This window comes from Paenibacillus arenilitoris (assembly GCF_014705655.1).
Lineage (GTDB): Bacteria > Bacillota > Bacilli > Paenibacillales > Paenibacillaceae > Pristimantibacillus > Pristimantibacillus arenilitoris.
On sequence record NZ_JACXIY010000042.1, the window covers coordinates 1 to 57,671 of the forward strand.

Consider the following 57,671-nt stretch of genomic DNA (forward strand, 5'->3'; position numbering starts at 1 on the left):
GGAACGCTCAATCTTACGCTTCGATCCACCGGAGATAATGGTGGAGGAACGGTCTATGTAGATGGTGTAACGCTCTACTACGGAGAGGAAGACTTTGAAGCGCCTACGGCACCAAAAGGATTTAGAACTATCAAAAATACATCAAGTAAAATTCAGTTTAACTGGGATATGTCAACAGATAATAATGAGGTTCTAGGTTATGAAATATATCTAAACGATAATTTTTTGGGTACAACTACAAATAGTAGTTATACAGCAAATAATCTATTAGCTCGGAGTTGGTATAAGTTCTCAATTAGAGCATTTGATGATGCAGGAAATTATTCAGAACTAGTTGACTTTAAAGCAGCCACATTCGGTGCGAACTTGGTTAGTAATGGCGGTTTTGAGGAGTATAGTCAGTTAAATGGTGTTGGATCATATTGGAGCTCAAGCGTAAGAAATGGCGCTGTTGCTGACTTGAAATTAGTTCACGCACCTGTAATTAATGGGCAAACTGCTCAGAAAGTTCAAGGGTATGGCATTCCTAATGCAGACAGAATCAAGGTTAGCCAGGAGGTAGAGGTTCAACCCAATCTTCCATTCACGTTTAAATCTAATGTATATGTTGAGTCAATAGCAAACAGTAAGTTCGTATATTACATTGATTTTGCTGACGAGAATGGCGACTGGATAGATGGGATTGCATTAGAAAGAACAACAGGAACCGGAGGGTATGTACTTCTAACAGCTTCAGGTATTGTGCCTGAAGAAGCAAGAAGCGCTACTATAAATATTGCGCTTAGAGCAACAGGAAATGGCGGAGCTGGAACAATCTATATTGACGCTGTAGAGTTCAGTTATATTAATAAAGCTACTTATCGCTATAACGAAAAAAATCAATTGGAATCAATCAGTTATAGTGATGGTACAAGGATTTTGTATACGTATGATTCCAATGGGAATTTAATTCAAATAAGAAGGGAAGAAACATAGAACGTTAATTTTCATCAAGCCTTAGGATGATTAAACTAAATCATCCTAAGGTGTATTTTCAGAGCGACGAAACGGACTAATCTTGGGAAAAATTCTACAAAAGGAGACTTTTTTTTGAAAAATAAACGTGTAATTTCATTAATAGTTCTATTTGTATTGCTATTTACTAGTTTTGATCTAACTGCGTTTGCAGAGAAGAAAGATAAGGATAATGGCAAAAGAGATTTTATCGTGAAATTTATCGACAAAGTCAATGTAGATAAAGAACTAAAAGGGAAAAAACTTAAAAAAAAGTATAAGCATGCTCCTTTAGCCTCTGTTGAACTCACAGAATCTGAGTTGCTTCAACTAATTAAGTCTAATACAGTGGAATACATTGAAGAAGATACGGTGATTCAGCTACCTACAACCGACGTTACGAGCGAGCCTATTATTGAATCAGAACCAAAAGAGAATGTTGCGTCTGTTGGAAATCGTGAGGCACAAGCCAAAGGTATTGATGGAACAGGGATAAAAATAGCTGTGTTTGATACAGGAATTACGGCTAATGATTCAATTCATGTCGCAGGCGGTGCTTCATTTGTTGAGGGTACCAAAGAATACAATGATAATAATGGTCATGGTACCTATATTGCCAGTCTTATTTCAGGCAAAACATCGGAATTTCAGGGGATTGCTGTGGGAGCAGAACTCTACTCCGTAAAAGTGTTAGATGATAATGCACAAGGTACTTATAGCCAAGTTATTGAAGCCATTGAATGGGCTGTAGACAACAATATGGATATCGTAAACATGAGCTTCGGGGCTGATGTTTATTCGAACGCTCTTGCGGATGCGATGAAGTATGCGTATGACAATGGTGTACTCTTAGTCGCAGCTGCTGGTAATGATAGCGATAGTTTAATTGATTATCCAGCGAGATTTCATTCTGTCATTGCTGTAGGAGCGGTCGATCAAAAACATATCCGGGCTTCCTTTTCAAATATTGGTACTGAACTGGAACTTATGGCATCTGGTGTAGACGTCGCGGGTTTAGATTCAAATGGGAAGACAGTCTTAAAAAGCGGCACTTCTTCATCTACTGCAAATGTTTCTGCCATAGCAGCATTGTATTTACAGGCATTTCAAGGAATTTCGAATATGGAAGTGCGGGAACTGTTAAACACTTCAGCCATGCCAATTGGAGATGTCTCTGAGTATGGAAACGGTCTAGCTCAATTTACGCATCAAGTAGACCAAACAGACAATACATTAATGTCTGAGGAAGAAGAAAATGAATGGATCAAACAAGAAATAGTCAAGCAGGAAGACAAAGCGAAGAAAAGAGAGCGAGCTAAGAAAGAGCGGGAAGAAAAAAAGAAGAAAGAGAAAAAAGAGTACGAACTCACTGGTAAAAAAACAGAAAACGTTATAAAGCAAGCAGAGGAAGAACAAGAACAGAATCGTCCAGATGCATCTCAGCGTGAGTTGTCCGAGCGTATTCAACGTAAGCTGGATAAACTCGAATCTAAAGAAAAGCAGCAAGAAAATGAATCGACCGTGACGCGTAATATTGATGTAATTGCGAATGAATGGGGAGTTTCAGTAGCAGAAATTCAAGTTCAGCTAGATAAAGGCTTTACATTAGAGGAAGTTGAGACAGCGATTCGCCAACAAAAACAAGAAAGGAAGAGCACAACCTTAAGCGGATCTTTAGAAAAAAACAAAAAAACACAAGTCAATGAATCTGAAAAAGCAGAAAGCGAAATTAAATCTGATGTTGGAAGTCTTGATTTGAAGACAGCCAACGTATTTAGTGCTTCTTCCGCTCCTCCTGATCCAGAGGTACCTAATCTGGATATGCTAAAGTTGGAAACTGGAGAGGCGCCTTATCGGGTAAGTTTGGAGAATGAGAGTGTTTCGACGCTTTCAGGTTCGCTTTCAGTTTCTGAATCAGACTTATCGCTTCCGGGTAGAAATGGGAACGGCTTTACGCTTACACGCACTTATGATTCCAATAACTCACAATTTTACGATATGGACGTAGATACGGTATCGAGTACGGTCAATGACTATTACGTCATAATTAGCGGCAGCGAGAGATATTGGAAGACAACCTATTATCTTTCTTACTATCAAAGGCAAGTTGCAAACAAGTATGCATGTTCCGATGGTCGTTTTATTACGACAGTCAGCGATTCGAACATCGGCCATGGATCGTCTTCTTATAATACACAAGCTGCAAGAGACGCTGCCTCGAATAGTCTATCGGCCAACCCGACCATTATCGATAGATCTGACTGTGCAGCATATGACAGATATAGAGTAACTTCTTACACCCTTTATAAAACATCATCCAGCTCCGTGGATGTAATTGGAAATGGAACGTATAGCAGATACTTAGGACCGTATGCTACTCAAAACCAGGCAAATACTGCGATGCAAAGTGTAACAGTGGGTGCAGCAGATTTCTCAACGTATCCGAGCGGCAATCCAAATGATGTGCAAATTGCAATCACTAGAACTATTCAAGGTAAAAGCATTCATACAGAGCCGAGAAATAGTTATTATTATGTTAACCGTTTAGTTGATGCGAAAGAAGAGAAGAAGTTCCCGATTGGGAAAGGCTGGTCTTGGAATATTCCGTACTTAACGTTTGACAGAGGGACCTACGTACATTTTGCAGGAGACGGGACTTATAAAGTCGAGAACCAAACACTTAAAGGTTATCTTTATAAGGATATTCGATTAGTTTCAGATACGACAGTTACTGTTAACGGTACACAGTCAGCATATGCCTTGAAGTTTCGTGCAGGTGAGAAACAATATTTCAGTTCAGATGGATTATTGTTGCAAATATCTGATGCGTACAACAATCGTACTCAATTCAAGTACGCTAATGTGAGCCCGTATGGTAAAGTTCTAACTTCTATTACTGACGCGATTGGTAATGAAATTACTATAGGATATACTTCTGATCAAGTAACGCTAACACTAGGCGATCGACAAGTTGTTTATAAGAAAACTGTTCAAAACAACAAAGAATTGCTGACTCAAGTCATAGATCCGATGAATCGTGTGACGACTTACGATTACCATATTGCAAATGCGAGTTTTAACCTGTTAGGTTCAAATCCGGTTACAAGTAATCCGTATGCTCTGTTAACAGGAGTAACGCATCCGACTGGAGCAAAAACCATATATGAGTATGAGGGGGCACCAGTAAAACGGTACACCAGTTCCAATTCAGTTAATGAAGCTTATCGGATTGCAGTTCGAAAGGATAGTATCACCTATAGTGATAGCACTACAGAAGAATTCAATCGAGCTGCTTTCCTTTATCCGCATGACATGGGGAGCTCATATAATCAAGACTTTACATTTACGACGAAACTTATGCGAGGACCAGTTGAGTCTATCTACACGTATAGGAAAGATTATATTGACGATACAACAGCGCCGATGTTCTATAACACAAAGATTGAAGCATCAGATCTGGCATTGAAGCGAGTTACGGAACATACGTATGATGAAGCAAATCGTAATCCATTACCAATTTCGACAACAAATTATTTTGTATCAGGTACAGGACAATCTACAAAAGTTACAACTTCCGCACAATATGATACGTGGGGGAACCTCATTAGCGAAACGGATCCATTAGGAAATCAGTCGACCTATGAGTATGATGGGACTTCCCATTTGCTAACATCCTCCAAAACGCCTGCTGGAGTTGGCAAGAGCCTTTACATTCAGCTAGTCCGTAATTTGCAAGGTGATATCACCGACTATGTGGTGCGTGATAACCATGCTTCGGGTACATTATTGCGTAGAAACACATATGATTACGATACATTCGGTAACATCAAACAAACGAAACAGCATGGCACAGATCGTATTGCACTGGTAACATTCACCTATGATAATTTATCGGCATTTCCTGTTAAGGCATCTTATTCGTATACGGATGCAGACGGAGTTGCTCAAACCAGCGATACCGAAGCGACATACGATACGTTAACCGGTGAAATGAAAAGTTTTAGAGATGGAAGAGGGAATTTAACTTCTTATTCCATAGATAAACTTGGTCGGACTATTCAGGTGACGAACCCCGATCAGACTACTATTTCGGTAGTATATGATGATATTAATAACCAAGTTACAACAACGAACGAGGCAAACAAAAAATCGGTTACAAAATTTAATGCTGTCGGACTTCAAATAGAAGCAGGAATCTATGAAAATGGAATTTATGTTTCGAAGTCCAAAGCGGGTTATGATTCTCTGAATCGGAATATTTGGGTAGAAGAATCAACAGGAAACCGCACTTTGTATGCATATGATAACTGGGACAGGTCAGTAAAAGCGACTAATCCTGATGGTACGTTCAGCACTATTAGTTATGATGAGTTATCATATACTAACATTGCAACTGATGAAGAAGGGAATGCAACATTAAACAAGTACGATCAATTTGGAAGACTGCTATTCACTCAGTTGCAAAAAAATGGAGCATACTATACAGCTCAATCGTATTCTTATGACGAACTTGGGAGGGTTATTTCTACACAAGATGCATTGAATCATATCACGAATAATTCATATGACTCGCTTGGTCAATTGACGAGCGTAACAAATGCGAAACAAGAAACCACCTCTTATCAATACGACCAATTCGGAAATTTGACAGCGCTTGTGTATCCAGATGGAAGTAAAGTGTTAAAACGATATGATGAGCTAGGTCGTTTACAGTCACAAACCGACCAACTTGGTAAGATCAAAAAAATTTATTATGATGCTGCAGGCAATATGAATAAGTTTGTTGATCGCAAAGGGATTACGTTTACCTATTCATATGATACTCGGAATAGACTGACAAACCGCATTAGTCCAAGTGAGACGATATCTTACACGTATACAGTGGACGGTCTGAGGAAATCAATGACAGACCAAACCGGGACAACTTCGTACTCGTATGATGAAAGTACCGGTGAATTAACTGGACAGACTTATCCAGATAATAAAGAGATCTCGTACACGTATGATGGAAGTGGTAACTTAACTTCAACGGCAGGGCCTTTCTCACACTTAACATCGTATAAGTATGATAATGTCAATCGGATGCAAACGGTGATGGCGGATTCACAACAAAGCGCCTCCTATTCTTATTTAAAAAATGATAAAATTGACAAGATCGAATATGCTAATGGAATATCATCAGAATTCACATTCGATGGACTGCTAATGACCCAAATGCAGCATAAGAAACAGGATGGAACGGTTTTGAATTCTTATTCCTACAGCTTCGATTTAACTGGAAACATTACGCAACGTTCAGAGAACGAGACGACACATGATTTTAGTTACGATGCATTGGGGCGTGTAGAGACAAATACTCAATATAATGAGACTTATGAGTATGATGTAAAGGGCAACAGAGAAACAATAGTCTCGGATGCTTTGCCAGATTTAGAAGAGGCATACTATGAATATGATGATTGGAACCGTCTTACGAAAGTAACAACTAGCGAAGGGGTTATTACCTATAAGTATAACGGTGACGACCGTATGGTTGAGCGAAGTGAGAATGGTGAGACAATTCGATACTATTGGAGTAATGACCGGATTGTAGCTGAAGGTGTTGTTCAAGATGGAGTTGTTTCAGAAAAGGCAACCTATATATATGGTCTTGGTTTGCTAGAGCAAATTGATGGAGGGAATTCCAGTCGTTCCTCATTCTTAATGAATGGCCATGGTGATGTAGTTGAATTGCGTGATATGCAGGGAAGTCTACAAAATCAATACACCTACGATATTTGGGGCAAACCATTAACAGCATCTGAAACCGTTGATAATCCATTCCGTTACTCAGGTGAATATTGGGATGACAGTGTAGATCTTCAGTATTTAAGAGCACGTTGGTACGATCCGAAAATTGCAAGGTTTATTAATGAGGATACGTATGAGGGGAAGATTAGTAATCCTCTAAGTTTGAATTTGTATACGTATGTAAGCAATAACCCATTGAGATATACTGATCCTTCAGGAAATAAACAATTAGCTGAAGGAAGTGGCGGCGGATTACCACTTATTCCGTGGTACTTTCCTCCACCAGCGGTAAAGTATTTAAAAGATGCACTGGAAGTTGGTTTTAAAATTGCTGCAACTTCTATTGCTACCGCAGAAACTGTAGGAAACAAGAAAAGAAAAAATGATGATATTATTCTTTATCACGCTACAAATAATGAATCAGTTGACTCCATTCTAGCTGGTATAGACCTAACTGCTGGAAGAGTAAATCTTGATTTTGGACAAGGATTTTATGTAACAACAAATGCAAATCAAGCTGAAGAATGGGTTCAAAGGAAGTTCGATGGAAACGGAGCTGTTATGGCATTTGCAGTAGATAAAGATGTATTTGATGATTATAACGGTAAAACTTTTAAAAATCTGAAAGAACTTTCTGAGTTCGTTTATAAATGCAGGAATTCTGACTGTAATCATGAGTATGATTATGTATCGGGAATGTATTTGACTAATCCTTACACTAGGGTGAGATCAGTTTTAAATGGAAAAAGAGTAACTACGAAAGTACCCACAAAAAGAGAATTCTATAGTTTTACTGGTCAACAGATTAGTATCCACAATCAAGATTTAGCAGATCAAATCTTAGAAGGGTATGTTGGATCCAGGTATTATTAAATAGCCACTCGGAATTAGAGCTGGGCTGAAGAGCTAAATTTGGGAAGAGAGAGCGTAGAGAGCTGGAAAACTTGGAAGTTGAAAACCAGTTTCAAAAATAGGCAGACTTCGCCAATTTTTGTAGGGACATTTTCGAAAAAAATCAGGCGGCTTTCTGGCAAATTAAAGGCTTCAATTGGTCCCACTCGTCTTTCTGGCTAAACATACCAGGCATCCATGTGCTGGCAGATCATAATGCCGTAGAGGCGCATGTACCACATCATCGTGGAACGGTGGCGACCGGATTCCAGTTTGTAGTCGATCTTCTCCTGCTTGTTAGAGCGTTCGACGGATGTGCGGCGTTTGTAGATGAGCTTCCACTTCTCAGAACCGCGAACGGTCTTCGGGAACAACCGGAGGTTATCGCTGCTATGCGTATGGTACGTTCGGCCGTACTTCGTGCTTGAACAATTGCAGGAAGGCGAGCATCTCCATTTACGACGGTTCTGAGATTTGTCGAAACCGTTCGGCTTCATTTTGTTGCCGCTCGGGCAGATCGGAATGCCTTCTGGAGAGATTTGAATGTCGCTGGCTGTGGCCATGTTGTTCTTGGTCCGGTTGTTGAGATCGATGAACGGTTCGATGTGTTGGTGGTCAAGCAACTGGTAGATCGCCTCAGCATCGTGTGCAGCATCGAGGAGCATTTTGTCTGCTGTGCCCAAGGAGAATCGTTGCTTGAATTCAGCCGAGCTGACGACCAGGCTGACGGCATCATGCCGCGAGGCAGACTGCAGTCTGGGATACAGCGGAAATCGTGTTTACTGTCCGCCGCAGAGATCATGTATAGGTGGTATCCGTTGAAGTACTTTTCTCTGGCGCTGTCCCATCCCGAGTTGCAGTCGGGCTGGGAGTAAAAACGAAGATGGCTGCATTCAGCTTTGCCGAGGGCACGACAATTGCAAGTCGGTTTGCTTCGGGGATACGCCGATGTGACAAGGGCTGTCCCATCGCCTGCGACGGTCATCGCAGAGAGATCCACGAGTAAGCCAAGCTGAGCAGATACGGTAAGAATCTGCTCTTGGAAGAAGGTAAACAGACGATCAGCTGGCAACGCCGTCTCCAGATGTGAATGATGCAGAATCCACTCCACGAGACGCTTAATTCGTCCAGTCGAAGTTGTCGGAGCTTTTTCGCCCTTTTTTCCTTTTTGGGTTTGCGTTTTCGCTTCGGCAACTGCTGAGGCTTCAGGTGCTTGGACGCATCTAGCCAAAGGCGTTTGAATAAGTCGTAGAAGGTGCCGACACCGGGGATGTTGTCAGAGGTAAAGGCGCTAGAAATTTGACCAAAATTTTCTTGAATTTTTCCCCGAATGAAATAAGGAATTAATTGAAAAAACCTGCTACCGGAGTAGGAGGTAAGCAAATGGATGGTTCGAGGAATCCCTTGTCCCATCTGCCTCAGCGAATGCCGAGAGGCTATTTTAAAAATAGGAGTGAACTATAATGAAAGGAAATTTTGATTTTAAAACTAATTTGGAAACAGAAATTTTTTGTCTGGAAATTGCATTGTGTATGTCTTCAATTTATAACATAACAGAAGAAGAGGCGGTGGGACGAGTAAGTGAGTTTTGGTCAGGTCTGGATTTAACAAGGGAAGATGACATGATTTTTCACGAATCAACAGAGCACTGGGCAGGTCATATCTATTTCGAAGATCAGTTCTGGTGGAAGAAGGATGTGAGTCAACTTGCTCCTAGAAGATATCCAAAAAAGAAGAGTTAAGTGAGAGATTATTATTCAAACCACCACATTGTTTGTACAAACCTTTGTCATTTTCTTTATCACAACGACTCGTGGTGGTGAACCTTTAATCTGGTCATTTCAGCATGACGATCGACAACAAAAATTACCATGATGTTAGCGACAAAGACCGCCAACTTAACGAGGCGGTCTTTATTCATCCCCAACACACGTCGAGGATCTTCATGCCCCACGGGATCGGATCAGTGAGTTTCAAACTCATTTGTTCCAGCCGTACCAACGTCGCGATGGTTGGCTGGAGGAGCCGTGATCCAAAAGTATAAAGACCTATTGTTTGGTCATTGCGCCGTCAAGTAGCAGTACAAAAAAACTCTAAGTTATGCGGCGATCGATTCCTGGTATCCACCTGGGAGAGATCGCTGAATTTGCAGATATTGCTCGGCGACTTCAGAAGCGGCTTTTCTCTCGAGAACGTGTCAATACTAAGAGGCATTCGTCCGCGGAAAGCGCGCAGAGTGATCCCAGACGAAGAATGGGAAGACTACTTCAAGAATAATGCCGTCCCGGCCGTCCGGGACGAACCGCTCGCGGACATGCCCGCGAAAAGCCCCCTCCTCCGGCGCATTGCGCCGGCCGCTCTCGTCCTTTGGTCCGGTAAAAAAATACTAGGGGCGGTGTCGATTCGGCTCAGCAGCGTGTTTAAAGGAATGAAATAATGATGTTTTTAGAAATCGGCGCTATTTTTTCGGATGAAAAAGCTCGATTTTTATTTTTTTTCATATAAAAAAACCGTTTTCATGAATGGCGGCGATTATTACCGACGGATGCAAATAATGTCGAATGACACGGTCGCGTCAGCAATTTCCGGGACATCGGCCAATAGTCCCGTTTCGGGCGGACGAGGCATGGATTTTTTTGCATAACTGGAAAAGCGGAAGAAAATTGGAAACGGAAACATCCTTTATTTAACAAGGGCAGCAATCGGTTTATAGCTATACTGAATGAGTCTGGAGGCGGATTGGCCATAAAAGTACATAAAGCGCTTTCAGCTGACAAAATTATCATTTTCGCACGCAAAAGCGGATTTGTTAATAAATATTAAATGGTTAAATTAGGAGCGAATTCTTATGAAAACCGTCTGCAAAATGAGAAGGAAAGGCTAAATGACAACATGTCTTTATTCCCTCAAGAATTGCGATAATCTATGGCATACTAATCTCAAAGTTGAAGCTTGGCACAAAAAAAACATTATTTTTTACTAATATTAAAACTTCCTAATTATTGTTGTGTTAAATGTCGATTTGTAGCAATCTGAACTTACCGGAGGGGACGGAAATTGTAAGTTTGGAAATGGAGGATTTCGTCTATGGAAGTTTCGAATCAAGAGCAGAAGCGCGTAAGGCTGAAGCAATTTTTGAAAATATTATCCGAAGATCCTTCACTGGCAGGCGGGGAGAAGCTGCAGAACGCCGGTTCGCTCGCCGACCTCCTTGTTTACACCGGCTATTATCCAAGAAACGACACCGTAGACATGGCGAAGGTCGTGTCGCTGCTCCTAAAGAAATTGGGTCACGAGGCTGGCTCGGAAGACATGGTGGAGCATGTCATTAACGGAGGAACGGTAGAGGAATTTATGAACAAATGGAAGGTAGGGGCGTCGGGGTAAAGGAGAAAGGGTGGAGGCGGTCGCTTCTATGCCATTCTCATGCCCGGAAGTTCTCGTTTTGAATAACAATTATCTATATGTATTCATTAGGAATAATTCAGGACGAGTCGAAAAAAAGAAAGATTTAATGAGCAATGGAGGAGACCTTGTTGGAATTAAAACAATATTGGAATATCGTCAAAAGAAGGCTGCTATTAATTGCACTTATGATTATCGTCGTTTGTTCGGCCGTAGGCATTTACTCCTTCTTATTCATCAAACCGCAGTATACGGCTTCCGCTACGCTGATCGTCAATGACTTCAAGGACAGCGCCGAGCTGCTTCCGAGCATAGACGCAGGCTCCATTACCTCCACGATCGGGCTCATCAAAACCTACAAAGAGATCGTAAAAACGCCTAGCATGATGAAAAAAGTGCTTAACGAGTATCCGGATCTTGCAAACTCATACAGCGAGCTCAGCGGCAAGGTTAGCGTAGGCTCGGTATCCGAAACGCAAATTATGACCATTACCGCACGAGAGGACTCCTACGAGAAGGCGGCCAATATCGTCAACGCCGTTGCGACCGTCTTTCAAAAATCGGTTCCCGAGCTGATGAAAATCGACAATGTTTCCGTATTGGACCAGGCCGATCCGACCGAGAAGCGCGGCCCGGTGGCGCCGAATCCAATCATGAACATTGCCGTTGCCTTCATACTGGCCGCGATGGCGGGCATAGGCCTCGCTTTCCTGCTGGAGCATTTGGATGACACGGTCAAGAACGAAGAAGACGTCGAGATGCTGCTTGGCGTTCCGGTGCTGACCTCGATTCCGAGGTTTAAAGAAAGCGACGCCGCCGAACGAGGCACCACGACGACGATGACGCGAGGAACAGGGAGGGGTAGCAATGTCTCGCTTGACACGTAAATGGAATCTCATTACGGAACGAAATCCGGGTTCGCCCATCTCCGAAGGGTATCGTCTGCTGCGGACGAACATCGAGTTTGCGACGAACGACGATAAACCGCAAATCATTATGGTCTCCTCGTCTGAGCCGGGCGAAGGAAAAAGCACGACATGCGCCAATATGGCGGTCACATTCGCTCAAGCGAACAAACGGGTGCTGGTGATCGATGCGGATTTGCGAAAACCGGCGCAGCACTACATCTTTTCCGTGTCCAACCATAAAGGCTTGACGACCGTCTTGTCCACCCGGCTGGAGCCGCAGGAGGTCATCCAGCGGACGAGTACGGACAATCTGTCGGTTCTCGCCGCGGGCCCGACGCCTCATAATCCGTCGGAGCTGCTGTCGTCGAAGGAAATGGGCGGCCTGCTTGAGACGTTGAGGCATGCCTACGACCTTATCATTATCGACACCCCGGCGATCATGTCCGTTACGGACGCTCAAATCGTTGCGGCGCAAAGCGACGGCGTCGTTCTGGTCATCGACTCGGGGAAGGTGAAGAAAGAGGTCGTGCTCAAAGCGAAGGCCTCCCTCGCGCATGTACAAGCCAATCTGATCGGCGCCGTACTCAACAACATTAGCCGCAAACAAGCGGATTCCTATTCCTATTACTACAAAGCCGGCATCAACGCTTAGCGTCATTACATCAAGCAATAGCTGAGTTGGAACGGAAGGTAATGTCTCCTGCACCTCTATCACCGGAGGCACTCGGTCATGCTGTGGGTCAATCGACCTTAGACGTTAATCGTCAAGGGCGTGACGTGAGGGGGGGTTAAATGCCCCGGCAGTTTTATTATTACGCTTTTTTCTTCGGATTTTTTACTAAAAATCCGAGCTATGCTCTCAGGGACAAGGAAAGCATAGCTCGCATTTTTAGCGTCTCGATAAAATGCGATCAAAAAAAAATAGAGGATAGGGTGAAGTCAATTGAAAAAAGTGAGAAAAGCCATTATTCCTGCTGCGGGACTCGGTACCCGGTTTTTGCCGGCGACGAAAGCAATGCCGAAAGAAATGCTTCCTATCGTTGATAAGCCCACCATTCAATACATCGTAGAAGAGGCCATCGAATCGGGCGTGGAAGACATCATCGTCGTGACGGGCAAAGGCAAGCGAGCGATCGAGGACCACTTTGACAGCGCGTTTGAGCTGGAGTATACGCTCGAGAACAAAGGAAAGCTCGATATTTTGGAAAAAGTAAGAAAATCCTCCAATGTCAACCTCCATTATATAAGGCAAAAAGAAGCGAAAGGGCTTGGCCACGCCGTATGGTGCGCCCGCAATTTTATCGGGGACGAGCCGTTCGCCGTTCTGCTCGGCGACGATATCGTAGAAGCCGGCACGCCTTGCACCCGGCAGCTGATCGAGCAGTACGAGCTCACGCAGCGTTCGGTTATCGGCGTGCAAGCCGTTCATGCGGATCAGACGGACAGATACGGAATTGTCGATCCCGGCGAGACGATGGGCCGCCTGTATCAAGTGAAACGTTTTGTGGAGAAACCGCCGAAGGGACAAGCTCCGTCCAACTTGGCCATTATGGGCCGCTATGTACTTACCCCGGAAATATTCGAATACTTAGGCCAGCAGGAAATCGGCGCCGGCGGAGAAATTCAGCTGACCGACGCGATCCAGAAGCTGAACGTGGATCAAGGCGTTTACGCCTACGATTTCCAAGGCAAGCGCTATGACGTGGGAGAAAGACTCGGCTTTATTATGACGACCGTCGATTTTGCGCTCCGGAATAACGAACTTCGCCATCAGCTCCTGACCGAGCTTGGCGAATTGTTGGAAAGGGAGCACGGGAAGCAATTGATCGGAATAGGAGGTGAATAACGACGATGCAACCGCAGTACCGCGAAGAAGTCGCACTGAATACGCCTAGCGAATATCGATTTTCCTTGAATTCGGTATTGAAGAGAACCATTGACGTAACCGGTTCGCTGCTAGGCTTGATTCTGCTCAGCCCGTTGTTCGTTATCATTGCCGTTCTGATCAAAGTCGAGGATTCGAAAGGCTCCGTCTTGTTTTATCAAACGAGAATCGGCAAGAACGAGAAGCCGTTCCGGATGTATAAATTCCGCTCCATGGTAAGCAACGCGGAAGAAAAGCTGAAGGAGCTGCTCGCCCAGAACGAAATCGAGGGCGCCATGTTCAAGATGAAGAACGATCCGCGCATTACGAAGGTCGGGAAGTTCATCCGCAAGACGAGCATTGACGAGCTTCCGCAGCTGATCAACGTGCTTCGGGGCGAGATGTCCCTGGTCGGCCCGAGACCTCCCCTTGTCAGGGAAGTCGCGGAATATACCGACTACGACAAGCTGCGTTTGACGGTTAAACCCGGCTGCACGGGTCTATGGCAGGTAAGCGGCCGCAATGAATTGAGCTTTAAGGAAATGGTCGAACTGGACTTGAAATATATTCAAAATCGGAGCGTCGTGTTTGACTTGATCATCATACTCAAGACATTCAGAGTGCTCTTTGGGGCAAAAGATGCTTTCTAAGGCGGAAAACGGATGAAAAAGATCATGTTTATTACGAATAGGCTGCCGTTTCCGAATACGGACGGCAGAAAAAACCTGCTTCAGCAATACATTCAGCAAATCAAAGACATTTATCCCGAAAGCCAGATCGTGAACTTGTCCTTTGTCGACGACAAGAAGTACTTGAAGGACCGGCCGGATGCGATTTCCCGGCTTGAATGTCTGGAGCTTCCGGGCATGGCCGAAAAGCTGTTCAACGCGCTGGTCTATTCCTTGCTCTTGCGGAAGTGGCCGCTTCAAGTATCGGTCTATTACTCCCGGAGAACGCATCGACAGATCAAACGGTTAATCGAGGAAGAGCAGCCGGATTTCATTCTTTACGATATGGTTCGCGTCGCGGAGTACGTTGCGGACGGAACCGGGCAACGAGTGCTCAGCTACGATGATCTGCTGTCGCTGCGCTATGAACGCCAGCTTCAATGGTTTCAGTACATTCCGTCCGTATTCGGCGGCTTTTCGGACAAGCTCCCATCCGGGCTGGGGCGGTTTGCCAATTTGAAGTTCATTCAAAAATGGCTCGTCGCGTTCGAGAGCAAGCTGCTGCACAAGTACGAAAAGCATGCAGCCCGCCATTTCCAGCATTTGATCTTCACATCGCCCAAAGAAGCGGAAACGTTCCGGCAAATCGTCAGCCATCGCTCTTGTCTCGGCATCCCGATGCGATTCGACCCGGAGGGATTGGCGGCGGGGAATCCCCGCCTGTACGACCGGAACAAGCTCGTCTTCGTCGGGAAGATGGACATTCCCCACAACAGCTCCGCGGTCGTTTTTTTCTGCGAGAAGATATGGCCAAGCATAAAGCGCAAGGCGCCCGACGCAACGTTCTATATCATCGGCAAAAGCCCGACCGCAGAAGTGCTAAGGCTGCAGAAGGACTATCCCGGAGTTGTCGTAACCGGCGAAGTGGATAACGTGAAGCGGGTCGTGAGCGATGCCGCCTTAATGATCGCTCCGCTTCTGTTCGGCACGGGAATCAAAACGAAGATCGTCGAGGCGATGTCTTGGGGCGTTCCGGTCGTAACGAATCCGATCGGCAGCGAAGGCATCAACGCCATCAATCATGAGGATCTGTTCGTCTGCGAAACGGATGAGGAGATGGTGCAAAACGTGCTCCTGTTATTGAACAACGAAGAGATTAACGAAAAAGTTTCGCGCAATTCGATCCGTTACGTGACCCGTCATTTCAGCAGCTCCGTAACCCGCAAAAACCTGGAGCTGATTTTATCGTAAGGCGATTGCGCCAAAGCAGGTGTTGGTTATCCGAAATCTTGTCATTGCGCTATTCCTGTTGTCCTTGATGCTCTTGACGTACGACAGCTTGCCGTATATCCCTTTCTCGGTCTACCGGCCGGTATCGATGTTTCCGATGTTCCTTGCATCCGTCTTGCTCCTGCTGACCGACTTCAGGTTCAAGAAAGGGGATGTGTTTCTTCTCCTCTTCGTGATGTACAGCATCGGGCATTCCTTGATCGCGGCCATGACGAACGGCGATATCGGCAGCAGCGCGTCGCATATTGTTACGCTGCTGTTCGGCCTGTCGATGTACCGGGTAACGGTATATGTCGCCGAACAAGCGAGGAAAGATCCGGACGTTTTGAAGGGCATCGCCAAAAGCATCGCGATCGGTTTTATTCCTCCGCTCGCGGCCGGTTTTCTGCAGCTCGTCGATTCGTTCTTTATCCGCAGCGGATTTTCCGGCGTATTTACGGGATTATTCGCGGAAAAGGTGTACCTCAGAAGGATTCAGATGCTGTCGGGCGAGCCTTCATGGGCGGCGATCCATATGCTGAGCGGCGGGCTGATCATGTTTTTCCTGTACAAACGGGGCTTCCGCAAGCAGCTGCTCCTGTTCGTCGCCACGATGTCGCTTATGGTGCTGTCCTTCTCGGCCTACGCCTATTCGGTGCTGCTGACCGCACTGGTCATTTATGTGCTGGCAACGAACAAGAACCGGGGCAAGATGCTGGCCGTTCTGGCGGTCTGCGCCTTTGTCGTCGTCGTAGGCGTGCCTTATCTGATCGAAACGTTCAGGATAAGCGGCTATTTTACGCAGCGGTTCCAGTTCGATTTCAATCAATTGATCAATAACGACAATTCGTTTTTTATTCGGACGGTGTTTCCGGCCATCGGTTTTCTGGAATTTGCCAGACATCCGATTTTCGGAGTAGGCGGCGGTTTTTATTATACGGAATTTGCCTCCCTTCTACAGCAGCATTTCAGCAGCGGATTGAAGTTCACCGAAGTGTACGATCTTGTGTTTAATAAGCCCGATGCGGCCACGTCGAGAAATCTGGTGTCGAAGGTGTTCGCTGAGGAAGGCCTTATCGGGGTTATCCTATTCGGAGGGTTTCTAGTTTCGATTTTTCGCAGCTGCGGGGCAAATCCGTATTCGAAATTCGCGTTTGCGTTATGCATCGCGCTCGTTATGAATTTTGATTCCTATGCTTTTCTGGATTTCTGGTTGTTGTTCGGGTTCATCCGCGGGGGTGGGTTCGAAACGGAAGCCTCGCGTACCGGCCTTCCCGTACGCGCTCCCGTTCGGGCAAAAGGCCTGATGCCGCCCGTTAGACCTATCTATAGCGAATGGAGACGAAAGGCATGAAGATCGTAATCGTAAACAGCTTGTACACTCCGCATATTATCGGCGGCGCGGAAATATCGACGCAAATTTTGGCCGAGACGCTTAGTTCGGCGGCCGACGTGCATGTGTTCACGACGGGCGGACAGAAGGGTAGCGCCGGCATCTCGTCGGAGCGGATTAACGGGGTTACGGTTCATCGCCTCCCCTACAACAATTTGTATTGGATTGGCGACGGGGAAGGCCGGGGCACGCTGCATAAGGTAGCCCGCAGGCTTGTCGATATGTATAATCCGATGCAAATCGGGACCGTATCGCGCCTGCTCACGCAAATACGGCCGGATCTCGTCCATACGCAAAATCTGTCCGGGTTCGGGGCCGGGATCTGGTCGGCTTTCCACAAAGCGGGCGTGCCGATCGTGCATACGCTGCGGGATTATTCGCTTATCTCGCCCGTCAGCTCGCCTATAGAGAGTCCGTTATTGGCGAGGTTGTACAAGCTGCCTTCCCTTGCGTTCAGCAAGCGGGTATCCGCGGTGGTCGGCATATCCTCGCATATTTTAAACCGGCATACGGAATCGGGCTTGTTCCCGAATGCGGAGCATCTGGTCATTCCGAACGCGGTGGAGGGCGAGATCGCCGCGGGCGAGAAGGATTTCGCACGCAAGCCGCTGCGCGTCGGTTATTTCGGCAGAATCGAGCAGGAGAAGGGCGTCAACGAAATCGTCGATGCCGTCCGCTCGCTGCCGAAAGAGAAGGTGGAGCGGCTCTATGTATGCGGCGAAGGCAAGCTGAAGGAAGAGCTCTCTGCAGCTTGCGGTGATGACGGACGCATCGTGTTCACCGGCAAAGTGAAGCCGGCCGAAGCGCGGGAGCTCATGGCCAAGGTGGACGTAACCGTCGTTCCCTCGATCTGGGAAGAGCCGTTCGGGCGGGTCATTATCGAATCCTATCAAGTCGGGACGCCCGTATACGCCTCGGCTGTAGGCGGAATCCCCGACGTCGTCATGAACCGCGGATTTCTGTTCGCGCCGGGCAGTTCGGGGGCGATCCAAGACAAGCTGATGGACTATTACCGCTACTCGGCCGAAGAGAAACAAACGATTCAAAACCAATGCCTGGAGCACAGCCGCAAATTTACCAAGCAATCGCTGTTTGAACAGCATAAGGAATTGTATCAATCGGTCATGCTCGGGCAATCCGGCCATGCACAATCGGAGAAGACGTTTTCCGGGAAAAACATGAAGGCCGGCGCGGGAAGGTAGTCTATGGCACAATTGGCAATCCGAAAACTGTTAAACGGGAACGGCCTCGTTCAGACGATTATGCGAACGAGCGCGACCAATTTTTTGGTGATGGTCATTACGACGATCACCTCCATCGTTACGGCGAGAATGTTCGGCGTAGAGGGCAAAGGGGAGTTTTCGGCGATTTTGTTCTGGCCGACCTTCCTGGTCGGAATTGTCGGCTTCGGACTTCCCACTTCCCTCATTTACAACATGAAGCGGAATGCCGGCAAAGGAGCGGAATACATCAGGGCGGGATTTCTGTTCCAGCTCGCGGTGAGCATCGTTGTCGGCGTCGTTTCATGGATCTATCTCCCGGTATGGCTGGGCAACTATTCCGCGGAGGTCATTCAGACCGCGAAGTGGTACACCGTGCTGACGCTGCCGCTGCTGCTGGCGGTCAATCTGATCGCGGCGCTGGCGCAAAGCTCGGATAACTTCCGAACGTACAACGGCGTAAGGCTGTTCGTCCCGCTCTTTAATTTGGCGGGGATCGCCGCGCTCTTTGCGATCGGGGTGCTGAGCATTCACGCCGCCTCGCTCGTCTACCTGATCACGACGCTGCTCGTCGTGATTTGGTCCTTGTACCAGCTCAGGGGCGAGCTTAGAATCGATTGGCTCAGGCGCATGGTCGACAAGGCGGCGGCCGGTTCGCTGTTCGGTTACGGCAGCCGGGTGTTCGGCGTCGAGCTGCTCGGAACGTTGTATTCGCAGTTTGACAAAATCATTATCTTATCGCTGCTCACGCCGCGGGATTTCGGTCTGTACAGCGTCGTTTACGCGCTGTCCCGCGTGTTCAACACGGTTCAGATGGCGATCTCGAACGTCATCTTTCCGAAATTGACGGGGCTGGACAAGGATAAAATCATTTCGACGGTCGGCCGGGCTTTCCGGCTGTCGCTTATTTTGATGACGATCGTGGTCGTGCCGAGCATGTTCATCGGCAGATTTCTGATGGGCCTGTTGTTCGGCGAGGAATTTTTGGAGGCCAGCACCGCCTTTTATCTGCTTTCGATCGAATGCATACTCGGCGGCGGCTCTTGGATTCTGGCCGCTTCGTTCAACGCGCTGGGTCGTCCCGGCCTCGTGCTGATCCGGCAAATTATCGCGCTTGCGATTACGATCGGGCTATTCTTCATCTTCACGCCCCTATACGGGCTGAACGGAATCGCCTTGTCGTTGTTAGTCGGCGCGCTGGTGAGGATGCTCATTACGATAGCCGCGATGCGGGTCGCATTCAAGGTGCGGTTTGCCGGCATGCTGTTCGACAAGGACGATTTCCGCTTCCTGATCGGCCGTTTGAGAGAGAAAAAGATTATGAAAAGAGTTGGAAGAGCAGGTGGAATGGATGAGTAACCCTACGGTCTACATGTGGCCGAAAGCAAGCCCGCATAACAAATACTCCGAGCTGCTGACGAAGTCCATCGAAGACAACGGTCTGCAGGTGGAGCATTACGACAAAAAAAACACCCTTAAGCCTGCCAAGGGAGACATCGTCCATATGCATTGGCCCAGCTACTCGTATCAGGCGTCCAATTTTCCGTTAACGCTCGTCAAGTCGCTGTTATTTGCCGGACTACTTCTGTTCTTGAAGGCGCGGGGCGTACGGCTGTTTTGGACCGTTCACAACATTTGGCCGCATTCGACGGGCAAAAGCAAATGGGATTACACCATGCGAAAGTTTATTTTAGCCGTCTGCAACAGGGGCTTTGTCATGAGCGAATCGGTCAAGCAAGAAGTGACCGAGACGTTCGGGGTAAGCGCCGACAAGCTGATCGTCACGCCGCACGGCCATTACGTGGATGCCTATGTCGGTACAGGGACGGATATCCGCAAGCGGTTCGGCATCCCGCCGGAGCAGTTCCTGTTCCTGTTCGTCGGCCGGATCAATCCGTACAAAGGCGTCGAGAAGCTGGTCGAAGCTTTTCTGTCGCCGGGGCTCGAGTCGGCCGGCCTGTTGATAGCGGGGAAAGTAGACGCCGGTTACAGCCTGGATTACATCGATCCGATCAACGACGGCCGAATCAAGGTTTATCCGCATTTCGTGGACGATCACGAGCTGGTCGACTTCTTGAAGGCCGGCGATGTCATGGTGCTGCCCTATAACCAGATTACGACTTCCGGAAGCGCGATTCTCGCGCTCTCCCACTATAAGCCGGTCGTTGCGCCGAGGCTCGGTTCGCTTAGCGAATACGTTGCCGAGGGTTGCGGAATCTTGTACGATCCCGCCGACCCGGACGGATTGCGCAAGGCGCTGGCGAAGTCGGTAGACATGAATATGAGCGAGGCCGAGAAGCATATTTCGAAGAAGCTGGCGGAGCTGGACTGGCAAGGGATCGCCGGGAAAATGATCAAGGTCTACACCGGAACAAAACGGTACGAGGTGAACGCATGAAAGCGACGGTAGCGATTTGCACGCATAACAGGGCTGAAGATGTGAGGGAAGCGCTGCTCAGTCTCCTGCAGCAAAGCTTTACGGATGCTTACGAGGTCATCGTGGTCGACAACCGGTCCACCGACAACACCAGGCAGGTCGTTCAAGAGGTCAATCAGATGACAAGCATTCCGATCATTTATGTGTACGAGGAACGTCTGGGGCTCTCCGTCGCCCGCAATCGCGCGATTCGCGAGGCGAAGGGCGACTACATCCTGTTCCTGGACGACGATGCCGCGGCCTGCAAGAACTGGATCGAAGGCATTGTGTCCGTATTCGAGTCCGATCCCCGGATCGGCTGCGTCGGAGGCAAGATCGATCCGGCATGGGAAGGGGCGGAGCCGACCTGGCTTCTGCCGGAAAACCGCACGCTCTATACCATATTGGACTACTCGCAGGAAATCGTGGAAATGAAAAAGCCGGCCATCCCGTTCGGAGCCAACGTCGCTTTCCGCAAATCCGTGTTCGATACGCTGAGGCCGTTCCGCGAGGATTTGGGAAGAGTGGGAAGCAACCTGCTCTCGAGCGAGGAAGCCGAGCTCATTGACCGAATTCGCAGCCGCTATACCGTCTATTACACCCCTCATGCCTGGGTGCGGCACAAAATACCGCGCAGCAGGGTCAGCCGCAAATGGCTGCTGCGCCGGATCTATTGGCAGGGCGTGAGCAGCGCGGTGAGCTCGGAGCGGAAAACGGGCATTTTCGTTAAATCCGTATTGAAGGTTCCGGTGTTTCTGGTGCTCACGGTCGTCTTCTTCTTCGATAAGCATCGGATCTTTCGCAATATTAGCAAAATTATTTACAATAACGGCTTAATCAGCGGCGTTCTGCGAACTTATAACTAGACAAACGAGAGAGGAGCAAAGTGGTGGAGTGGGTAGCAAACATAAAGAGAAACCATCGCGCAATTTTTTATTTGATCCTAATCTTGTGTTTACTTATAACCCTGATCCCGTTACGCGGTCATGCAGACAGCGATATTGCGGAAATAGTCGTTGACGATCTTGCGGATTGGAGTCACGTCTACAAGCGATCGGAGACGCTATCCCTGCAAGTGTATGACGGTGCCGACGATCCCACCCGGGTGACCCGAAGCTTTGCGCCTAAGGAATACGTCACTTACCGGACGGAAGGCCCGCTAAGAACTTTTTCTTTGTACGCCTACTATCGATCGGGCAACGGGCCGTACGATCAGCCGAATTTTTATGTCTCGGCCGACGGCAGCGAATACGAGCAAGTGAAGCCTCGCAGCTTCAACGATGCGGATAACGTCAATTTTGTCGTGTACGAGCTGAACGATTTTCGCTCGGACGCCCGATATGTGAAGATCGAATTTACCGGCAACGATATCGCGAGTTCGCCCGTCCTCGGAAAAGCGGTGCTGAACGGTTCATTAGGCGTAACCGCCAACCTGCCTTCGGGGTCGGTCCCTTACGGCAGCATGGTCATGCTGCGGAGGGAAACGGACGGCGACACCGTTTACTACACGACGGACGGCAGCGATCCGAGAACGTCGCTTACGCGCAAGCTGTATTCCTCGCCGATCATCGTGCTGAACGAACTGTCGCTAAGGACGACCGCCGTCAGCCATTCGCCTGCGGGCAGATCGGCGGCAAGCCGGGTTTCCGCTTACCGTTACATTCCCGAAGGCTCGCTGGATAGGGCGGTCGGCCTGTACGATCCGCTCGACGATTACAAGCAGCTTGACAGCCGCTCGAGCGTTTACGTCGCAAAAGAGACGCCTTACTACTTCGGCAACGATTCGAGCCGGATGGCGCGTACGACCGTGATGCCGGGACACATCGTCTACCATACGGATTACGATATGACGTCCTTTATGGTGAACAGCTACTTTTTCGCTGGTAATGCGATCGAGAAGCATCGGATCTATGCATCGGATAACGGGACGGATTATACGGAGCTGTCCGTCGACGCTTACGCGGTAGGCCATCCCGTATCCAATTGGCAGAAATACACGTACGAAGCGACGTCGCTGCCGGCGGGCACGAGGTATTTGAAAATCGAGCTGCGCGGACAGGTCGCATGGTCGCCTCAGGTTTCGGATGTCATGCTTAATCGGAACACCGCTTCCGTGAAGGTGCAGTCGACCAGAAACGGCGATTCGCTGCAAGCGGTGCTGGCCACTTCTTCGAGCGGGGCCCAAATTTATTACCGTTTGAATAAAGGTCCCGCCTTCCGGCGTTATACCGAGCCGCTTCAGCTCGCCGGCTATAACTTGCTGGAAGCCTATGCGGTCAAGGAGGGCCTCGAGCCGAGTCCGATCCGTAAATATACGCTCAACGCGAGCGATCAAATCCAGGTGGACCGGTTCGGCCAGATTCAATCGGCCTCCTTTCCCGAGAAGGTCATAAGCGAACAGCAGCTGAAGACGGACAGCGATACGGACGCCGCTTATTACGACGGCTTGACGCCGCCTTCGAACCGGGATGCGTACGGCGGCCTGGCCGGCAGCGCGGCCAAATACGGCTTGCAGAAGAAGGGCTTCTTCGCCATTCAGCAGATGGGAAGCCGCAAGGCGCTCACGACGCCGGACGGCAATCTCTTCTTCAGCCTCGGCGTGAACGGACTGACGGCGAACGAAACCTATACGATGGTCAAAGGGCGGGAGGAACTGTTCGAATCGATACCGTCCATTCTAGAGGATTATAGAACGGCTTATAACGGAGTCGCTAACTTTTCGTTCTATTTGGCCAACAAGTTCCTCAAAACGGGCACGGTCCCGACCGAGCACGCGATCTATTCGGAAGCGGCCGGGCGCATTAAGAAATGGGGATTCAACAGCGCGGGAGGCTTCTCGCCGGACAAATACGGCGCGGAGAACAATCTGCCTTACGTGCGGATGCTGCCGCTGTCCAGCATGAGCTGGGCGAAGATAGACGGGCTTTCGCTGTTCGACATTTTCGCCCCCGATGCGGTAGCCAAGCTCGATAAGTCGTTTGCCGGGTTCGTCGCGCCGTATAAGGACGATCCGATGCTGATCGGGTATTTCATCGACAACGAGTACGAATACCACAAGTTTTATTCCCACGTGCCGAAGCTGAAGGCAAGCGAAGCGGCGATCAAGGGACGCTTGGTCAAGCGGCTGAAGGACAAGTATCAGGACCTCGACAAATTCAACAGCGAGTGGCAGACAAGCTTTGAATCCTTCGAAGATTTGAAGGAAGCGGAGCTGCCGCTTAAGACGTCGGCGGCTTGGCGCGATATGAACGCCTTCTTCCGGTACTATCTGGAAACGTTCTACGGGACGGTCTCGCGGCTCTACCGCAAATACGATCCGAATCATCTGCTTCTCGGCGACCGCTGGCTGACGACGCCGTTCCATAACGAGAAGTTTCGGAGCGTCATGGCGGAGATCGAAGGGAAGTACGTCGATGTCATCAGCATCAACCACTACAGCTATAACATGGAAGCCGGCCTTCTGGAGGACGTATACGCGAAATCGGGCGGCAAGCCGATTCTGATCAGCGAATTCGGCTTCGGCACGACGGAGCAAGGCCTCGATCCGCTCCTGCCGAATTCGGCCGTCAATCAGTCCCAAAGGGGAACGCGTTACAGAAATTACGTAGAGGCGGCAGCGAGCACGGACTACATCGTGGGCGCCCACGTGTTCAATTACGTGGACCAGGCCGGTCTCGGCAGATACTGGGAAGGCGTATGGGGCGAACGCTATAACTCGGGCCTTGTCAATGTCGCCGACCGGCCGTATATGGAATATTTGGACCGCGTCATGGCGACCAACTACGACATTTACAAGGTCATGCTAGGGGAAAAGCCCAAATATTATTACGAATTGAGCAACAAATGATCGGCAGGTGAATGGTTGTCGTGGGTACAAGAAAGAGAAGCCTCAAGGAATATGTCAGATACGGATACCGTATTCTGCTCGGCCTATTGTTTCGAACGAGGCTGGATCAAGGAGGCAGCCTGCTTCGGGTGTGCGGGAGAGTCAGCGTATCCAAAGCCAAAAATGCCCAATTGATTATCGGGAGAAACGTCATCCTGCATAAAGATATCGGCCTTTATCTGGAATCGGGAAAAGCGAGGATCGAGATCGGCGATCATACGTTCATTAACCGAAGATCGGAAATCAGGTGCAAGGAGCAAGTGAAGATCGGCAATCATTGCGCGATTTCCTGGGACGTATCGATCATCGACACCGATTACCATCAGCTTATCGGCACCGAATCGACGAAGCCGGTCTTCATTGGGAACAAGGTTTGGATCGGCTGCAAATCGACGATTTTGAAGGGCATTACGATAGGCGACGGTGCCGTCGTTGCCGCGGGCTCGGTCGTCACGAAGGATGTGGCGCCCTATACGCTCGTGGCGGGGGTACCGGCCAAGGAGATCAAACGGAACGTCGAGTGGAGCCTCTAAGGCGGATGACGGAGATCGTTATATAAATATAAAGGAGAGAGTGAGTTATCATGCAGAGTACCTCGAGTCTTCACCAGATGGACGTGCTGAAAAATAAGCTTCGCCAAATTACGGACGTCATTCCGCCGGGCTCCGACATTTACTACATCGATATTCCCGTTCACAGCAACGGGGGCGACCTGCTCATTATGAAGGGCACGGAGGCATTCTTCAGGGACTACAACATTCGCGTCCATGCGCGCTACAGCGTGCTTGATTTTCCCGATTCGCTTCTCATCCCGAAGGATTACATTATCGTGCTTCACGGGGGAGGAAATTTCGGCGATCTGTATCCGGCGCATCAGAAGCTGCGCGAGAAAATCATTGCCGGCTATCCGAACCATCGGATCGTGATGCTTCCGCAGACGATCTTTTACAAGAAAGAGTCCGAATTCGACCGGACGGCGCAAATATTCAACAGACATAAAGACGTTCATCTCTACGTCCGCGACACGTTGTCCTTAAGCGCCGCAACCGAGAAGTTTCATCGGTGCAACGTATATTTATCGCCCGACATGGCTCATCAGTTATGGCCGATCCGGCATAAGGACAGCCCGGACAAGGACCTGCTCTGCTTCTTCCGCACGGATATCGAGAAGACGGCCGAGCAGGAGCAGCTCGAATCCGCGGGCCGCGGCGATTATTTGGACTGGGGCTCCCTGTACAGCAAGGTGGAGCAGAAATCGATCAATCTCATCGTCCGAATGATTAAGAAAGGCGCCGGTCCGCTGCCGATGCAGACGATTTGGGGCAAGTACACCGATTATTTGGTGGATAAGGCGGTCAAGCGCTTCAGCGGCTACCGGAACGTGCAGACGTCAAGGCTTCACGGCCATATTTTGTCCTGCCTGATGGATAAGCCGAACACGCTGCTGGACAATTCTTACGGCAAGAACTCCAACTATTATCATACCTGGACAAGCGGCATCAGGTCCGCCCAATTGATTGTGAAGAATAAAGGTTAACCAACGAATCCCAATGCTTCGCAAATCAGTTAACAATTGTGAATAGGAGGAGTAACCATGAAAATTGTTCTACTCTCGGGGGGCTCGGGCAAACGCCTATGGCCGCTGTCGAACGATTCCCGTTCCAAGCAGTTTTTGAAGGTGCTTAAAAATTCGGAAGGGAAGCTCGAGTCGATGGTGCAGCGGGTCTGGGGGCAGATCGAAAGCGCCGGGCTTCGCGAGCATGCTTACATCGCAACGAGCAAGCCGCAGGTCGAAATGATCTATAGCCAGCTGGGCAGCGAGATCGAAGTAATCGTCGAACCGGAAAGAAGGGATACGTATCCCGCGATTGCGCTGGCGGCCGCCTATTTGTATTCCGTCGAAGGCGTCAGCTTGAACGAGACGGTCGTCATTATGCCGGTCGACCCTTACGTCGAGGAATCGTTCTTCCGCAAGACCAAGGAACTCGACCGCGTCTTGAACGAGTCGGGAGCGGACTTGGCGCTGATGGGCGTAAAGCCGACTTATCCTTCGGAGAAATACGGGTATATCGTTCCGCAAAGCGGGACGGCGCATGACGCGCCTTATATGAACGTGCAAAGCTTCCGGGAGAAGCCGCGCGAAGAGGAAGCGAAGGCGATGATCGAACAAGCCGCCCTATGGAACTGCGGGGTGTTCGCGTTCAAGCTGGATTCCGTCATCAATATTTTGCTGTCGCACGGGCACCCGATCCAATTCGACGAGATGGTGAAGCAGTACGACAAGCTTCCGAAGAACAGCTTCGACTACGAGGTTGTCGAGAAAGCGAACACGATCGTCGCGCTGCCTTACGAAGGGGATTGGAAGGATCTCGGGACGTGGAATACGCTGACGGAGGAAATCGCGAATCCGTTGATCGGCAAAGGGATCATTACGGACAATTCGTCCAATACGCATATTATCAATGAATTGGATATTCCGATTACGCTGCTTAATGTATCGAACGTCGTCGTCGCGGCGAGCCCGGACGGCATTCTCGTCTCGGACAAGGCGTCAAGCCCGATGATCAAGGAGGTCATGAAGCATTCGGATCAGCGTCCGATGTACGAGGAGCGGCGCTGGGGACGTTACCGGGTGCTCGATTACTTGAAATATCCGGACGGGACGGAAGTGTTGACCAAGCGGATCTGCGTCGGGCCGGGCAATAATTTGAGCTACCAGTATCATCTGCTTCGGGACGAGGTATGGACGGTCGTCTCCGGCAACGGGGAAATGGTCTTGAACGGCAAGCGATTCCCGGTCAAGGCCGGAGACGTGCTCACGATATCGAAGCAAAGCAAGCACAGCCTGCGCGCGGAGACGGAAATGGACATCATCGAGGTGCAGACCGGGTCGGAGCTTATCGAAGAAGACATCGTCCGGCTTGCGTTCAATTGGGACGAAATTATGCAAATATGCACGGTGTAGGCGACGGGTTTTCAATAGAAGGAGTGATGGGAATGAACATTACGGTTATCGGCACCGGCTACGTCGGGCTCGTATCGGGTGTCTGCTATGCGGAGCTGGGGAATAAGGTCATCTGCGTCGACAAAGATTTAGGGAAGATCGAAATGCTGCAGGCCGGCGAGATTCCGATCTATGAGCCGGGGCTTAAGGAATTGGCGGACAAGAACCGTTCCGCCGGAAAGCTCGCATTCACGACCGATCTGACCGAAGCGGTGCGGCAATCGGACATTATCATTCTTGCCGTCGGAACGCCGCCGATGCCAAGCGGCGAGGCGAATATGGTCTTTATCAACCAAGCCGCCCTTGATATCGCCGAAGCGATGAACGGCTACAAAATCATCGCGATCAAAAGCACGGTGCCGGTCGGCACGAACGAGCGGATCCGGGAGCTGATCCGCACCCGCACCTCCGAGCCGTTCGACAGCATCTCGCTGCCGGAATTTCTGCGCGAAGGCTCCGCCATCAAGGACACGATGAATCCGGATCGGATCGTCATCGGCGCCGATTCCGAAGGCGCGGCCGAAACGATGGTCCGGCTGCATCGGCCGCTGACGGAACAAATCGTCGTAACGGACATCCGCAGCTCGGAAATGATCAAATACGCGTCCAATGCTTTTCTCGCCACGAAAATATCGTTCATCAACGAGATTGCGAACATTTGCGAGAAGGTAGGGGCGGACGTGACGAAGGTTGCGGACGGGATGGGCTACGATAAGCGGATCGGACAGTCGTTCCTCAGAGCCGGGATCGGCTATGGCGGCTCCTGCTTTCCGAAGGATACGAGAGCCCTTATCCAAATCGCCGGCAACGTCGATTACGAGTTCAAGCTGCTCCGCTCGGTCGTCGAAGTGAACCAGGATCAGCGGTTCAACGTGATCCGCAAGCTGGAGACGATCTTTAACGGCCAGCTGCGGGGCAAGACGGTCGCGATATGGGGGCTGGCCTTCAAGCCGAATACCGACGACGTCCGCGATTCGCCGGCGCTTGAGATCATTCAATATTTGGTCGAGAACGGCGTGAAGGTGAAGGCTTACGATCCGATCGCGATGGATAACTTCAAGGCTCTATACGGCAAGGAAGGCGTCGCATGGTGCAGCCAGGCGCTCGAAACGGCACAAGACGCGGACGCGCTCTGTCTGCTGACGGAATGGGATGTATTCGCGGAAGTCGATTTGAATCTGCTGCAATCCGTCATGAAGCAAGCCATTCTGATCGACGGACGCAACGTGTTCAAAGAGGAAGATTTGCTCGGGACCGCGTTCGTTTATTATTCCGTCGGACGGCCGAGCCTGAATCAAGGCGTTAAGCAGCAAATTCCGGTCATGCAATTGTAATTCTAACGATAGCGGGGTTCTTACATGATGAAAGCGGAGAAAATCGATTTAAGCGATATTTCGAATGAATTATCCTTTCTGTTAATCATTCTGCGCGAGGCCGGGGAATGGGATGAGCATCGAATACGAGAATATGCTTCAAAGACGAAGTGGGATTCCTTCATACAATTAACGTTGCATCATCGCGTCTATCCTATCGTTTACTTGAAGCTAAGCCAAGTCCGTTCGTCCTGCATTCCTGCCGATGTTATGGAGACGCTCCGCTACCATTACAACGCCAACGTTTTGAAGATGATGCAGCTTACGAGAGAGATGAATACGATTTGCGGCAAATTAGCAGGCAGCGGCATACGAACCCTGTTGCTGAAAGGCCCCGTATTGGCCGTTCAGCTTTACGGCGATATGGCGCATCGGACTTCCAAAGATTTGGATATTCTGCTCGATATCGAAGATGTGGAGAACGCGGAGGAAGTGATGGCGCAACTTGGATACGAAGCGGAGGATAAGCCAACATCCAAACCCGATTGGAAAAGGAAGACGCATCATCTTTCGTTCAGGCATAAAGAGCATGCCGTGCAAGTCGAAGTCCACTGGCGGTTAAATCCATATGCCAGCGGCACCCATGCGTTCCAGCAGCTGTGGGAACGCAAAAATACGGTCGAAATTATGAATCTGTCGTTTCACTGCTTAGGGAATGAAGACCTGCTCTACTACCTGGCCGATCACGGCGCCAGGCATGCCTGGTTCAGGCTGCGCTGGCTAGTGGATATCGATCGGTTAATTCCGCGATTGAACAGCGACAAAATGCTTGCTTACTTCAGGAAGCACGGCGGACAATCGTTCGCCGGACAGGCTTTCCTGTTGACCGAACATCTGCTAAACTCAAAAATTCCTTCTTCCATGGGTGGGCTGACGAATCATAAGAAGACGATCAGGCTGGCGAGAACGTCTTTGTTTTTTATGAAAAGAATCGTCAAATTAAACCCGGTTCCGGAAAAAAGCGTCGTATGGCCTTATTTCCGGTACAGTCTATCGCTCATGACAGGCAGGCAGCGAGCAAGGTATCTATTGAACCACTTAGAGCCTAACGGGAAAGACATGTCGCAGCTGCCGCTGTACAAACCGCTTCATTTTCTCTATTTCCCGCTCCGGCCGTTTCTATGGTTCTGGAGGCATATTATAAATAATTAAAATTTTCTTAGGAAAATAGCGACATAAATTGAATTTTAAGGTCGAATAGTATATAGGAAATAATGAATAGCAACGTTATCCGGCTTGCTAAATGGGGTGTTTATGCTGAATGATTATCGATTATTTGGTTTGAACATTAGGAGTAAAATGGTTCTGCCCGAAGGGTTCGAAATAAACGGAATGCAAAGCGTCGATGTTGAAATAGACTTAAATCCGCCGCAGGACAATGTCCGGGATTCGTTCGAGACGGCCAACTTCCGCGTCGATAACGGCCGATTTCTGTTTCATGTACCCGAAACGGCCGTATACAGCGTCGCGGACGGCACCCATATTGCGGTAACGCCGTATCCGGGAGCGGACGAGGCGAAGATTCGGCTGTTCCTGCTCGGAACTTGCATGGGGGTACTGCTCATGCAGAGAGGAATTTTGCCGCTGCACGGGAGCGCCGTCGTCATTGACGGGAAGGTTTACGCCATCGTAGGAGAATCGGGCGCAGGCAAGTCGACGCTTGCCGCGGCGTTCGCTCGCGCGGGATATCCGTTGATGACGGATGACGTTATCGCGGTCGCCTTAACCGACGATGCGGCGCTCGTCCATCCGTCCTATCCGCAGCAGAAGCTGTGGGAGGAGAGTATCGAGCAGCTGGGCTTGCACGATCGCGACTATTCATCGATTTACCAGAGGGTTAACAAATACGCGGTGCCGATACGGTCCCGATTTTGCAGAGAGGCGCTCCCTCTCGCGGGAATCGTCGAGCTTGTCAAATCGGATGCACCGGAACCGTCTATTCAAGCTTATAATCGGCTGGAAGGGCTTCATGCGCTGAACGTGCATACGTACCGGAATTCCCTTCTCCATCTGATGAACAGACAGCAATGGCAATTCCAATCGATTGCCCGGCTCGCATCCGAGCTGCCGGTGTACCGGCTCCGCCGCCCGGCAGACGGCTTCTCCGCCTTTGACCTGGTGGATCAAATCATTCGTTTGACCAATAAAAGGGAGGTTGTTATTTCATGAGCGTCGATATGATTGCCTTAAGCGGACTTGTCGTCCAGTCGCAAGGCTACCTCGTAAGCGAAATGAACGGCGAGAAGGTCATGCTGAGCATCGAGAACGGCAAGTATTACAACTTGGGCCAGATCGGGGGACGGGTATGGGAGCTGATCGAGTCCCCTGCGTCCATTCAAGACGTGGTGGATCGATTAGTGACCGAATACGTCATCGAACCCGAAGAATGCCAGCGGCAAGTTCGCCGGTTTTTGCAGCAGCTGAAAGCCGAAGGACTCATCCAAGTCGGTAAGGAATAATGAACTTGTTCAGAAGAGCGGCGAGAAAAGCAAAACGGTTTGCGGCTTACCCGGCGGATTTGAAGCGGATGTACGCGGAGGCTTACTTTTATCTGGCTTGGGCGAGAGTGCTTAAGCTGCTTCCGTTCGCCAAGGTGGCGCCTTCGCTTGGCTCGCATATGAAGGAGACCTCCTATTCGAGCACGACGGAGCAGGATCTGCTGCAGCGCAAAGTAGCCAAGGCCGTTCATGCGATGAGCCGCGTCACCTGGTGGGAAAGCCAGTGCATGGTCAAAGCCGTCGCGGCGATGAAGATGCTGCGGCGAAGAGGAATCGCGAGCACGCTCTATCTGGGCAGCGGCAGGGACGATAGCGGCAAAATGATCGCGCACGCCTGGCTGCGCAGCGGATCGTATTACGTAACCGGCAATGAGAGGCTGGAGAGGTTTGCCGTCGTTGCCGTGTTCGGGAATGACACAGAAGCTGCGGTGTTGTCGCCACTGGAGCGGTAATCCGCATTAGGAGTATATCATATGAGGGATTTATTCTATTTTATACGAAAAATGCACCGGGACTCCGGATTCCGTCTGTACCTCAATATGTTCACGACATTCGTGATCAGCTGTCTGGACGGCATCGGCATTTATCTGATCGTCCCCATGCTTAGCATAATAGGCGTTTTTCAAATGAATATGGATGAAGTGCCGCTGGTCTCAACGTTGTTCGAAATCGTCGACTCCTGGTCGATCGAGCTCACCTTGCCGCTCGTGCTCGCGATATACGTATTGATCGTAGGGGGACAAGCCCTGCTGCAGCGGAGCCAGATGGTGCTGGGTTCCCGCATCCTGCAGTCCTACGTCCGCTCTCTTCGGTCCGAGACTTATCGGGGGCTGCTTCTGGCGAAATGGGAGTTCTTCCTCCGCAAGCGCAAGTCGGATTTCCATCATGTCATGGTGAACGAGCTCGGACGGGTCAGCTATGGCTCTTCTCTCTTCCTGCAGATGGTTACGGGCATTATTTTTACGGTTATTCAAATCGGACTGGCCTTCTGGCTGTCTCCGCTGCTAACGGCCGTCGTGATTGCAAGCGGCGGCATGCTCGCCCTGTTCGCGCGTAAGTTCGTCAAGAAGGCGGGGCATATCGGCGATAAGACGTCGGAGCTGTCGCAGAGCTATTTTGCGGGAATTAACGATCATTTCAACGGCATCAAGGATATAAAGAGCAACAGGCTGGAACGCTCGCATATTCATTGGTTTGGCGGCATGAGCAAGCAGCTGGAGAGCAACGTCGTCCAATTGGTACGCGTCAATTCGCTGTCCCAGTTCATCTACCGGATCTTTTCCATTACGCTTATTGCCGGGTTCGTCTATCTGGCTCTGGAAGTGTTCCACACGCCGGCCGAGCAGCTCATTCTGGTCGTGCTCATCTTCTCGCGGCTATGGCCGAGGTTTATCGGCATTCAGTCGAATTTCGAACAGCTCGCGACCAATCTGCCCGCTTTCAAAGCGATGCGCAAGCTGCATCAGGAGTATGAGCAGGAGCAGGAGCTCACGTTGTCGGACTCGCCGGACGGAGGAAAGCCGTTTCAATTGCAGGACGGAATCGAATGCAGGCAAGTCCATTACCGGTACGATCCGAAAGAGCCGGCTTTCGCTCTTCGCGATATTAACGTCTTTATTCCCGCGAATCGCATGACGGCGATCGTAGGCTCGTCCGGCGCGGGGAAAAGCACGCTGATCGATATGCTCATGGGGCTTATCGGGCCGGAACGAGGGCAAGTTCTGATCGACGGCGTTACGCTGCGGGAGGAGAAGCAGCTTCTCGCGCTTCGTGGCTCGATCGGCTACGTGGCGCAGGATCCCTTTCTCTTCAATGCGAGCATTCGGGATAACTTGAAGCTGGTAGACCCTCATGCCGAGGACGCCGAGCTGTGGAACGCGTTGAAATTTTCGGCATCCGACGAATTCGTTCGCATGCTGCCGCAAGGTCTGGATACGGTCATCGGCGATCGGGGCATTCGGTTGTCCGGGGGAGAGAGGCAGCGGATCGTACTCGCAAGAGCGATATTGAAGCGTCCGTCCATTCTCGTGCTGGACGAAGCGACCAGCGCGCTGGACAGCGAGAACGAGAGGCGAATTCAAGAAGCGCTTGACCGGCTTAAGGGCAGCATGACGATTATCGTCATTGCCCACCGCTTGTCGACCATCCGGAATGCGGATCAGGTCATTGTCATCGAGCAAGGCGAGGTCATTCAGCAAGGCGGCTACAAGCAGCTGTCTCAAGAAGCCAAAGGAAAGTTCAAGCAGCTGCTGAGCTATCAAACGGGCATGAACGGATAAGCAAGTCGTAAGTCGTTACATTAAAGAAGCATGAATCGGGCGGGGTGAGATTGCATGAGCGTTATGGCCGGAGTTATACAATTCGATAGACCTCTGCAACCATCCGATGGCACTGCGGATTTCATGGAAGCCGTCCGGCATTTCCCCGGAAATGCTTTCGAGACATGGGAAGACGGTACGGCTCTATTCGGCTGCCGGTCGCAATGGATAACGCCGGAATCGGTTCATGAACGGCTTCCCTATCGGGACGGGCAATCCGGGCTGGTCATTACCGCCGATGCGATCATTGACAATCGCGGGCAATTGTTCGAACAGCTCGGGATCGGGCGAGACAGAAGGAACGATCTAACGGATAGCGAGCTTATTCTGCTCGCTTATCGCAAATGGGGTTCGGAGACGCCGAATTATTTGATTGGAGACTTCGCCTTCGTGATCTGGGATGAGAGCAGAAAGCTGCTATATGGCGCTAGAGATCAGCTTGGCAGCAGGACGCTGTATTATCACCGAGCTTCGAACCGGTTCTCGTTCTGCAGCGTCATCCACCCTCTTTTCTCCCTGGCGGGAATAGACAAGCGTTTAGGAGAAGAGAGATTTGCCGAGTTTTTGGCGATACCGACGCTATTGGACGCCGTCGATGTCCACACGACTTACTATGCGGATATTTCTCAGCTGCCGCCGGCACACTCGTTTACTTTGCAAGAGGGGAAGCTTGAGGTCGCAAAGTACGGTTCCTTAATGCCGGAACGGAGACTGACCTTGGGCTCCGATGACGAATACGTGGAAGCCTTCAAGGAAATTTTCCAGCAATCGATCCGTGCCAGACTGCGCACCTTCAAGCAGGTGGGCGTCACGCTGAGCGGAGGACTCGACTCCGGATCGGTGTCGGCGTTCGCGGCGGGCATGCTCGCGGGGGAAGGCAAGAGCCTGCAGGCGTACAGCTATATCCCCGAGCGGGATTTCATCGATTGGACGCCTAGAAGCATGTTCGCGGACGAAAGTCCGTACATTCAGTCCGTCGTCGACTATGTGGGAAATATGAACGCCAACTATTTGGATTTTCACGGGAAAAGTCCTTTTACCGAGATCGACGAATGGATGGACGGCCTGGAAGCGCCTTACAAAAATTTCGAAAACGCGTTCTGGGTAAAAGGCATCCATGAAGAAGCGGCGCGTCAAGGAATCGGCGTTCTGCTTACGGGCGCCCGGGGAAATTACTCCATATCCTGGGGTTCCGCCGTCGGTTATTACAGCCTGCTGCTGAAGAAGCTCCAATGGCTCCAGCTGTACCGCGAAATTTCGATGTACGGCAGACAGCTCGGTACCGGCCGGAAACGGATCGTCCGAGCCATCAAACAGCAGGTATTTCCGGAGAAAGGCGCTCCGTTTCAGCCTGGCGTGCCTTCTATTATAGAGCCCGATTTCGCAAGAAGCTCCGGGGTATTCGAGAAGCTGTCGCCCTACGATGTCGGCTTGCGGGAGTCCACGTACCGGATGCTGACCGAGCGCGAGGATTATTTCGGCAATCAAGCGGTGTTGAACATGCAGGGCACCATATCGGCGAAGTCGTCTTACCGCCTTGGCCTATGGGAGCGGGATGCGACCAGCGATGTCCGCCTGATCAAATTTTGTTTGTCGATCCCCGTAGAGCAATATGTGAAAAACGGCTTCGGGCGGTCTCTTATCCGAAGAGCGACCGAAAATCGTTTGCCGGACAAAGTGCGGCTCAATCAACGGACGCGTGGCGTTCAAGGAATGGATTGGGTACACCGGACCATCCCCCGGTGGCAATCCACCCTCGAAGAGCTTCGCACGCTGTGCGAAGACGATCGGGCTTCCCGCTACTTGAACGTCATGCAGGTGAAGGAATCGCTGGACAAGGTAGGCCCGGCCCTCCGTCCGGAGCAGGCCGACGATCCTCACTTGAAGCTGCTCATGCGAAGCTTGATTGCCTATCGTTTTCTCAAACGATTGCAATAGAATACCGCGCCCCGAAAGGAGGTGAAAGACAATGGAGAAAAAAGAATGGACGACTCTTTCCCTGGAAGTGATGGAAGTATCCGAAACAATGGCTGGTTTCGGTATTTCGAAAATCGACTTTACGTATGTGGACGGCAAGCTCGTAGACCTTGATGTTTATGATTCCTAGTATTCTTCGGCACGATGCCGGAGGAGACTGATGGCCGCACTTAAATATACAGCTAGAAACGCCTATCGGTTTCTCAAACGGCAGAAATCGGAATACGAACCGCGCTTGAAAGGAGGTGGAACGAATGGAGAAAAAACAATGGACGTCGCTTTCCCTGGAAGTGATGGAAGTTTCCGAGACGATGGCAGGCTTTGGCGTATCGAAAATGGACTTCACTTACGTTGACGGCAAGCTCGTTGACATGGACGTGTATGATTCCTAGCATTTATCGTTTCTAAGCTCCGCGGAAAGCGCCGTAAAGGAATCACAGCTTCGGCTGTGCCTTTACGGCGCTTTTTGCCGTTCCTCGGCCACGGTCAATACGTCGAAACAAGGAGGTTATCGAATACGGCCGTCTGATCGTACGTCCGCAAGCCGATGTACCCGCTGGTCAAGCTGGCGTCGTTGACGCTAATTTTTTTTACGCCGTCCACATAGGCTTTGAAGGAGCTTCCTTTCATCTCCAGCTTGAGCAAATACCACGTGCCGGGAGTGGCGATCATATTCGCTTCCCCGATGTTGGTCCAGCGATTGCCCAGTTTTTTGTACAGCTGGACTTTATTCAGATCGTAATTGATGCGCAAGGTGTACATGTAGGAGAAATCCGCATTTGCCCGGGCGACCAAGCCGGCGGAAGCGTTCGCTTGATCATTGTCGTACGCTTTCAAGGCTGTCGTGATGGTGGCGTCGGAGTAGGTCGATCCGACAACGGCTTCCGCAATGCCGGATCCCGATTGCTTCAGCACGCTGTTGACGATCGGAACGCTGTCGTGACTTACGTCTACGCCCAAGGACCAGCTGCCGCTAAGCGGGCTCCAGCTGCCGGAGCTATTGTTCTGGAAGGTGTCGCCAAATTGCCGGGGTTCGAACATGACCGCATCGGCCCTGAAGTTGGAACCGCCTCCATTTGCCGTCAGACGCACGTACTCTTCCGGTCCGCCGGCGAAATAGACCGTGTCGATCAGACGCCAACGGCCGCCGGCGATAGTCGTCTGGTTGATGGTGACCGTGTTCGTTACGCCGTTATGATAGACCGTAAATTGCGCGCTCTTAGCTGAGCCTTGATGGTACGGATAGCTTACATACACATTGTAGTACCCCGGTGCCGTAAGGTTCGGCCGCCACGTAGCCGTGCTTCCATTGGCGCTGCTGTAACGGGAGCCGCCGCCGTAGCTGCCGCCAAGCGTGCTCGCCCCCCATGTTCCGGTCTCGGCGTAGCCGCCGCTTTCTTCATCGACGACGATCCCGCTTCTCGCCTTTATCGGACCGACGACGTTGGAATACGGGGAATAAGAGCCGTGCTTGTTCTTCGCTTTCACCCGATAGTAATAGCTTGTGCCGTCCTCGGCGGACGCATCGTCGAATATCGGTACGGCGAACGTATAATGGCGCGGCGCGGAAACATCGTCCGTTACGTCGCTGCCTACCGTCGTCCATGGACCGGATGAGCTTGTCGAACGTTCGACGGTATAGGCGCTTGCCCCCGAAACGCCCTTCCAGGAGAGAGTATGCACGGAGTCGGCAGGGTGCATGACGGGCGCATCGGGTATCGGCCAAGAAGGAACGGTCGATCCTTTCATCGAGTAGGCATACTCGCGCAGCAGGTCGATGATGGCCGTTTCGTTCGCCCAGTCGCCGGAAGCGAAGCCGGGATAGCGCGAATAGGCCCAGGCTCCGACGGGAGGCCAATGCCAGCCGCCCATCTTGTGATGGTGCATGCCGCCCCAGAACATGGCGCCCGAAGTTCCGTTGTTCTGAACGATGTCCAGCAGCTGCTCGGTTTCCGCGGGGGAATAGTCGCCGAATTCGCCGATGATCAACACCTTTTTTCCCGTTGTTTTATCTCTCCATTCCTTGAGCTTCGAAGCCATGTCGACATTGTGATAGTTGTAAATATGCGGAACGATTATATCGATATTGCTGTCGTTCAGCGCATTCGGCCTAATGCCTTGCGCCCGAACGTAGCCCCCGTCGGCGAGAAGGTGGTTGGCATCCAGGCTTTTGACGTACGCCGCCATTTCGCTTACCCAGCCGTCCGTGGAAGGAAGCTCGTTGCCCAGCTGCCATGCGAGAATGGCTTTATCGTTTTTGTATGGCACGCCCGTATACGAATTGGTTCGGTTAATGACGTATTGCATGAAATTTTTGAAGTCCTGCTTCACGGTCGGATCGCTCCAAAATTCATTCGCCGTTTTCCCGCGGAAGGCCGCCCAATCGGCAATTCCTCCGATATAGTTGTACTTATCCACGAACGGTATAATGAGTCGGATATTGTGCTGGTTTGCCAGCTGAACAATTTTATCCAAAAGCATGAATGCGCTTTCATTATAATCGTTTGGCCCCATCACATGCCGGAAAGTACCCAGGGGATCGCTGCTCATCTTCACTTCGAACGGATACAAGCGAATGACGTTAATCCCCGAGCCGGCGGCCGCCCGGATCGCATCCTCGATTTCCGACGGATCCGTCCATGCCCGGTTCAAGAGCGGCTGGTTCGTTCCGACAAATCGATACGCGGCCGTCCCCTCCATCAACGTGTCCCCGCTGCGCGTGATATACGATGTAAATCCCGCATCGGCGCGAGCCGGCCACAAGTTGAAAAAAGTGTCGAGCGCAAGCAGCATAACGGCCAAGGTGACGAGTTTCAACCATCTGTTCATGCCATTATTCCTCCTTATTTTCAAATGGCCATCCACTTGAACGACATCTACGGAACGACTGCGGCATCAGCTTGGGGAGAATCCCCTAATACAACATATGAAAGCGGATACAAAAAACTTGCCTCTATACTAAAACATTAATCTGACCATCCTATTCACGCGGCGGGCAGGAGGTTCTAAACGAATGGCCGGCGCTTGCGAAATTTTCGTCGAATCGGAAATTGGCGCTGCAAGCATAAAAAAACAGGCCGGTTAATGGCAGGATTGACCATTAACCGACCTGTATAGGTCCTGGAAAATAAAGAAAGGCAGCGTTATTCTTGTTTGGGCAAAGCGCGGTCCCGAAGCACGCGTTCGAGCAAACTCCGGATCAGGTCGAGATCGTCCTTCTCCAGAGGGACGCCGTCCCAATGCAGCTGCTCCACGTTCAAGTATTCCTTCGCGTTATGATTAAGCTCGGCAGGCGGATCGGGGTGATCGGTAAGGCCTAGAAGATAGTCCGCGGACGTGCGCAATTTTCGGGAAATCGTCTGGATCGATTCGATCGTCGGCTGTCGGTATCCCGATTCGTAACCCGCATAGGTGCTTTTGGCCACGCCGACGTAGTCGGCCACTTCCTGCATGGTCAACTTTCTGCTCTTCCGCAGCTGCTTCAGTCTCTTCGCAAACATTTTTCTCTGCCCCCATTTATGTGATACGCTTGCAAAATCAGTATATCAATCTTTTGGCAGACTTGCCATAGATGGAAGTAGGCAGATAGGCTGAAAAAATGATGAAAGCGCCCCGCGCCCATTCGACTCCTGGTTTCCGTGCGAAGGTCGCACCGATAGGACTGTAACGAATAGTCGGGCGTGCATATGGACGGTTAATCAGGATAGGGTCTTCGGATCCAACGTCGGATTAAGGGAGGATGGTGCGGTTTGCCGCTCAGGGCGGGCATCGCCGATAGGCTCGGCGCCGATCCGAGGGGAACGATCGATGCAGAACGGCCAGTCAGGCCTGAGAATGAGGGGGTTCTGTTGCACGAAATGCAGCGTAGATGGAACGCTTTCGACAGTAGCGGCGATCCGTTGTACGAAGTGCAATGTAGGTACGTCGGCATGATCGAACGGCCGCAGAAACGCCGGATTCGCGAGATCAGGTCTAAAAATTAGACCTGATCGGCCCAAACCTGCCCAAAACGCGGCAACAGGTTTAAAAATTAGATCTGATGCGGACAAAACCCCGACTTATCGCCCTAGAACCGCCGGATTCGCGAAATCAGGTCTAAAAATTAGATCTGATCAGCCCAAACCGGCCCAAAACGCGGCAACAGGTCTAAAAATTAGATCTGATGCGGACAAAACCCCGGCTTGCGTCCGCAGAAACGCCGGATTCGCGAGATCAGGTCTAAAAATTAGATCTGATGCCCACACCGTCGCCCCGAACCCGGGGGGCTCTACCGGGAGCGCTCTCCCCGTCAGTTCCCGATCGACGCGTGCGCAAACCGCCAAGGAGACCGGACGGACTCGCGCTTCAATTGGAATAAGTAGCGGGCGCGCTCCCGCGAGCCATCCCTCGCTTCCATCGCGACCGGCACGGCAACCTCCGCGGACAAATTCCCGTCCGTTCCCATGCCCTGCTCCGGCTCGCCGGCGCCTCCGGATTCTCGGCTGTCCTTCTTCAGTCGCTGCTCCTGAATCGAGCTAAGCCGCACCATCTCCCGAACGATCGCGTCGCTTTCTTCCGTCGGAAGCCCGGCGGTCAACTGGCCGAGCAGCTCCGGGTCATGATGGTTCATGACGACGACCACGGTCTTGGCCAGCACGGCCGGCGAAGCCACGTCGAAATACGGCTGCAGGCCGCCGGCCGCTTTGTGCACCATCAGCTGATGGGCCAGATCGGGCTGGTCGGACTTATGCGTGCTGCTCAAATAAAAGTGAATGCAGAAGTGGCCGGAAAAATCGTTGTCCGGAATGCCGTCTCCGCCATGCGGCATGCCGTTCATGGAAGCGGCGACCCACTTACCGTCCGAATGGACGAGCACCGCCTTCCGCTTCCAGCTCCATTTGTCCCGGTAAATGTGCTTCATGATTTGCGTATCCTTCTTCGTGAGCGGCTGCACGTCGGCATGGTCGCTGCCCGCGCGCCGTTGTACCCGGAACGTAAGGCCGCTTTCGATATCCGTCACCGAAAAGACGCTTTTTCTCGGAAGCAGCTCCTTGGCCTCTTCCCAAGCGACCAGCTTGCCGTAATGCCGCTGTCTCAGCGCGGAGGCGTACCGGAGCAGAAGGTCGGCGGCTTGGCCGGACAGCACGATCCGCTCGCGGCCTTCCTCCTTCCATAGATTGCCGGTTTCCTCGAGCCGATAAAGCTCTAACCCGCCGCCGGCCTCCGCGATCGTCAGCTCTACGTCCCGCAGCAGTGCGGGAGCCGGGGCTGCTTCCCTAGCGGCCTTGCCAAGGGCGCTCGTAAGCTCGCGGTTCGTGAAGCGCAGCTCGCTGGCGAATTCCGCCTTCGAGCTGGCGCGCACGTACATCGCCACGCGGACCTCGTCTATTTTTTTGCCGGCAGCCGCTGTCGGCTCCGTTAGGCCGCATAGGCCGAGCCATGCCGCGGCAACGATCGTTGCGGCAGTCCAGCGAAGCAGCTTTGCCGCTGCTTTGTTCATCATGATCCCTCCGAATGGCAAATTAGCTCTATTCAGTATTTTTAACTCGGCGTCTTAATATACAGCATGGCGCAAGCCGCAGTTCCGGATGCGTATGTCCGCGCCGTTTTTGAAACATACTAAGCCGGTTACTTTTTGATTTAGGAGCTGACGGAATATGGGTTGGGATTGGATTTTGGCCCTTTTAATGCTGATGCAGCCCGCGGAGCGGCCCGATACGTTGTCGATCGAGCAGCAGGGACAACCGATCGCCGAATTCAGGAATCAGGATTATATTCATCCCCTTCCCGGGGTGCCGCTCGTGGACGACGATAAATTGAACAAGCTGATGGATGCCGTGGACAAAAAAACGGTGCGCAAGCCGGTTAACGCCACCCTCGACGGAGCGGGCAGAATCGTGCCGGAGAAGACCGGCAGCAGGCTCGACCGCCTAAGCTTGAAGAAGCAGCTGTATGGCTTCGTCTATGAAGGAGAGGCGACGAGGCTGGAAGTTCCGCTTCTGACGACTTATCCGAAGGTGGACAGCGAAATTTTGTCCGCGATCAAAGCGAGGCGGATCGGGCAGTATGTCACCTACTACAACAGCCGCAACAAAAACCGGTCGTACAACATTGCCTTGGCCGCCAAGGCGATCAACAATTACGTCGTATTTCCCGGCGAGAAATTTTCGTTCAACGAGGTCGTCGGCAAGCGGACGAAGGAGAAGGGCTATTTGCGCGCGCCCGTCATCGTAAGGGGCGAAGTGTACGAGGATGTCGGCGGCGGCATCTGCCAAATCTCCTCGACGCTATACAACGCGGTCGACCGGGCGGGGCTCAAAATCGTCGAGCGGTATTCGCATAGCCGCCACGTGCCGTACGTGCCGCCGGGGCGTGACGCGACAGTCAGCTGGTACGGACCGGATTTCGTGTTTACGAACAATTACAGCCAGCCCGTTCTGATCCGGGCTTTTGCCAGAAACGGACAGGTAAGCGTGGCGCTTTGCTCCTCGGAAATGCTGGAAGTGAAGAAGCGCGAGGTGCCGAGCGCCTCGAAGAAGCTGCCGGAGGAGATCAGGCTGGACATGAACGTGAACGGGATGAAGCGGCAGCAGCCTTAACCGGCCATTGCCGGGATAGACGAGCCGGTCCGGAGGCGATAGTAACAAGTCCGCGGACTTTTTAATTTTTACGGACATGAGAGCTCTTATTTCGATGAAACGGTTATCTTATCATTTTTAACGGACAGGAGAGCCGCTATCGGCTTGTTATTCCTTATTTCTTGTCCCAATTAGGCGGAATAAGGTCGCTCCAGTCCGTTACCTATTCAAATCGTCCTCTTTCGGCCTAATAGCGGCTGCTGAGTCCGTTAGCGCAACTTGCGATTGACAAACCTTTCCGATTCACATAAAGTTAGACTATGTAAACGTTTACGTATAAAGCGACGCAGACGATTTGCAACAATAGACGAATAACTTGGGTGTGAGGAAATGGGCGATAGCAAAAATATAAGCATCAAGGACGTGGCCAAGCAGGCCAATGTGTCGACGGCGACGGTGTCGCATGTCATCAACGGCACGAGGTACGTGTCCGAGGAGACGAAGCGCAAGGTGCATGAGGCGATGGAGGATTTGAACTATCGCATTAATTCCGTCGCGCGTTCCTTAAGAAGCCGCAAGTCGCGCGTCATCGCGTTTCTTGCTCCGATTCTCGCCTCGGAAACGTCGAATTATTTTTTCATGTCGGTCGCGGCGGGCATCCAGAGCGTGCTGAAGCAGCAAGAGTATCATCTCATGCTGTCCGATTCGCACGAGGAGGAGGAATACGAGGCCGACGAGATCCGCATGTTAGGCTCCCAAATGATCGACGGCCTCATTATGGCGCCGGCCGGGAGGGAGCCCGATTACGAGCGCCTGTTCGGCGATTACCCCGTCCTGTACTTGGACCGGGTTCCCCATGACAGCGGGAAGCGGGATTGCGTCGTCGTCGACAACAAGAACGTATCCAAGGAAGCGGTGAGCATGCTGATCGGCCAAGGGCACAGAAGAATCGCCTACTTGTCCGGGCCGAATATGCTGACCACGACGGAGGAGCGGTTCGCCGGCTATCTCGAAGCTTTGACCGAAGCGGGCCTGGATGCCGAACCGGACCTGATCGGCATGGGAGAAGTATCGCTCGGAAGCGGCTACAAGCTGACGGAGTCGCTGATGAGGCACCGGCCTACCGCGATTTTCGTGACGGACAACGTCATGGCGATGGGCGTTATGTTTTATTTGCAGGAGAAAAAGATCGCCGTGCCGGACCAAATCGCGGTCGTCGCGTACGACGCGTTTCAGTGGACGCGCATTACGTCCCCGCCGCTGACGGTCATTGAGCAGCCGGCCTTCGAGCTCGGCGTGAAAGCGGCGGAAGTCATGCTTGAGCGGATCAACAACGCGGCGCTGCCCCGTCAAGTGCATCGTTTGACGGCCAAACTCGTAGTCAGACAATCGAGCTGACTATTTTTTTTGCCTGATTTTGCAAACGATTACGCCTAACCGGAAGCGTCGAAAAAATGCTCTTGACGCCCGTCAGTGTAAGCGCTTATAATCTAGACAAACGATTACGTAAACGTTTAACTAAACGTTGGCTATGACAATTACGGCTTAAAAAAACAATATCAGGCCAAATTCAAGGTTTACGTAAACGATTGCGCAAGTGCGGAAGGTGGAATGAAAGATGAAGACGGCAGAGCTGGGGGGTCTTCAGCGGCAAGAGAAGGAAAGCAGAACGGCCGCGCGCCGCAGTAAAATCCGGGTCAAGATCAGGCAAAATTACGAGCTGTACCTGTTCATGCTCCCCGCGGTGATCATTTATCTGGTGTTCAAGTATTACCCGATGTACGGGGTGCAAATCGCCTTTAAGGATTTCCGGGCAAGCAAGGGCATCTGGGGCAGCGAATGGGTCGGCTTCGAGCATTTTATCCGGTTTTTCGAAGCGTACAACTTTTGGCCGATTATGGAAAATACGATTTTGCTCAGCCTGTATTCCCTGGTATTCGGCTTCCCGATTCCGATTATCGTGGCGCTGATGCTGAACCAGATGCTGGCGAAGCGGTACAAGAAATTCGTGCAGACGGTCATTTACGCGCCGCATTTTATTTCTACGGTCGTCCTGGTCGGGATGCTGGGCGTGTTCCTGTCCCCGAACAGCGGCATCGTGAACCATATCATTGCGTTTTTCGGCGGCGAGCCGGTGCTGTTCATGGCTAGCGAAGGCTGGTTCCGTCCGCTGTACGTCCTCTCCGGCATCTGGCAGGAAACGGGCTTTGCCACGATCATCTATTTGGCGGCGCTGGCGGGCGTCAATCCCGAGCTTCACGAGGCGGCCGTCATGGACGGGGCCAGCAAGTGGAAGCGGGTGAAGCACGTAGACTTGCCGAGCATTATGCCGACGATCATCATTCTGATGGTGCTGGCGCTGGGCAACGTCATGAGCGTCGGCTTCGAGAAGGCGTACCTGATGCAGAGCGACCTCAATTACGCGGCCTCGAACATTATTCCGACATACGTGTACGAGCTCGGGATCCAGAAGGCGCAGTACAGCTTCTCCGCCGCGATCGGCTTGTTCAATGCGATCATTAACGTAGTGCTTCTAGTAACGGTGAACCGGGCTGCCAAACGGCTGACGGAAACGAGCTTGTGGTAAGGGGGAGAAGGGCGATGAACTCGCTGCTTGCACGCAAAACGAAAGGCGATGTCCTATTCGACATCATCAACTATACGCTGCTCACCATCGGCATGCTGCTGATTTTGTATCCGCTTTATTTTGTGCTGATCGCATCCTTCAGCGACCCGAATCTGATCTATTCCGGAGAAATATGGCTGCTGCCGAAGGGTTTGACGCTTGACGGCTACGAGCGCATCTTCGCCGATTCGGCCATCTGGGTCGGCTACGGCAACTCGCTGCTGTACGCCGTCGTAGGCACGGCGATCAGCGTCTCCATTACTTTGATGGCCGCTTATCCGCTGGCGCGCAAGGATTTTGTCGGACGCGGCGCATTTATGTGGTTCTTCATGTTCACGATGTTTTTCGGAGGCGGACTGATTCCGACCTACCTGCTGATCAAGGACCTGAACATGATCAATACGATTTGGGCGCTCGTCGTCCCCGGCGCGGCCGGCGTGTTCAATATTATTATCGTGCGTACCTTCTTCCAAAGCACGATACCCGACGAAATGCGGGAGGCCGCCTTTATCGACGGCTGCTCGAACACGAGGTTTTTTCTCGGCATGGTGCTGCCGCTGTCCAAACCGATTATCGCCGTAATGGTGCTCTATCACGTCGTAGGCTTCTGGAACGGGTTTTTCGACGCCATGATTTATTTGAACGAGGAATCGAAGTTTCCGCTCCAGCTCGTCCTGAGGAACATTCTGGTCCAGAATCAGGTGAACTCGAGCATGATGATCGACGTCGAATCGTATGCCGCCAAGCTTCGGGTAACGGAGCTGATCAAATACGGCGTCATCATTATCGCCAGCCTGCCGCTGCTGATCCTGTATCCATTCCTGCAGCGCTATTTCGTCAAGGGAGTCATGATCGGCTCCATTAAAGGGTAATGGCGGCTTCGGCCGTTTGACGGCGGTTATCGCCGGGTCTCGCGTCCGAAGAGGACCGGGCCCGGATGATGATAGATAAATAGAAAGAACCAATTAAGGGAGGATCACTACACATGAAAAAGTCAGGGTCTATCGCAGTAAGCCTGCTGCTTGGGGCAGGGCTGGCGCTTTCCGCCTGCTCCGGCGGAAACGGCAACGAGGGGGCGAACAACGGAGGCGCCAACGGCGGAACGAACGCTCCGGCCGAAGAGGGCTTCAACGAGGAAGGACTGCCGATCGTCGACGAGAAGCTGACGCTGACGATCGTATCCCCGAAAGCCGCGCTTGCTCCCGAGTATAACGAAATGGAAATTTTCAAGCGCCTGGAGGCCGATACGAACGTTCATATCGAGTGGAACAACATTCCGGATACGGATTATGCCGAGAAGAAAAACCTGCTGCTTGCAAGCGGCGATTTGCCGGACGCCTTCTACGCCTCGCAATTTTCCGATTATGAATTGATCACGTACGGCGAAGACGGCACGATTATTCCGCTTGAGGATCTGATCGATCAGTACGCTCCGAACCTGAAGAAGCTGCTTGAGGAAAGACCGGACATCAAAGCGGCGATTACCGCTCCGGACGGCCATATTTACGGTCTGCCGACCTGGGAGGAGAACGAGCTCGGCACGAACCCGTTCTTCCACGTCATCAACAAGCAGTGGCTCGACAAGCTGGGACTGAAATTCCCGGAAACGCTGGACGAGTATACCGAGGCGCTCGTCGCATTCAAGACGAAGGATCCGAACGGCAACGGCAAAGCCGACGAAATTCCGCTCAGCTTCATGCATATGCAGTGGTGCATGGATATTGCCGGCCTGTTCGGCGCGTTCGGCCTGCCGGACAATCTCGAGCACCGGATCGTCCGCGACGGCAAAGTCATCTTTACCGCTACGCAGCCGGAATACAAGGAAGCGCTGAAATACTTCAACGAGAAATGGTATAAGCAAGGGCTGATCGATCCGGAATCGTTCAATCAGGACGCTCCTCAATACCTGGCCAAAGGAAAGACGCCGGATCCGACGCTCGGCTCCTACGTCTGGTGGGAAATCGAGGAGGTCGTCGGCACGGCGCAAGCCGCCAACTATGCGCTTGTTCCTCCGCTGACCGGCCCGACGGGCAAGCAGACGATCGGCAGAGGCAATGGCGGAGGCCCGGGCAGAAACGCCTTCGTCATCACGAAGGACAACGAAAATCCGGAAGTGACGATGCGCTGGATCGACCAGCAGTACGAGCCTTACATGGCCGCGCAAATCCATTGGGGCCCGATCGGCATTATTTATGAAAAAGACGCAAACGGCAAGCTCGTGAACCTGCCGCTCGAGGAAGGCGTATCGATGGGCGAATTCCGCCAGAAGGTCGCGCCGAACGGCGCCGGCGTCATCACGGCCGAGCACTTCAGAACGATCGTCGACATGGAGCCGCGCGCTCAGCAGCGGAAGAAGGATCTGGAGCAGTACTACGAGCCGTTCATGGAAAAAGAAAACTATCCGACGATCTTCTTCGAGCCGGAAGAGCTGGATACGATCAACCAAATCGAGCCCGAGCTGATCAAATACGTGAATACGCAGCGCGCGAAATTCATCGTTGACGGCGTGGACGACAAAGCTTGGGACAGCTACGTGAAGACGGTGGAGGATATGGGTCTTGGCAAGCTGATGGAGCTGTATCAAACCGCCCTTGACCGCTACAACGCAGCGCAAAAGTAATTGAATGAAGATACAAGCCGTGCCGGATGGAGCCGTCATTGACGGTCTCGTCCGGACCGGCCGTCATACGTTTTGGATAAGAGGAGAGAGAAACCGATGAAGCATCATTTTGACCAACCGCTGCGACCGCAGTTTCATTTTACGCCGGCCTCCAATTGGCTGAACGACCCGAACGGCATGGTGTACTACGACGGGGAATACCATTTGTTCTATCAGCATCATCCGGGCAGCAGCGTATGGGGGCCGATGCATTGGGGCCATGCGGTCAGCACGGATCTTGCGCATTGGGAGCATTTCCCGATCGCCCTGTATCCCGATCATAACGGGACGATTTTCTCGGGCAGCGCGGTCGTCGACTGGAACGATACGAGCGGCTTCTTCGACGGGAGAGCAGGGCTTGTCGCGATCTACACGCAGACGGAGACGATACCGGGCTCGGACTTGTCCAAGCAGCGGCAGAGCGTCGCCTACAGCAAGGACAACGGGCGCACGTGGATTCCGTACGAGGGCAATCCCGTGCTTGCCGACGAGCGATTCGCGGATTTCCGCGATCCGAAGGTGTTCTGGCATGCGGGGACGGAGCAGTGGATCATGGTACTGGCGGCGGGCGACCGGCTGTTCCTCTATCGCTCGCCCGATCTGTTGGCGTGGACGTTCGCGAGCGAGTTCGGCGCGCGGGAAGGCTCGCATGACGGGGTATGGGAATGCCCGGACCTGTTCGAGCTGCCCGTCGAAGGCGGGGAAGGCGCCTCGAAGTGGGTCATGATCGTGAGCATCGGCGACGATTCGGGTTGCCCGGAAGGGTCGCGAACGCAATATTTTACCGGCGAATTCGACGGCGTGGCGTTTACGAACGACAATCCGGCGGACACGGTGCTGTGGCTCGATCACGGCCGCGACAACTATGCGGGCGTGTCTTGGTCCGATGCGCCGGGACTGGAATCGGAGCGGCTGTTCATCGGCTGGATGAACAACTGGAAGTACGCCAATCTGATCCCGACGTCCGGCTGGCGGGGCGCGATGACGCTGGCGCGCAAGCTGACGTTAAGACAGACTACGGAAGGGGTCCGGCTCGTGCAGATGCCGGTTGACGGCGTCAGGCAGCTGCGCCAGTCGGGCAGCGAATGGCAAAATGAGCGCATCGGGCCGGAATCCGGCCTGCTCTGCGCGCATAGGGGAGGCTTGCTCGAGCTCGAAGCGGATTTCGAGCCGGGCACGGCATCCGAATTCGGCATCAAGCTGCTGGCAGGCGGCAAGGAAACGGTCGTCGGCTACGACGCCGTCGCCGGGGAGCTGTTCATCGACCGCTCGAATTCGGGCGTGATCGATTTCCATGCCGAATTCGGCTGCAGGCATGCCGCGCCTTTGAAGGCAGAGGACGGACGGATCAAGCTGCAGCTGTGGCTGGACCGTTCATCGGTGGAAGTGTTTGCGGACGAAGGCGGCCTCGTTATGACTGACCAGCTGTTCCCGCCTGCAGGCTGGGACGGCGTCGAGCTGTACGCGATAGGCGGGGAGGCGCTGCTGCGCACGCTGCGCCTGTATCCGCTAAGATCGATTTACGCGCCTGAAGCCGTCGAAGCGGCGGGGGCTCGAAATGAGCGATAGAGTAACGGGGAGGAAAGATAACGATGGATAACAAGATGCGGAACCGGCCGGCCGGCGGCGGCCTTGCCGCCTACTGGCCGCTGGACGAGAAGAGCGGCGCCGCGGCGCTCGATGCGGCCGGCGGGTTGGCCGACGAGGTGTCCTATGTGCTGCTTCAGGGCAGATTCACCGAGAAAGCGGACCCGCAGTGGCGCCCCGGCGTATGCGGCGGGGCTCTGCTGTTCGACGGCTATTCGACCTGGATTACGCGGAAGGCCGCCGAAGCGCCGAGGCTGGACGATGCGTTTACGATTTCCGCTTGGGTCGCTCCGCGCTCTTATGAGTGGGGAGCTGAGGGCCGGCTGTCCGCGATCGTGAACCGGCACGACCGGGAGGCTGCGGAAGGGTACGTGCTCGGCCTGTTCAGGCACGGCTCCTGGTCGCTGCAGCTCGGAGCCGGCGGACGCTGGCACGAGCTATGGTGCCTCGACCGTCCGCTGGAGAAGGGAAGATGGTCCCATATCGCCGCTACCTTCAGCAGGGAAGAAGCCGCGATGAAGCTTTATTTGAACGGCGAGCAGGTGGCCGAGCGGGAGATGCCCGCCGGCACGGCGATGAGCCCTTGCGATAGCGCGGATTTGCTCATCGGGAAGAACAATCAGGCGACGGTGCTGGCCGAGGCGTTCCGGCATAATATGTTCGCCGGCTTGATGGACGATGTGCGCATTTACAGCCGAGCGCTGACCGTCGTCGAGATTGCCTCCGCCTATAAGGAGGCGCTGCTCCCGCATGGCGGCACCGCGCCGGAAATTCCGTCCGCCGACATCCGGCTGGACCGGAAGCCGCTCCTGCGGGACCGTCATCGGCCGCAGTACCACGCCAGCCCGCCCGTTCATTGGATGAACGAGCCGCATGCCCCGATTTATTTTGAAGGAAACTATCATTTGTTCTACCAGCACAACCCGCAGGGCCCTTACTTTGCGCAACTTCACTGGGGACACTGGGTAAGCGAGGATATGGTGCATTGGCGGGATTTGCCGATTGCGCTGGCGCCGGAGAAGGGAGCTGTCGATCCTGACGGCGTATGGTCGGGCAGCGCCGCTTACGATGAGCACGGCGTTCCCGCCCTGTTCTTCACGGCCGGCGACGACAGCGCTTCGCCGAACCAGCGAGTAGGGCTTGCCCGCAGCCGGTTCCGGGAGGACGGGGACAGCGACCTGACGGTTTGGGAGAAGCACAAGGCGCCTCTGATCGTTCAGGAGAAGGGGCAGGGCATGTTCGGGGATTTCCGCGATCCGTTCGTATGGAAGGAAGACGGGCTGTGGTATTTGCTGATCGGCTCCGGCACGGACGGACAGGGAGGCACGGCGCTGGCGTATACGTCGGCCAACATGACCGACTGGACGTATCACGGGCCGTTCTATGTGAGCGATCCGTCCCGTTATCCTTACCTCGGCAACATGTGGGAGCTGCCCGTGCTGCTGCCGCTCGGCAAGGATGCTTCCGGCCGCGAGAAGCATCTGTTTCTCATCAGCCCGATCGGTCCGGGCTCAGATGTTGAAGTGTTTTATTGGATCGGGGAGTTTGACCGCGGGCAGGTCCGGTTTGTGCCGGATCATGACGAGCCTCGGCTCATCGACGTCGGGGACTTTCATTTCACCGGACCGAGCGGCATGGTCGATCCGAGAACCGGGCGCAATATCGTCTTTACGATCGCGCAGGGCGAGCGGACTCCTCAGCTGGAATACGATTCGGGCTGGGCGCATAATGCGGGGCTGCCGGTCAGCGTCTTCCTTCGTCCGGACGGCCGGCTCGGGGTAGAGCCGATCAAGGAGCTGGAGTCGCTGCGGGGCGAGCGGCTATGCTCGCTTCGGGATATGACGGTGGAAGAGGCGAACGGCGCGCTCGCGGAAGTGCGGGGCGACATGCTGGAAATTAAGGTCGAGTTCGAGGCGGAAGAGCTTCTCCCCGGCAGGCGGCTCGGCTTATGGGTTAGGCAATCCCCGTCGCGGGACGAAGAGACGCTTCTCTATTACGACCGAGAGCGCGCCGAGCTTGGCGTCGACCGGGAGAAGGCGACGTTGTCGCCGGAGGAGCGCACGCGCGGCGTGCAGTCGGGGACGCTTGAGCTTGCGGGAGAGGCGCTGCGGCTGCATGTTTATTTGGACCGTTCCATGATCGAGGCTTACGTGAACGGGCTGAAAAGCTTGACGACGAGGGTGTATCCGAGCCGGACGGATTCGCTTGGCTTGCGGCTGGAGGGAAGCGGCGGCGCAAGGATCCGGTCATTGGACATCTGGACGATGAACTCGATATACTTATAGCATGAGCTTAAGGCTGCCCCTGCGGGGCAGCCGTTTGAGCGATATTCGGAAAGAGGAGCTAACGAGGATGAGAATTGGAGCAATCGAAGCGGGCGGCACGAAGTTCGTATGCGGCATCGGCAACGAGAATGGAACGATCGAGGATCGGATCAGCTTTCCGACCGAACGCCCGGAGCGGGTCATGGAGCAGGTCGTCGCTTATTTCAAGGACAAGGGCGCGGAGGCGATCGGCATCGGCACGTTCGGGCCGATCGACATCGATCCGGCAAGCGCGACGTACGGCTGCGTAACGACGACGCCGAAGCCCGGCTGGTCGGGCTTTCCGTTCCTGGACACGCTGAAGCGGGCGTTTCCCGTGCCGTTCGGCTGGGATACGGACGTGAACGCCGCCGCTTACGGCGAAGCGGTCTGGGGCGCCGCGAAGGGAGTGGATAGCTGCGTTTATTTTACGATCGGAACCGGCATCGGCGTCGGCGTCTATTCGGAGGGCAAGCTCGTTCACGGCTTGGTGCACCCGGAGGGCGGGCATATTTTGCCGAGGCGCCATCCGGAAGACCGCTATGAGGGGCATTGCCCGTACCACGGCGACTGCCTGGAAGGCATGGCGGCGGGCCCGGCCATCGAGCGGCGCTGGGGCGTGAAGGGCAGCGAGCTGGCGCCGGATCACCCGGCCTGGGCGATCGAGGCGTATTATCTCGGACAGGCCGTGACGTCGACGGTCCTGCTGTTGTCTCCGAAGCGGGTCATCATGGGCGGCGGCGTCATGCACCAGAAGCAGCTGCTGCCGCTGATCCGCGCCGAGGTAAGCCGCAACTTGAACGGCTACGTCAGCGCGGCGCCGCTGCTTGCCGGCATCGACGATTACATCGTCTCGCCGGGACTGGGCGATAACGCCGGCTTATGCGGCGCGCTCGCCCTCGGGCTGGCGGCGCTTGAGCAAAGCCGCGGCTAGGCGCTGCCTATTCGGCAGACGAAACGGGACATCCTACGGGATGGCCCGTTTTTATTTGAGCAGGCAGGGGACATCGGCCTCGCTACCTGGGGGAAACCTCCTCAACCGAAGCCTGCGCTCTCGACCCTAAGAGCGATTCTACACTTATTGCCAACTCAGAGCCAATCTTCCACGCCGCCAGAGCGCCATAAGTGCGTATTCGCACTTATTTGCCAGACTAACTGGTTACTTGGGCGCAACCAAGCGGCGCATCCTGCCGCACACCCCGCAAAGTGCCGCCCGACTCATCACGCCCAGCCGCGCATCCTGCCGCGCAATGCCAAGCGGAGCCTCCCAACTGCTTCCCAGCAGGCTTATCCGGCGCACACAAAACCCCATTTTCGCGGAAAAAGAGTAGCATCACAAAAAATGCATGCCCGCTTTCGCGGAACATGCAGACCGTCGCAAGAAGTGAAGATTTCGCAGCGACCGCCCGCCGTGATAGGTTGGGTCTGCGGGCCACGGACCGCAACAACCGCAACATTAGAAAGGGGGAAACTACAATGCGCCAAACGGGCCAGCCAGCCGGGTCAGCCGGATCAGCCCAGCCAGCTGCGCCAGCCGGGCCAGCTAGGCAGACCGGGCGGGCGAGCGGGCAGCCGGTCATGCGCGGCCGGCGGACGTCTTTTTGGAAGGAGCTGTCGCGGAATCGCTTCCTGTACGGCATGCTCGTACCGGTCGCCGCTTATTTGCTTCTATTCAAATACGGGCCGATGTTCGGCGAGATCATCGCCTTCAAGGACTACCGGCTGGCGGACGGCATATGGGGGAGCGAGTGGGTCGGCGTCGACAATTTCGTCAAGCTGTTCTCCGGCGCGGACTTCTACGCCGTGCTGCGGAATACGCTGCTGCTGAACGCGTACCACCTCGTGTTCGCGTTTCCCGCGCCGATCCTCCTCGCCCTTCTGCTTAACGAAGTGCGCGCGGAATGGTACAAACGAACGCTGCAAAACCTGCTCTACATCCCGCATTTCATCTCGTGGGTGGCGCTCGGCAGCATCGTCATCGCGCTGCTGTCGCCGTCGACCGGCTTCGTCAACTACGTGCTGAAGCTGCTCGGTCTCGAGCCGGTCTATTTTCTCGCGGACACGCTCTGGTGGCCGATCTCCTTCATCGCCTCCGGCATCTGGAAGGAAGCGGGCTTCGGCACGATTCTCTACTTGGCGGCGATGGCCTCGATCGACCCGACGCTGTACGAGGCGGCCAAAATCGACGGCGCGCGCAAGGCGAGGCAAATTTGGCACGTCACGCTGCCGGGCATTCGCAGCACAATCGCCATCCTGCTCATCCTCCAGGTCGGCAAAATGATGGACGTCGGCTTCGAGCAAGTATTCGTGCTTCGCAATAACGCGGTATCGAGCGTATCCGAGGTCATCAGCACGTACGTGTATACGCGGGGCATCATTAACCTGCAGTACAGCTACACGACCGCGCTCGGCCTATTCCAGTCGGTCATCGCGCTTATCCTGGTCGTGGCCGTCAATCGGATCATCAAAGCGATGGGGGAGCGGGGCTTATGGTGACGACAGGGAGAGGAGGAACAATCGATGGTTCGACGTGCTAGCGAATCGGGCCGCTGGCTGCGGCGGCTTGTTTATGTGCTGCTGGCGCTGTGCGCGTACGCGACTTTATTTCCTTTCGTCAATATTATCGCGACGTCGCTTAGCAGCAGCCGGGCGATCAACGCGGCGGAAGTGTTCATGTGGCCGATCGAGTTCAATCTCGACGCGTACCGAAATTTGCTGCGGGACGGCCAGCTTGTCGTCGCCATGAAGAACACGGTCGTCATCACCGTCGTCGGCACCGCGCTTAACATGCTTTTTACGGTTATGGCCGCCTATCCGCTGTCCAAAACGCGGCTGAAAGGACGTAATCCGATGCTCATGGCCATCTTGTTCACGATGCTGTTCAGCGGCGGGATCATCCCGAGCTTCCTGGTCGTGAACGGCCTCGGCCTCGTCGATTCCTATTGGGCGTTATGGCTGCCGGGGCTCATGAGCGCCTACAACATGTTCGTCTTGAAGTCCTTCCTGGAAGGGCTGCCGGAGGAGCTGGAGGAATCGGCCGCGATCGACGGGGCGGGGGAGGCGCTTATTTTGTGGAAAATTATTTTGCCTCTATCGAAGCCGGTGCTCGCCGCCCTTACCCTGTTCTACGCGGTAGGCTGGTGGAACTCCTACATGAACGTGCTGATCTATATCCGCAGCACCGACAAAATGTCGCTGATGGTAAAGCTGTACCAAATGATCGACCTGATCAGCCCGGAAATGCTGCGCGCCGGGGAAGGCGTGACGCAGACGCTCATTACGCCGGAAGGTATCCGCGCGGCGGCGATCGTCATCGCGATCGTGCCGATCCTGTGCGTCTATCCTTTTTTGCAAAAGCATTTCATTAAAGGCGTGCTTCTCGGCTCGGTCAAAGGGTAACGCAATGCACGATATCGAACCCGCTTTCATAGGCGGGATGATATAATAACGATAACGTTCAAGGAGGTCTACGAAATGTTGACAAACCGACAAAGAGGCGGCAAGCTCGCAGGTTTGCTCATCTTGATCATGATGCTGACGGTGACGGCGTGCTCGGGGTCCGGCAACGGAAACGGAAACGGCAACGGCGGCGCGCCGGCGGGCGATCAGACTACGGGCGATACGGGGAACAAGAGCGGCGGCGCGCCGAAGAAACTAAGCGTATCGATGTTCGACCGAGGCCAAGTGTCGAGCGACGAAGGCACCTACGAGGAGAACCGGTGGGTCGACTGGATCCGCGAGCAAACCGGCATCGAGGTGACGTTCGCTCCGGTGCCGCGCAACAAGGCGCAGGATACGCTCAACATTATGATCGCGTCCGGGCAGGCGCCCGACCTGATCTGGGAATACGACCGCAACTATATCGGCAGACTCGTCTCGCAAGGGGCGATACAGCCGATCGGCGACTATATCGAGAAGTACAGCATCTCGTACAAAAAATATTTGGAACAAAATCCGGAGCTCGTCCCTTATCTGAACTTCAACGGCGAAATGTACGCGGTGGCGTCGAAGCGCGCCATTACGGCGGTGGCGAACCACGCGATGTGGATCCGGCAGGACTGGCTGGATGAGCTGAATTTGAAGGCGCCGACCACGATCGAGGAACTCGTCGAGGTCGCGAAGAAGTTCAAGGAGCATTACCCGGACAGCACGCCGATCGTCGGCGGCAACAAGTCGGATATTTATGCGGCGCTGCACGGAGCGGTGTTCAACCATTGGTATCTGGAGGACGGCAAAATGAAGCTCGGCGCGACGCTCGACCGCTACGCCGACGCGATCGCGCTGGAGAAGGAGCTCTACGACCTCGGGCTCGTCGACCGCGAATATTTGACCGATACGACGAACCAGCGCTCGAATCAATTATGGACGACCGGCAAAGCGGGCATCCTGCTCGGACAGTGGAGCAACGAGCCGCTCAACCGCGATTTGCTGACGACGGTGCCGGATGCAAGGCCCGTTCCTCTGGAAGCCGTATCGACGAAAAACGGCCATTACGGCACGTATCAGGAAGCGCCGCCGCTGTTCTTCATCGCCTTCAGCAAAGATATGAAAGACCCGGAGACCGCCGTCCGGTACCTCGACTGGCTCGTCGACAAGGGCTGGTTCACGCTGATGAACGGCATGGAGGACGTCCATTACGAGATGGCGGACGGCGTTCCGAAGCAGCTCGACGGCGCGAAGTTCGAGAAGGAGGTCCGTTACGCGGCCGAGTACGCGGTGCTGCGCCAGGATAACGTGAAGGCCGAGGACCTGCCGCTGAAGGCGGCCGGCGACCCGCTGTCGCAGCAGATCGCGCAGCTGAGCGCGGACGCGCTGAACACGGCGATGCTGCACGAATTCCGCCGCGACATTCCGTTCCAGCCGAACTTCGACGAAATTAACGAAATCCGTTCGACGTTCGATACGTTCCTGAACGAGATCCGGGCGAAGGCCACGACGCAAGGACCCAAATATACGGCCGAGTGGGCGCTCGGCGAAATTCGCAAGGAATGGGAGCGCCTCGGCGGCGCGAAGGCGGAGGAAATCGCGGGCGCCTGGTACGAGGAGAATAAAGCGTCGTTCGAATAACGAATCATCACAGTGGGGGTAGGAGACGATGAAGCAGCTTCAGAATCAGCGGTTGGCGAAAGCGATAACGATCTTATCGGTCGTGCTGTTCCTTCTCGTCTCCTCCTCAATCTTTTTGACGTATTATCTGTTCACCAATCAGCTGAAGGGCCAGCTTGCAAGTACGAACATGGAGCTGCTCAGGCAGCTCAATGACAAGCTCGAGCTGGTTCTGAGGCAAATCGATTTCTCCGCCGTATCGCTCATCGCTTCGGAGGAGGTCATCCATTTCTACGACCGGGAGCTCGGCGATGCGGAGAGCTTGAACAACGAGGTGCGCATCTCCAATAACATTTACAACGTGATCAACAGCAACCGGTACATTTTGTCCATCGACATGTATTCGTACCCGAAGCAGAAGCTCGTCACCGGCAACGACTTGACCGAGCAGGAGCTGATGCAAAACTACCAATGGATCGCGGAGTTCCAGCAATTCGAAGGGTACATGGACTGGATGACGACGCGCAGGCTGACGCTGAACCGGGCGGAGGATCCGATATTCCGCAACGTGGTGACGCTGGTGCGCACCTACCCGCTCATCCATAAGCCCGGCGCTCGCAAGGGCGCCATCGCCGTCAATTTGAAGGAAGAAATGCTGTACGACCTGATCCGGAACGCGACTGCGGAGGAGAAGGGGCAGACGTTCATCATCGACGGCGACGGCGTCGTCGTGCTGCATGCGGATAAGAGCAAGCTCGGCAAGGATATCAGCGAATTTCCTTACATTCGCCGAATCCTGGACGAGAACGGCGCCGAAGGCGCTTTCTCCGCCGACGTCGAGCAGACGAAGTCGACGTTGTTCTACGCGAGGACGAAGCAGGCCGACTGGAAAATCGTGCACGTCATGCCGGAGGCGGAATTGATCCGGCCGCTGTCGATTATCCGCAAGGGGCTGATCCTGCTGGCGGTCGTCCTGTTCCTTGTCGCGACGGCCTCGGCGACGGTGGTGGGGAGATGGAC

43 protein-coding genes and 1 pseudogene (1 of these 44 running past the window's edge) are annotated in these 57,671 nt (G+C 53.0%); 40 read left to right on the forward strand and 4 right to left on the reverse strand.

Features of this window, described 5'->3' with window-relative positions; all coding sequences use genetic code 11:
- Window positions 1-975: fibronectin type III domain-containing protein (locus IDH41_RS26485; RefSeq protein WP_397328630.1), on the forward strand; the 975-nt coding region annotated here is incomplete at its 5' end.
- 114 nt (window positions 976-1,089) lie between these two features.
- Entirely contained in the window at window positions 1,090-7,656 is a 6,567-nt protein-coding gene (locus IDH41_RS26490) for a S8 family serine peptidase (RefSeq protein WP_190866565.1), read from the forward strand.
- A gap of 197 nt (window positions 7,657-7,853) precedes the next feature.
- Here the strand turns inward: IDH41_RS26490 and IDH41_RS26495 are convergent, their stop codons facing one another.
- Complete coding sequence (locus IDH41_RS26495; protein ID WP_190866567.1) at window positions 7,854-8,357, reverse strand: hypothetical protein; 504 nt, start codon at window positions 8,355-8,357, stop codon at window positions 7,854-7,856.
- 780 nt (window positions 8,358-9,137) lie between these two features.
- Here IDH41_RS26495 and IDH41_RS26500 point away from each other — a divergent pair.
- From IDH41_RS26500 to IDH41_RS26620, 26 genes and pseudogenes are all read left to right on the forward strand, one after another.
- Window positions 9,138-9,416, forward strand: coding sequence for a hypothetical protein (locus IDH41_RS26500; RefSeq protein WP_190866569.1), 279 nt, complete (start codon window positions 9,138-9,140; stop codon window positions 9,414-9,416).
- Window positions 9,417-9,606: 190 nt separating this feature from the next.
- Window positions 9,607-9,719 (forward strand): annotated as a pseudogene (locus IDH41_RS32305) (transposase); the annotation flags it as partial.
- Between the two features lie 1,042 nt (window positions 9,720-10,761).
- Window positions 10,762-11,061, forward strand: a complete 300-nt coding sequence (locus IDH41_RS26505) for a hypothetical protein (protein ID WP_190866571.1) — start codon at window positions 10,762-10,764, stop codon at window positions 11,059-11,061.
- A 149-nt stretch (window positions 11,062-11,210) separates the two neighbouring features.
- A complete protein-coding gene (locus tag IDH41_RS26510; RefSeq protein WP_190866573.1) occupies window positions 11,211-11,966 on the forward strand; it encodes a YveK family protein in 756 nt (251 codons plus the stop codon).
- Window positions 11,947-12,639, forward strand: a complete 693-nt coding sequence (locus IDH41_RS26515; protein WP_190866575.1) for a CpsD/CapB family tyrosine-protein kinase — start codon at window positions 11,947-11,949, stop codon at window positions 12,637-12,639. The genes IDH41_RS26510 and IDH41_RS26515 overlap by 20 nt, the downstream gene beginning before the upstream one ends.
- Before the next feature lie 291 nt (window positions 12,640-12,930).
- A complete protein-coding gene (galU, locus tag IDH41_RS26520; RefSeq protein ID WP_190866577.1) occupies window positions 12,931-13,833 on the forward strand; it encodes a UTP--glucose-1-phosphate uridylyltransferase GalU in 903 nt (300 codons plus the stop codon).
- A 5-nt stretch (window positions 13,834-13,838) separates the two neighbouring features.
- Window positions 13,839-14,501, forward strand: a complete 663-nt coding sequence (locus IDH41_RS26525; protein ID WP_190866579.1) for a sugar transferase — start codon at window positions 13,839-13,841, stop codon at window positions 14,499-14,501.
- 12 nt (window positions 14,502-14,513) lie between these two features.
- Entirely contained in the window at window positions 14,514-15,770 is a 1,257-nt protein-coding gene (locus IDH41_RS26530; RefSeq protein ID WP_190866581.1) for a glycosyltransferase family 4 protein, read from the forward strand.
- 22 nt (window positions 15,771-15,792) lie between these two features.
- Window positions 15,793-17,142 (forward strand): O-antigen ligase family protein, encoded by a 1,350-nt coding sequence (locus tag IDH41_RS26535; RefSeq protein ID WP_190866583.1) that lies wholly within the window; start codon window positions 15,793-15,795, stop codon window positions 17,140-17,142.
- Entirely contained in the window at window positions 17,139-18,383 is a 1,245-nt protein-coding gene (locus IDH41_RS26540; RefSeq protein ID WP_190866585.1) for a glycosyltransferase family 4 protein, read from the forward strand. The genes IDH41_RS26535 and IDH41_RS26540 overlap by 4 nt, the downstream gene beginning before the upstream one ends.
- Before the next feature lie 3 nt (window positions 18,384-18,386).
- Window positions 18,387-19,760, forward strand: a complete 1,374-nt coding sequence (locus tag IDH41_RS26545) for a lipopolysaccharide biosynthesis protein (RefSeq protein WP_190866587.1) — start codon at window positions 18,387-18,389, stop codon at window positions 19,758-19,760.
- Window positions 19,753-20,799, forward strand: coding sequence for a glycosyltransferase family 4 protein (locus IDH41_RS26550; RefSeq protein WP_190866589.1), 1,047 nt, complete (start codon window positions 19,753-19,755; stop codon window positions 20,797-20,799). The genes IDH41_RS26545 and IDH41_RS26550 overlap by 8 nt, the downstream gene beginning before the upstream one ends.
- The gene (locus tag IDH41_RS26555; RefSeq protein ID WP_190866591.1) at window positions 20,796-21,683 is read left to right on the forward strand and encodes a glycosyltransferase; all 888 of its coding nucleotides are present in this window, start codon (window positions 20,796-20,798) and stop codon (window positions 21,681-21,683) included. The genes IDH41_RS26550 and IDH41_RS26555 overlap by 4 nt, the downstream gene beginning before the upstream one ends.
- Before the next feature lie 209 nt (window positions 21,684-21,892).
- The gene (locus IDH41_RS26560) at window positions 21,893-24,664 is read left to right on the forward strand and encodes a chitobiase/beta-hexosaminidase C-terminal domain-containing protein (protein ID WP_317890826.1); all 2,772 of its coding nucleotides are present in this window, start codon (window positions 21,893-21,895) and stop codon (window positions 24,662-24,664) included.
- Between the two features lie 20 nt (window positions 24,665-24,684).
- Window positions 24,685-25,236, forward strand: coding sequence for an acyltransferase (locus IDH41_RS26565; protein WP_317890827.1), 552 nt, complete (start codon window positions 24,685-24,687; stop codon window positions 25,234-25,236).
- A 50-nt stretch (window positions 25,237-25,286) separates the two neighbouring features.
- Window positions 25,287-26,240 (forward strand): polysaccharide pyruvyl transferase family protein, encoded by a 954-nt coding sequence (locus IDH41_RS26570; RefSeq protein ID WP_190866595.1) that lies wholly within the window; start codon window positions 25,287-25,289, stop codon window positions 26,238-26,240.
- A 57-nt stretch (window positions 26,241-26,297) separates the two neighbouring features.
- The gene (locus tag IDH41_RS26575; protein WP_190866597.1) at window positions 26,298-27,668 is read left to right on the forward strand and encodes a sugar phosphate nucleotidyltransferase; all 1,371 of its coding nucleotides are present in this window, start codon (window positions 26,298-26,300) and stop codon (window positions 27,666-27,668) included.
- Window positions 27,669-27,700: 32 nt separating this feature from the next.
- Window positions 27,701-29,041 (forward strand): UDP-glucose dehydrogenase family protein, encoded by a 1,341-nt coding sequence (locus tag IDH41_RS26580; RefSeq protein ID WP_190866599.1) that lies wholly within the window; start codon window positions 27,701-27,703, stop codon window positions 29,039-29,041.
- Between the two features lie 27 nt (window positions 29,042-29,068).
- Window positions 29,069-30,232 (forward strand): nucleotidyltransferase domain-containing protein, encoded by a 1,164-nt coding sequence (locus IDH41_RS26585; protein ID WP_190866601.1) that lies wholly within the window; start codon window positions 29,069-29,071, stop codon window positions 30,230-30,232.
- Window positions 30,233-30,379: 147 nt separating this feature from the next.
- Complete coding sequence (locus IDH41_RS26590) at window positions 30,380-31,249, forward strand: phosphoenolpyruvate carboxykinase (ATP) (protein ID WP_190866603.1); 870 nt, start codon at window positions 30,380-30,382, stop codon at window positions 31,247-31,249.
- Window positions 31,246-31,539, forward strand: a complete 294-nt coding sequence (locus IDH41_RS26595) for a lasso peptide biosynthesis PqqD family chaperone (protein ID WP_190866605.1) — start codon at window positions 31,246-31,248, stop codon at window positions 31,537-31,539. The genes IDH41_RS26590 and IDH41_RS26595 overlap by 4 nt, the downstream gene beginning before the upstream one ends.
- 68 nt (window positions 31,540-31,607) lie before the next feature.
- Entirely contained in the window at window positions 31,608-32,030 is a 423-nt protein-coding gene (locus tag IDH41_RS26600) for a lasso peptide biosynthesis B2 protein (protein ID WP_397328646.1), read from the forward strand.
- Window positions 32,031-32,051: 21 nt separating this feature from the next.
- A complete protein-coding gene (locus IDH41_RS26605; RefSeq protein WP_190866608.1) occupies window positions 32,052-33,857 on the forward strand; it encodes an ABC transporter ATP-binding protein in 1,806 nt (601 codons plus the stop codon).
- Window positions 33,858-33,911: 54 nt separating this feature from the next.
- The gene (locus IDH41_RS26610) at window positions 33,912-35,834 is read left to right on the forward strand and encodes an asparagine synthase-related protein (RefSeq protein ID WP_190866610.1); all 1,923 of its coding nucleotides are present in this window, start codon (window positions 33,912-33,914) and stop codon (window positions 35,832-35,834) included.
- A gap of 31 nt (window positions 35,835-35,865) precedes the next feature.
- The gene (locus IDH41_RS26615) at window positions 35,866-36,003 is read left to right on the forward strand and encodes a paeninodin family lasso peptide (protein ID WP_190866613.1); all 138 of its coding nucleotides are present in this window, start codon (window positions 35,866-35,868) and stop codon (window positions 36,001-36,003) included.
- A gap of 124 nt (window positions 36,004-36,127) precedes the next feature.
- The gene (locus IDH41_RS26620; protein WP_190866615.1) at window positions 36,128-36,265 is read left to right on the forward strand and encodes a paeninodin family lasso peptide; all 138 of its coding nucleotides are present in this window, start codon (window positions 36,128-36,130) and stop codon (window positions 36,263-36,265) included.
- A gap of 94 nt (window positions 36,266-36,359) precedes the next feature.
- On the opposite strand, the gene IDH41_RS26625 is transcribed toward IDH41_RS26620, so the two are convergent.
- From IDH41_RS26625 to IDH41_RS26635, 3 genes are all read right to left on the reverse strand, one after another.
- Window positions 36,360-38,702, reverse strand: a complete 2,343-nt coding sequence (locus IDH41_RS26625) for a golvesin C-terminal-like domain-containing protein (RefSeq protein ID WP_190866617.1) — start codon at window positions 38,700-38,702, stop codon at window positions 36,360-36,362.
- Window positions 38,703-39,016: 314 nt separating this feature from the next.
- Window positions 39,017-39,373, reverse strand: a complete 357-nt coding sequence (locus tag IDH41_RS26630; protein WP_190866619.1) for a helix-turn-helix domain-containing protein — start codon at window positions 39,371-39,373, stop codon at window positions 39,017-39,019.
- Window positions 39,374-40,161: 788 nt separating this feature from the next.
- Complete coding sequence (locus tag IDH41_RS26635; RefSeq protein ID WP_190866621.1) at window positions 40,162-41,352, reverse strand: hypothetical protein; 1,191 nt, start codon at window positions 41,350-41,352, stop codon at window positions 40,162-40,164.
- Window positions 41,353-41,509: 157 nt separating this feature from the next.
- On the opposite strand from IDH41_RS26635, the gene IDH41_RS26640 reads away from it, so the two are divergent.
- From IDH41_RS26640 to IDH41_RS26695, 12 genes are all read left to right on the forward strand, one after another.
- Window positions 41,510-42,451 (forward strand): VanW family protein, encoded by a 942-nt coding sequence (locus IDH41_RS26640; RefSeq protein ID WP_190866623.1) that lies wholly within the window; start codon window positions 41,510-41,512, stop codon window positions 42,449-42,451.
- Window positions 42,452-42,820: 369 nt separating this feature from the next.
- The gene (locus IDH41_RS26645; protein ID WP_223830091.1) at window positions 42,821-43,828 is read left to right on the forward strand and encodes a LacI family DNA-binding transcriptional regulator; all 1,008 of its coding nucleotides are present in this window, start codon (window positions 42,821-42,823) and stop codon (window positions 43,826-43,828) included.
- A gap of 220 nt (window positions 43,829-44,048) precedes the next feature.
- Complete coding sequence (locus IDH41_RS26650; RefSeq protein WP_190866624.1) at window positions 44,049-45,017, forward strand: ABC transporter permease; 969 nt, start codon at window positions 44,049-44,051, stop codon at window positions 45,015-45,017.
- A gap of 14 nt (window positions 45,018-45,031) precedes the next feature.
- Window positions 45,032-45,928: a carbohydrate ABC transporter permease gene (locus IDH41_RS26655; protein ID WP_190866626.1), complete on the forward strand. Its 897-nt coding sequence runs from the start codon at window positions 45,032-45,034 to the stop codon at window positions 45,926-45,928.
- Between the two features lie 113 nt (window positions 45,929-46,041).
- Entirely contained in the window at window positions 46,042-47,676 is a 1,635-nt protein-coding gene (locus tag IDH41_RS26660; protein ID WP_190866628.1) for an ABC transporter substrate-binding protein, read from the forward strand.
- A gap of 96 nt (window positions 47,677-47,772) precedes the next feature.
- Window positions 47,773-49,284: a glycoside hydrolase family 32 protein gene (locus IDH41_RS26665; protein ID WP_190866630.1), complete on the forward strand. Its 1,512-nt coding sequence runs from the start codon at window positions 47,773-47,775 to the stop codon at window positions 49,282-49,284.
- A gap of 23 nt (window positions 49,285-49,307) precedes the next feature.
- The gene (locus tag IDH41_RS26670) at window positions 49,308-51,587 is read left to right on the forward strand and encodes a GH32 C-terminal domain-containing protein (RefSeq protein ID WP_223830092.1); all 2,280 of its coding nucleotides are present in this window, start codon (window positions 49,308-49,310) and stop codon (window positions 51,585-51,587) included.
- 67 nt (window positions 51,588-51,654) lie between these two features.
- Window positions 51,655-52,539, forward strand: a complete 885-nt coding sequence (locus tag IDH41_RS26675) for an ROK family protein (RefSeq protein ID WP_190866632.1) — start codon at window positions 51,655-51,657, stop codon at window positions 52,537-52,539.
- A gap of 542 nt (window positions 52,540-53,081) precedes the next feature.
- Window positions 53,082-54,101 (forward strand): ABC transporter permease, encoded by a 1,020-nt coding sequence (locus IDH41_RS26680; protein ID WP_223830093.1) that lies wholly within the window; start codon window positions 53,082-53,084, stop codon window positions 54,099-54,101.
- Window positions 54,102-54,125: 24 nt separating this feature from the next.
- On the forward strand, window positions 54,126-55,004 hold the full coding sequence (locus tag IDH41_RS26685; protein WP_190866634.1) for a carbohydrate ABC transporter permease: 879 nt from the start codon (window positions 54,126-54,128) through the stop codon (window positions 55,002-55,004).
- Between the two features lie 75 nt (window positions 55,005-55,079).
- A complete protein-coding gene (locus IDH41_RS26690; RefSeq protein WP_190866636.1) occupies window positions 55,080-56,672 on the forward strand; it encodes an extracellular solute-binding protein in 1,593 nt (530 codons plus the stop codon).
- A 28-nt stretch (window positions 56,673-56,700) separates the two neighbouring features.
- Window positions 56,701-57,671, forward strand: the beginning of a protein-coding gene (locus IDH41_RS26695; protein ID WP_190866638.1) for a helix-turn-helix domain-containing protein. The gene runs 1,387 nt beyond the window's last position; the window shows 971 of its 2,358 coding nt (coding positions 1-971); it begins with the start codon at window positions 56,701-56,703; the stop codon falls past the right edge of the window.

What these genes read in the sequence shown, in the direction of transcription:
- IDH41_RS26655 (WP_190866626.1), top strand. Translation starts at nt 45,032, where the DNA reads ATGAACTCGCTGCTTGCACGCAAAACGAAAGGCGATGTCCTATTCGAC.
- IDH41_RS26575 (WP_190866597.1), top strand. Translation starts at nt 26,298, where the DNA reads ATGAAAATTGTTCTACTCTCGGGGGGCTCGGGCAAACGCCTATGGCCG.
- IDH41_RS26600 (WP_397328646.1), top strand. Translation starts at nt 31,608, where the DNA reads ATGTACGCGGAGGCTTACTTTTATCTGGCTTGGGCGAGAGTGCTTAAG.
- IDH41_RS26630 (WP_190866619.1), bottom strand. Translation starts at nt 39,373, where the DNA reads ATGTTTGCGAAGAGACTGAAGCAGCTGCGGAAGAGCAGAAAGTTGACC.
- IDH41_RS26645 (WP_223830091.1), top strand. Translation starts at nt 42,821, where the DNA reads ATGGGCGATAGCAAAAATATAAGCATCAAGGACGTGGCCAAGCAGGCC.
- IDH41_RS26690 (WP_190866636.1), top strand. Translation starts at nt 55,080, where the DNA reads ATGTTGACAAACCGACAAAGAGGCGGCAAGCTCGCAGGTTTGCTCATC.
- IDH41_RS26665 (WP_190866630.1), top strand. Translation starts at nt 47,773, where the DNA reads ATGAAGCATCATTTTGACCAACCGCTGCGACCGCAGTTTCATTTTACG.
- IDH41_RS26680 (WP_223830093.1), top strand. Translation starts at nt 53,082, where the DNA reads ATGCGCCAAACGGGCCAGCCAGCCGGGTCAGCCGGATCAGCCCAGCCA.
- IDH41_RS26625 (WP_190866617.1), bottom strand. Translation starts at nt 38,702, where the DNA reads ATGAACAGATGGTTGAAACTCGTCACCTTGGCCGTTATGCTGCTTGCG.
- IDH41_RS26660 (WP_190866628.1), top strand. Translation starts at nt 46,042, where the DNA reads ATGAAAAAGTCAGGGTCTATCGCAGTAAGCCTGCTGCTTGGGGCAGGG.
- IDH41_RS26640 (WP_190866623.1), top strand. Translation starts at nt 41,510, where the DNA reads ATGGGTTGGGATTGGATTTTGGCCCTTTTAATGCTGATGCAGCCCGCG.
- IDH41_RS26500 (WP_190866569.1), top strand. Translation starts at nt 9,138, where the DNA reads ATGAAAGGAAATTTTGATTTTAAAACTAATTTGGAAACAGAAATTTTT.
- IDH41_RS26675 (WP_190866632.1), top strand. Translation starts at nt 51,655, where the DNA reads ATGAGAATTGGAGCAATCGAAGCGGGCGGCACGAAGTTCGTATGCGGC.
- IDH41_RS26590 (WP_190866603.1), top strand. Translation starts at nt 30,380, where the DNA reads ATGGTTCTGCCCGAAGGGTTCGAAATAAACGGAATGCAAAGCGTCGAT.
- IDH41_RS26505 (WP_190866571.1), top strand. Translation starts at nt 10,762, where the DNA reads ATGGAAGTTTCGAATCAAGAGCAGAAGCGCGTAAGGCTGAAGCAATTT.
- IDH41_RS26595 (WP_190866605.1), top strand. Translation starts at nt 31,246, where the DNA reads ATGAGCGTCGATATGATTGCCTTAAGCGGACTTGTCGTCCAGTCGCAA.
- IDH41_RS26670 (WP_223830092.1), top strand. Translation starts at nt 49,308, where the DNA reads ATGGATAACAAGATGCGGAACCGGCCGGCCGGCGGCGGCCTTGCCGCC.
- IDH41_RS26635 (WP_190866621.1), bottom strand. Translation starts at nt 41,352, where the DNA reads ATGAACAAAGCAGCGGCAAAGCTGCTTCGCTGGACTGCCGCAACGATC.
- IDH41_RS26555 (WP_190866591.1), top strand. Translation starts at nt 20,796, where the DNA reads ATGAAAGCGACGGTAGCGATTTGCACGCATAACAGGGCTGAAGATGTG.
- IDH41_RS26530 (WP_190866581.1), top strand. Translation starts at nt 14,514, where the DNA reads ATGAAAAAGATCATGTTTATTACGAATAGGCTGCCGTTTCCGAATACG.
- IDH41_RS26515 (WP_190866575.1), top strand. Translation starts at nt 11,947, where the DNA reads ATGTCTCGCTTGACACGTAAATGGAATCTCATTACGGAACGAAATCCG.
- IDH41_RS26540 (WP_190866585.1), top strand. Translation starts at nt 17,139, where the DNA reads ATGAAGATCGTAATCGTAAACAGCTTGTACACTCCGCATATTATCGGC.
- IDH41_RS26550 (WP_190866589.1), top strand. Translation starts at nt 19,753, where the DNA reads ATGAGTAACCCTACGGTCTACATGTGGCCGAAAGCAAGCCCGCATAAC.
- IDH41_RS26525 (WP_190866579.1), top strand. Translation starts at nt 13,839, where the DNA reads ATGCAACCGCAGTACCGCGAAGAAGTCGCACTGAATACGCCTAGCGAA.
- IDH41_RS26545 (WP_190866587.1), top strand. Translation starts at nt 18,387, where the DNA reads ATGGCACAATTGGCAATCCGAAAACTGTTAAACGGGAACGGCCTCGTT.
- IDH41_RS26620 (WP_190866615.1), top strand. Translation starts at nt 36,128, where the DNA reads ATGGAGAAAAAACAATGGACGTCGCTTTCCCTGGAAGTGATGGAAGTT.
- IDH41_RS26585 (WP_190866601.1), top strand. Translation starts at nt 29,069, where the DNA reads ATGAAAGCGGAGAAAATCGATTTAAGCGATATTTCGAATGAATTATCC.
- IDH41_RS26610 (WP_190866610.1), top strand. Translation starts at nt 33,912, where the DNA reads ATGAGCGTTATGGCCGGAGTTATACAATTCGATAGACCTCTGCAACCA.
- IDH41_RS26615 (WP_190866613.1), top strand. Translation starts at nt 35,866, where the DNA reads ATGGAGAAAAAAGAATGGACGACTCTTTCCCTGGAAGTGATGGAAGTA.
- IDH41_RS26650 (WP_190866624.1), top strand. Translation starts at nt 44,049, where the DNA reads ATGAAGACGGCAGAGCTGGGGGGTCTTCAGCGGCAAGAGAAGGAAAGC.
- IDH41_RS26685 (WP_190866634.1), top strand. Translation starts at nt 54,126, where the DNA reads ATGGTTCGACGTGCTAGCGAATCGGGCCGCTGGCTGCGGCGGCTTGTT.
- IDH41_RS26570 (WP_190866595.1), top strand. Translation starts at nt 25,287, where the DNA reads ATGCAGAGTACCTCGAGTCTTCACCAGATGGACGTGCTGAAAAATAAG.
- IDH41_RS26580 (WP_190866599.1), top strand. Translation starts at nt 27,701, where the DNA reads ATGAACATTACGGTTATCGGCACCGGCTACGTCGGGCTCGTATCGGGT.
- IDH41_RS26605 (WP_190866608.1), top strand. Translation starts at nt 32,052, where the DNA reads ATGAGGGATTTATTCTATTTTATACGAAAAATGCACCGGGACTCCGGA.